This window comes from Planococcus sp. 1R117A (genome assembly GCF_051417975.1).
In the GTDB taxonomy this organism is placed as follows: Bacteria; Bacillota; Bacilli; order Bacillales_A; family Planococcaceae; genus Planococcus; species Planococcus shenhongbingii.
In genome coordinates, this window is record NZ_JBPRLO010000003.1 from 517,162 (window position 1) to 574,832 (window position 57,671).

The 57,671-nt window shown below is 42.8% G+C and carries 50 protein-coding genes and 1 other annotated feature (2 of these 51 only partly in view); of the genes, 9 read left to right on the forward strand and 41 right to left on the reverse strand.

Going from position 1 to position 57,671, the window contains the following annotated elements:
- The 5 genes from ACSFXN_RS12320 to ACSFXN_RS12340 form a co-directional block, all read right to left on the reverse strand.
- Positions 1 to 525, reverse strand: partial view of an ABC transporter ATP-binding protein gene (locus ACSFXN_RS12320; protein WP_437150406.1) — the 5' portion only. It extends 432 nt beyond the left edge of the window; only the first 525 of its 957 coding nucleotides appear in the window; the start codon lies at positions 523 to 525; the stop codon falls past the left edge of the window.
- Positions 525 to 1,580 (reverse strand): ABC transporter ATP-binding protein, encoded by a 1,056-nt coding sequence (locus ACSFXN_RS12325; protein ID WP_437150407.1) that lies wholly within the window; start codon positions 1,578 to 1,580, stop codon positions 525 to 527. Before ACSFXN_RS12325 ends, ACSFXN_RS12320 begins: the two co-directional genes overlap by 1 nt.
- A gap of 15 nt (positions 1,581 to 1,595) precedes the next feature.
- A complete protein-coding gene (gene opp3C, locus ACSFXN_RS12330; RefSeq protein WP_437150408.1) occupies positions 1,596 to 2,615 on the reverse strand; it encodes an oligopeptide ABC transporter permease in 1,020 nt (339 codons plus the stop codon).
- Positions 2,612 to 3,550 (reverse strand): oligopeptide ABC transporter permease, encoded by a 939-nt coding sequence (gene opp3b, locus ACSFXN_RS12335; protein WP_300989799.1) that lies wholly within the window; start codon positions 3,548 to 3,550, stop codon positions 2,612 to 2,614. Before opp3b ends, opp3C begins: the two co-directional genes overlap by 4 nt.
- A gap of 201 nt (positions 3,551 to 3,751) precedes the next feature.
- On the reverse strand, positions 3,752 to 5,464 hold the full coding sequence (locus ACSFXN_RS12340) for a peptide ABC transporter substrate-binding protein (protein ID WP_437150409.1): 1,713 nt from the start codon (positions 5,462 to 5,464) through the stop codon (positions 3,752 to 3,754).
- Positions 5,465 to 5,703: 239 nt separating this feature from the next.
- Between ACSFXN_RS12340 and ACSFXN_RS12345 the strand changes: the two genes are divergently transcribed.
- The gene (locus ACSFXN_RS12345; protein WP_437150410.1) at positions 5,704 to 6,045 is read left to right on the forward strand and encodes a DUF3899 domain-containing protein; all 342 of its coding nucleotides are present in this window, start codon (positions 5,704 to 5,706) and stop codon (positions 6,043 to 6,045) included.
- Between the two features lie 44 nt (positions 6,046 to 6,089).
- Positions 6,090 to 6,304, forward strand: a binding site (T-box leader).
- Positions 6,305 to 6,348: 44 nt separating this feature from the next.
- A complete protein-coding gene (gene trpS, locus ACSFXN_RS12350; RefSeq protein WP_437150411.1) occupies positions 6,349 to 7,338 on the forward strand; it encodes a tryptophan--tRNA ligase in 990 nt (329 codons plus the stop codon).
- A 78-nt stretch (positions 7,339 to 7,416) separates the two neighbouring features.
- On the opposite strand, the gene ACSFXN_RS12355 is transcribed toward trpS, so the two are convergent.
- From ACSFXN_RS12355 to ACSFXN_RS12395, 9 genes are all read right to left on the reverse strand, one after another.
- Positions 7,417 to 9,117, reverse strand: a complete 1,701-nt coding sequence (locus ACSFXN_RS12355; RefSeq protein ID WP_437150412.1) for a peptide ABC transporter substrate-binding protein — start codon at positions 9,115 to 9,117, stop codon at positions 7,417 to 7,419.
- Between the two features lie 217 nt (positions 9,118 to 9,334).
- Positions 9,335 to 11,041, reverse strand: coding sequence for a peptide ABC transporter substrate-binding protein (locus ACSFXN_RS12360; protein ID WP_437150481.1), 1,707 nt, complete (start codon positions 11,039 to 11,041; stop codon positions 9,335 to 9,337).
- A 384-nt stretch (positions 11,042 to 11,425) separates the two neighbouring features.
- Entirely contained in the window at positions 11,426 to 12,343 is a 918-nt protein-coding gene (opp4C, locus tag ACSFXN_RS12365; RefSeq protein WP_437150413.1) for an oligopeptide ABC transporter permease, read from the reverse strand.
- Positions 12,344 to 12,355: 12 nt separating this feature from the next.
- A complete protein-coding gene (gene opp4B / locus ACSFXN_RS12370) occupies positions 12,356 to 13,321 on the reverse strand; it encodes an oligopeptide ABC transporter permease (RefSeq protein ID WP_437150414.1) in 966 nt (321 codons plus the stop codon).
- 148 nt (positions 13,322 to 13,469) lie between these two features.
- Positions 13,470 to 15,203, reverse strand: coding sequence for an oligopeptide ABC transporter substrate-binding protein (opp4A, locus tag ACSFXN_RS12375; RefSeq protein ID WP_437150415.1), 1,734 nt, complete (start codon positions 15,201 to 15,203; stop codon positions 13,470 to 13,472).
- A gap of 11 nt (positions 15,204 to 15,214) precedes the next feature.
- The gene (locus ACSFXN_RS12380; RefSeq protein ID WP_437150416.1) at positions 15,215 to 16,240 is read right to left on the reverse strand and encodes an ABC transporter ATP-binding protein; all 1,026 of its coding nucleotides are present in this window, start codon (positions 16,238 to 16,240) and stop codon (positions 15,215 to 15,217) included.
- Complete coding sequence (locus tag ACSFXN_RS12385; protein ID WP_437150417.1) at positions 16,237 to 17,283, reverse strand: ABC transporter ATP-binding protein; 1,047 nt, start codon at positions 17,281 to 17,283, stop codon at positions 16,237 to 16,239. Before ACSFXN_RS12385 ends, ACSFXN_RS12380 begins: the two co-directional genes overlap by 4 nt.
- A gap of 253 nt (positions 17,284 to 17,536) precedes the next feature.
- On the reverse strand, positions 17,537 to 18,778 hold the full coding sequence (fabF, locus tag ACSFXN_RS12390) for a beta-ketoacyl-ACP synthase II (protein WP_300989809.1): 1,242 nt from the start codon (positions 18,776 to 18,778) through the stop codon (positions 17,537 to 17,539).
- A gap of 27 nt (positions 18,779 to 18,805) precedes the next feature.
- A complete protein-coding gene (locus tag ACSFXN_RS12395) occupies positions 18,806 to 19,738 on the reverse strand; it encodes a beta-ketoacyl-ACP synthase III (RefSeq protein ID WP_437150418.1) in 933 nt (310 codons plus the stop codon).
- 186 nt (positions 19,739 to 19,924) lie between these two features.
- Between ACSFXN_RS12395 and ACSFXN_RS12400 the strand changes: the two genes are divergently transcribed.
- Positions 19,925 to 20,110, forward strand: a complete 186-nt coding sequence (locus ACSFXN_RS12400) for a YjzD family protein (protein WP_300989811.1) — start codon at positions 19,925 to 19,927, stop codon at positions 20,108 to 20,110.
- Positions 20,111 to 20,142: 32 nt separating this feature from the next.
- Here ACSFXN_RS12400 and ACSFXN_RS12405 read toward each other — a convergent pair whose 3' ends face one another.
- From ACSFXN_RS12405 to ACSFXN_RS12415, 3 genes are all read right to left on the reverse strand, one after another.
- On the reverse strand, positions 20,143 to 22,278 hold the full coding sequence (locus tag ACSFXN_RS12405) for an ATP-dependent Clp protease ATP-binding subunit (protein ID WP_437150419.1): 2,136 nt from the start codon (positions 22,276 to 22,278) through the stop codon (positions 20,143 to 20,145).
- 126 nt (positions 22,279 to 22,404) lie between these two features.
- Positions 22,405 to 22,713 carry a metal-sulfur cluster assembly factor gene (locus ACSFXN_RS12410; protein ID WP_146495978.1) on the reverse strand — a complete coding sequence of 103 codons (309 nt, stop codon included), beginning with the start codon at positions 22,711 to 22,713 and terminating at the stop codon, positions 22,405 to 22,407.
- A gap of 66 nt (positions 22,714 to 22,779) precedes the next feature.
- Positions 22,780 to 23,547, reverse strand: coding sequence for a prolyl oligopeptidase family serine peptidase (locus ACSFXN_RS12415; protein WP_437150420.1), 768 nt, complete (start codon positions 23,545 to 23,547; stop codon positions 22,780 to 22,782).
- Positions 23,548 to 23,717: 170 nt separating this feature from the next.
- Here ACSFXN_RS12415 and ACSFXN_RS12420 point away from each other — a divergent pair, with 170 nt between their 5' ends.
- Genes ACSFXN_RS12420 through ACSFXN_RS12430 form a run of 3 tightly spaced genes read left to right on the forward strand, consistent with a single transcriptional unit; the run spans position 23,718 to position 26,741 of the window.
- A complete protein-coding gene (locus tag ACSFXN_RS12420; RefSeq protein WP_437150421.1) occupies positions 23,718 to 24,527 on the forward strand; it encodes a Cof-type HAD-IIB family hydrolase in 810 nt (269 codons plus the stop codon).
- A 14-nt stretch (positions 24,528 to 24,541) separates the two neighbouring features.
- Positions 24,542 to 25,396: a DegV family protein gene (locus ACSFXN_RS12425; protein WP_437150422.1), complete on the forward strand. Its 855-nt coding sequence runs from the start codon at positions 24,542 to 24,544 to the stop codon at positions 25,394 to 25,396.
- A 10-nt stretch (positions 25,397 to 25,406) separates the two neighbouring features.
- Complete coding sequence (locus tag ACSFXN_RS12430) at positions 25,407 to 26,741, forward strand: CoA-disulfide reductase (protein ID WP_437150423.1); 1,335 nt, start codon at positions 25,407 to 25,409, stop codon at positions 26,739 to 26,741.
- A gap of 138 nt (positions 26,742 to 26,879) precedes the next feature.
- Here ACSFXN_RS12430 and ACSFXN_RS12435 read toward each other — a convergent pair whose 3' ends face one another.
- The 7 genes from ACSFXN_RS12435 to ACSFXN_RS12465 form a co-directional block, all read right to left on the reverse strand.
- Positions 26,880 to 28,331, reverse strand: a complete 1,452-nt coding sequence (locus ACSFXN_RS12435; RefSeq protein WP_437150424.1) for an alpha-amylase family glycosyl hydrolase — start codon at positions 28,329 to 28,331, stop codon at positions 26,880 to 26,882.
- A 318-nt stretch (positions 28,332 to 28,649) separates the two neighbouring features.
- Positions 28,650 to 29,021, reverse strand: a complete 372-nt coding sequence (locus ACSFXN_RS12440) for a YisL family protein (RefSeq protein ID WP_437150425.1) — start codon at positions 29,019 to 29,021, stop codon at positions 28,650 to 28,652.
- 69 nt (positions 29,022 to 29,090) lie between these two features.
- Entirely contained in the window at positions 29,091 to 29,990 is a 900-nt protein-coding gene (locus tag ACSFXN_RS12445; protein WP_437150426.1) for a fumarylacetoacetate hydrolase family protein, read from the reverse strand.
- Positions 29,991 to 30,033: 43 nt separating this feature from the next.
- Entirely contained in the window at positions 30,034 to 31,212 is a 1,179-nt protein-coding gene (locus ACSFXN_RS12450; RefSeq protein ID WP_437150427.1) for a DUF418 domain-containing protein, read from the reverse strand.
- Positions 31,213 to 31,222: 10 nt separating this feature from the next.
- A complete protein-coding gene (gene addA / locus ACSFXN_RS12455) occupies positions 31,223 to 34,828 on the reverse strand; it encodes a helicase-exonuclease AddAB subunit AddA (protein WP_437150428.1) in 3,606 nt (1,201 codons plus the stop codon).
- Positions 34,806 to 38,282 carry a helicase-exonuclease AddAB subunit AddB gene (gene addB, locus ACSFXN_RS12460; RefSeq protein ID WP_437150429.1) on the reverse strand — a complete coding sequence of 1,159 codons (3,477 nt, stop codon included), beginning with the start codon at positions 38,280 to 38,282 and terminating at the stop codon, positions 34,806 to 34,808. Before addB ends, addA begins: the two co-directional genes overlap by 23 nt.
- 80 nt (positions 38,283 to 38,362) lie before the next feature.
- Positions 38,363 to 38,989, reverse strand: coding sequence for a TVP38/TMEM64 family protein (locus ACSFXN_RS12465; protein WP_300989823.1), 627 nt, complete (start codon positions 38,987 to 38,989; stop codon positions 38,363 to 38,365).
- Positions 38,990 to 39,484: 495 nt separating this feature from the next.
- Between ACSFXN_RS12465 and ACSFXN_RS12470 the strand changes: the two genes are divergently transcribed.
- Positions 39,485 to 40,177 (forward strand): AzlC family ABC transporter permease, encoded by a 693-nt coding sequence (locus ACSFXN_RS12470; RefSeq protein ID WP_437150430.1) that lies wholly within the window; start codon positions 39,485 to 39,487, stop codon positions 40,175 to 40,177.
- Positions 40,177 to 40,485: an AzlD domain-containing protein gene (locus ACSFXN_RS12475; protein ID WP_437150431.1), complete on the forward strand. Its 309-nt coding sequence runs from the start codon at positions 40,177 to 40,179 to the stop codon at positions 40,483 to 40,485. The genes ACSFXN_RS12470 and ACSFXN_RS12475 overlap by 1 nt, the downstream gene beginning before the upstream one ends.
- A 29-nt stretch (positions 40,486 to 40,514) precedes the next feature.
- Here ACSFXN_RS12475 and ACSFXN_RS12480 read toward each other — a convergent pair whose 3' ends face one another.
- From ACSFXN_RS12480 to hpf, 12 genes are all read right to left on the reverse strand, one after another.
- Positions 40,515 to 40,772: a CsbA family protein gene (locus tag ACSFXN_RS12480; protein WP_437150432.1), complete on the reverse strand. Its 258-nt coding sequence runs from the start codon at positions 40,770 to 40,772 to the stop codon at positions 40,515 to 40,517.
- Between the two features lie 14 nt (positions 40,773 to 40,786).
- A complete protein-coding gene (locus ACSFXN_RS12485) occupies positions 40,787 to 41,848 on the reverse strand; it encodes a PDZ domain-containing protein (RefSeq protein ID WP_437150433.1) in 1,062 nt (353 codons plus the stop codon).
- Between the two features lie 179 nt (positions 41,849 to 42,027).
- Complete coding sequence (locus ACSFXN_RS12490) at positions 42,028 to 43,134, reverse strand: trans-sulfuration enzyme family protein (protein ID WP_437150434.1); 1,107 nt, start codon at positions 43,132 to 43,134, stop codon at positions 42,028 to 42,030.
- 12 nt (positions 43,135 to 43,146) lie between these two features.
- Positions 43,147 to 43,725, reverse strand: a complete 579-nt coding sequence (locus tag ACSFXN_RS12495; protein WP_437150435.1) for a peroxiredoxin family protein — start codon at positions 43,723 to 43,725, stop codon at positions 43,147 to 43,149.
- A 176-nt stretch (positions 43,726 to 43,901) separates the two neighbouring features.
- Positions 43,902 to 45,344, reverse strand: a complete 1,443-nt coding sequence (locus tag ACSFXN_RS12500; protein WP_437150482.1) for a murein hydrolase activator EnvC family protein — start codon at positions 45,342 to 45,344, stop codon at positions 43,902 to 43,904.
- A gap of 72 nt (positions 45,345 to 45,416) precedes the next feature.
- The gene (ftsX, locus tag ACSFXN_RS12505; RefSeq protein WP_437150436.1) at positions 45,417 to 46,301 is read right to left on the reverse strand and encodes a permease-like cell division protein FtsX; all 885 of its coding nucleotides are present in this window, start codon (positions 46,299 to 46,301) and stop codon (positions 45,417 to 45,419) included.
- Positions 46,291 to 46,977, reverse strand: a complete 687-nt coding sequence (ftsE, locus tag ACSFXN_RS12510) for a cell division ATP-binding protein FtsE (RefSeq protein WP_437150437.1) — start codon at positions 46,975 to 46,977, stop codon at positions 46,291 to 46,293. The genes ftsX and ftsE overlap by 11 nt, the downstream gene beginning before the upstream one ends.
- Before the next feature lie 266 nt (positions 46,978 to 47,243).
- Positions 47,244 to 47,588 (reverse strand): cytochrome c551, encoded by a 345-nt coding sequence (gene cccB / locus ACSFXN_RS12515; RefSeq protein ID WP_300989834.1) that lies wholly within the window; start codon positions 47,586 to 47,588, stop codon positions 47,244 to 47,246.
- A gap of 50 nt (positions 47,589 to 47,638) precedes the next feature.
- On the reverse strand, positions 47,639 to 48,469 hold the full coding sequence (locus tag ACSFXN_RS12520) for a YitT family protein (RefSeq protein ID WP_437150483.1): 831 nt from the start codon (positions 48,467 to 48,469) through the stop codon (positions 47,639 to 47,641).
- A gap of 231 nt (positions 48,470 to 48,700) precedes the next feature.
- Positions 48,701 to 49,802, reverse strand: a protein-coding gene (prfB, locus tag ACSFXN_RS12525) for a peptide chain release factor 2 (protein ID WP_437150484.1) whose coding sequence is annotated in 2 segments (ribosomal slippage) — positions 48,701 to 49,729 and positions 49,731 to 49,802 — 1,101 coding nt in all. Because the reading frame shifts where the segments join, the coding sequence is not laid out codon by codon here.
- 88 nt (positions 49,803 to 49,890) lie between these two features.
- Complete coding sequence (gene secA, locus ACSFXN_RS12530) at positions 49,891 to 52,413, reverse strand: preprotein translocase subunit SecA (protein WP_437150438.1); 2,523 nt, start codon at positions 52,411 to 52,413, stop codon at positions 49,891 to 49,893.
- A gap of 316 nt (positions 52,414 to 52,729) precedes the next feature.
- The gene (gene hpf / locus ACSFXN_RS12535; protein WP_300989837.1) at positions 52,730 to 53,311 is read right to left on the reverse strand and encodes a ribosome hibernation-promoting factor, HPF/YfiA family; all 582 of its coding nucleotides are present in this window, start codon (positions 53,309 to 53,311) and stop codon (positions 52,730 to 52,732) included.
- 127 nt (positions 53,312 to 53,438) lie between these two features.
- Here hpf and ACSFXN_RS12540 point away from each other — a divergent pair, with 127 nt between their 5' ends.
- Complete coding sequence (locus ACSFXN_RS12540) at positions 53,439 to 54,143, forward strand: SDR family NAD(P)-dependent oxidoreductase (protein WP_437150439.1); 705 nt, start codon at positions 53,439 to 53,441, stop codon at positions 54,141 to 54,143.
- 105 nt (positions 54,144 to 54,248) lie between these two features.
- On the opposite strand, the gene ACSFXN_RS12545 is transcribed toward ACSFXN_RS12540, so the two are convergent.
- The 5 genes from ACSFXN_RS12545 to ACSFXN_RS12565 all read right to left on the reverse strand — a co-directional run.
- Entirely contained in the window at positions 54,249 to 54,593 is a 345-nt protein-coding gene (locus tag ACSFXN_RS12545; protein ID WP_437150440.1) for a PilZ domain-containing protein, read from the reverse strand.
- 38 nt (positions 54,594 to 54,631) lie between these two features.
- Positions 54,632 to 55,291 carry a ComF family protein gene (locus tag ACSFXN_RS12550; protein ID WP_437150441.1) on the reverse strand — a complete coding sequence of 220 codons (660 nt, stop codon included), beginning with the start codon at positions 55,289 to 55,291 and terminating at the stop codon, positions 54,632 to 54,634.
- Entirely contained in the window at positions 55,288 to 56,616 is a 1,329-nt protein-coding gene (locus ACSFXN_RS12555) for a DEAD/DEAH box helicase (protein ID WP_437150442.1), read from the reverse strand. Before ACSFXN_RS12555 ends, ACSFXN_RS12550 begins: the two co-directional genes overlap by 4 nt.
- 39 nt (positions 56,617 to 56,655) lie before the next feature.
- A complete protein-coding gene (locus ACSFXN_RS12560) occupies positions 56,656 to 57,492 on the reverse strand; it encodes a DegV family protein (protein ID WP_437150443.1) in 837 nt (278 codons plus the stop codon).
- Positions 57,493 to 57,656: 164 nt separating this feature from the next.
- Positions 57,657 to 57,671: the final stretch of a DUF4440 domain-containing protein gene (locus ACSFXN_RS12565; RefSeq protein ID WP_437150444.1), read on the reverse strand. Its footprint extends 546 nt past the window's final position; the window shows 15 of its 561 coding nt (coding positions 547-561); its start codon lies beyond the right edge, outside the window — the gene reads right to left on this strand; its stop codon occupies positions 57,657 to 57,659.

Genomic DNA, 57,671 nt, shown 5'->3' on the forward strand with positions numbered 1-57,671 from the left:
TGCGATGATGAAATCCGGATCAACAGCCAATGCGCGGGCAATTCCAAGACGCTGGCGCTGGCCGCCTGAAAATTCATGCGGGTAGCGGTTAGCATGCTCTTTATTCAGCCCTACAGTTTCAAGCAAATCGAAAACCATTTTCTTGCGGTCAGCTGCGTTTTTTGCCAAGCCATGAATATCAATGCCTTCTGCAATAATATCCATCACTTTCATCCGGGGATTCAAAGAAGCATAAGGATCCTGGAAAATCATTTGCATTTTGCGATTGAATTTTTTTAAGTCTTTTTTCGATTTCTTGCCGTGGACGTTTTCACCTTCATAGAAAACATCACCTGAAGTTGCATCATACAAACGGATAATTGAACGGCCAGTAGTGGATTTCCCACATCCCGATTCGCCAACTAAGCCCAGCGTCTCTCCTCTGTAAATATCGAAACTGATGTCATCAACGGCTTTCACTTCATTCGCTTTGCCAACATTAAAATGCTGTTTTAAGTTCTTGATTTCCAATAACTTTTCTGCCATTATACCGCTCCCCCTTCGTAATATCTGCTGCCCGGGAACTTCTTCATCCGCTCGATTACTGTTTGCGGCGGCTCCACTTGCGGTGCATCCGGATGCAACAGCCAAGTCGCAGCAGAATGCGTATCACTCACTTTAAAAAATGGCGGATTTTGCTCCATATCTATTTGCAGGGCATATTCACTGCGCAAAGCAAAAGCATCCCCTTTTGGAGGAGCTAATAAATCGGGTGGAGTTCCTGGTATTGCATATAATTTAGCATCCGATGTATCCAGAGAAGGCATTGAACTAAGCAAGCCCCATGTATAAGGATGCTGAGGGTTATAGAAAATTTCATCTACAGTTCCAATTTCTACAATTTTGCCGCCGTACATAACAGCTACCCGGTCTGCAACGTTCGCTACAACTCCAAGGTCATGCGTAATAAAGATGATGGATGTATCAATTTTCTTTTGCAGGTCTTTCATCAATTCCAAAATCTGTGCCTGAATGGTTACGTCAAGTGCCGTTGTCGGCTCGTCAGCAATCAAAATTTGAGGATTGCAAGCAAGTGAGATGGCAATAACAATCCGCTGGCGCTGACCGCCGGAAAACTGGTGCGGATATTGTTTCATGCGAAGCTCAGGTTTTGGCATGCCAACTAAACGCAATAAATCGATGGCTACTTTTTTCGCTTCTGATTTACTGATTTTTTGGTGCTTTAAAATCGGTTCTGTAATTTGCCGGCCAATTGGCATAGTTGGATTCAATGAGGTCATTGGATCTTGGAAAATCATTGAGATGTCTTTTCCGCGAATCTTTTGCATTTCTTTGTCCGACAGCTTAGTCAAATCGCGGCCGCCAAATAAGATTTCTCCATTTTTGAATTCAGCCGAGTTTTCCGGCAGCAGACGCATGATGGATTTAGTGGTAACCGATTTACCGGAACCTGATTCACCAACAATTGCTAATGTCTCCCCTTTATATAAATCAAAGTTGACGCCCCGGATAGCTTTAACTTCCCCACCAAAAGTGTTAAAGGAAAGCTCAAGGTCTTTTACTTGTAAAATCTTTTCCATTTGTAACTTTCCTCCTTAATCTTTCATCTTAGGATCAAGCGCATCGCGAAGACCATCACCGATCAAGTTAAAGCAAATCATGATTAAACTTAATAAAATAGCCGGGAATGCCAAAATATGCGGCTGATATTGAAGCAGTTTGTAACCATCGTTGATCAACGTTCCAAGCGATGCATCCGGTGCTTGGAGACCTAAACCGATAAAGCTTAAGAACGCTTCAAAGAAAATAGCGGTTGGAATCGTAAACATTGTGTTAATAATGATAATCCCTAGAACGTTTGGCATTAAGTGTTTCCAAATAATTCTGGAATCGCTGGCACCAAGAGTTCTTGAAGCCAATACAAACTCCTGGTTTTTGTATTTAAGGACCTGGCCACGCACTACACGTGACATCCCTGTCCAGCCGGTTATCGTTAACGCAATGATAATGGCCAAAATCCCTGGGTCCATAATCATGATAAACAAAATTACGACAACCAAATTCGGAATTCCTGTCAAAATTTCTACTATACGCTGCATAAAGTCATCTATGCGGCCACCAAAATAGCCAGATATTCCACCGTAGATCACACCGATTAACATATCAATCGCTGCCGCTACAAACGCAATGAATAGCGAAACTTGAGTTCCTTTCCATAAACGGGAAAACATGTCACGCCCTAGTCCATCAGTTCCGAACCAATAGTTGACTTCAACTTTTTTCATCTCATATAAGTCAACTTCCTTCCCGCCTAAAGTCCCGACCCCGTCAAAAATCCCTAGATTCTCGATGACCGGAATTTTTGGCGGCAAGTTTGCATGGGTGATAGTTTGGGCATTTGGTTCATAAGGACTAATTGCTGGCCCAACAAATGACATAATGACGATTAAGATGAACAGCACTAAGCTGAAGACCGCTCCTTTGTTCTTGCGTAATCTATACCAGGCATCTTGCCAAAAACTGACGCTCGGTTTTGAAATGCGTTCAGCTTGTTTTGTATCCACTGTGATTCGTTCGAATGAACCTTTAGGTAATTTTTCTAAGTTTTGTGTCATGAACTTTTACCTCCTGAAAGACGAATCCGTGGGTCTATGATGCCATATAGAATATCCACGATCAAAATTACGACGATTAGGAAGACAGAGAAGAAAATAGTTGTGCCCATGATAATAGCAAAGTCGTTCACCATGATTGATTTAACGAATTGTTCTCCTATTCCTGGAATCGCAAAGATTTGCTCAACAACAAGTGAACCTGTTAGAATCCCCACTGTCATTGGCCCAAGTACAGTAATCAAAGGAATCAAAGCATTTCGGAAAGCATGTTTGAATGCTATCTCAGATCCGCTCGCCCCTTTGGCTTTCGCTAATGTTATATAGTCTGATCCTAGAACTTCAATCATTTCTGTCCGGATAAAACGTGCCGCTGTTGCAAGAGGAAACATTGCCAAGGCAATCGATGGCAACACACTCGACATAAATCCGTCTTTCCATAATGCTACCGGGAACCATTCCAACTTTAGACCGAACCAATATTGAAGCAACGAAGCAAAAACAAATGAAGGAATGGATATCCCGATAATCGCTACAAGTGTACTGCTATAGTCGACCCAGGTATTTTGACGCAGAGCAGCTATCATTCCCAGCAGAATACCAATAACAGTACCAATCAGCATTCCTTGGAATCCGATTTGTGCAGAAGGACCCATTCGGCTGAGTATTAAATCAGTCACTGGAGCACCTTTAAACTGGTTAATCGAAATTCCTAAATCCCCTTGCACTAGCCCGAACATATAGTTAAAGTACTGAATTGGAAGAGGATCATTCAAACCGTAAGCTTCTTCAACCACTGCCCTTTGTTCTGGAGATAATTTATCTGCGGAAGCGATAGGGGAACCCGGTAATATTTTCATTAAGAAAAATGTAAAAGTAGCAATCAGAGCTAAGGTGATTACCATATAAATTAATCGTTTGCCGATGTATCGTGCCATGTTGCACCTCCAAAAATGAATACTTCTATATAACACAAGACTTGTTTCAACTGTAAATTTTAAGGCTTGTTTTTTTCAAAAGTTAGCAGAAAATGTTCAATTTTCCGTGAATTCCCCTTCATTAGAAAAGAGAGTATATCGTCCAAATACCAGCGATATACTCTCTTTCTATTTGTTTTTCACAGTGGCCAGTGTATTAGATTATTCTTTGCCAGAAATGTAAGCCCATTTGTAACTGTAATCTCCACCGAATGGGTGAACAACAATGTCGTGAACATACGGTTTTTGAAGTGACATTACACTGCGTTGGAAGATACCAGAAATAGTAGCATCTTCTTCAATCAAGATTTTCTCTGCTTTAGCCATAGCTTCCCAACGTGCTGCAGGATCTAAAGCCAATTCGCCTTTAGCTTGTTCAATCAATTTATCGAATTCAGGATTCGAATAACTCATTTTGTTCTGAGCAGATCCTGTTACGAACAAGTCGAGGAATGTCATCGGATCTTGATAGTCAGGGCCCCAGCCAGAGTTTTGGATATCGTAGTCTTGTTTTTCATCAAGTTCTAGACGGACTGCAAATGGAACTGCTTTAAGTTCAATAGTCAACCCTTCAAGGTTTCCTTCAAGTTGAGATTTTAAGTACTCATCCATTTTCTTAGAAAGCTCAGTATCTCCACCAAGCATTTCAAGAGTCACTTCTGTAACGCCAAGCTCTTTCAAACCAGTTTCCCAGTATTTTTTAGCTTCTTCCGCATTAAACTCGTTCATTTTTCCGTTAACTTCACGGAAATCTTTTTTCTCTTCGTCAAAACTGAATTCAGTTGGTACTAAGAAGTCAGCTGGAAGTGATCCGTTAGCTAATACTACATCAACTAAATCTTGTTTGTTGTAAGCCAAAGAAATCGCTTTACGGATATTTTCGTTTGCTAATGGCGTTTTTTCTCCATTGCGTTCTTGGTTGAATTTTAAGTAGAATACAGTCGGCTCTAATTCTCTAACAGCTTCTGGATTGTCAGCATGTTGCATAGCGTACTCACCAGAAAGACCAGCGCGGTCTTTTTCGCCTGAATCATAAAGATTAAGCCCAGTACCTGCCTCTTTAACTACGTCCACGTTAACTTTATCAAGTTTAACTGTCTCTGCATCCCAGTACTCTGCATTTTTTTCCATTGACCATGTCAGGCCTGTGCCGTCCCAGTTAGTCAATACAAATGGTCCGTTGTAAAGAAGGTTGTCAGAATTGGAAGCGTAAGCTTTTCCTTTTTCAGTGACGAAAGCTTCTTTTTGTGGAAGGAATGTTCCAAAAGCCATTAATGACATAAAGTAAGGGACCGGACGCTCAAGTGTTACCACTAGAGTTTTTTCATCCTTCGCTTCTACACCAAGTTCAGCTTTGTCCATTTTACCTTCTGCAATAGCTGCAGCATTTTTGATTGTGCCAGCCATCATGTAAGGGCCGTAAGGTGATCCAGTAGCTGGATCCACAGCACGCTGCCAAGAAAATACGAAATCTTGGGCTGTAACTGGGGTACCATCTGACCAGTTAGCATCACGCAATTTAAAAGTGTAAGTTAATCCGTCTTCGCTGATTTCAGGTTCGCTTTCAGCCATAGCCGGTTCTGCAATGTTTTCTTGGTTCAAGCGGTACAAACCTTCGTTTACGTTATTCATAATGTTGAAAGCTACCGCGTCTTCAGCAAGTGCCGAATCCATCGTTGGAATTTCAGCGGTTTCCATTAAATTCAACTCTTGTACTGAATCTAAATTCCCTGATGCTTTTTCATCAGTTTTTTCTGTGTTGCCGTCTGTTTCTGATGGTTCAGTTGTAGTTTCTCCCCCGCCGCCACATGCCGCTAGGAAGGCACTAAGAACTAAAACCAGGCCTAATAGCCAAAATAACTTGCTGTTTTTCACTTACGTGACCCCCTTAAATTTTCTGAAAAATTGGTACACTGTTAATTATACATAATCTTTTTTAGTTGTACAGCACTTTTTTTTGACTAGTTACAACATTGTAACAACGATATGTCATTAATATTACATGAAATAGCATGAATATTGGTTTTATAAGGATTTTTTAACAATTTTTTTATTTTTAATTTTGATTTTTTTTATTATTTCTTCTACAATAAACTAAGAACAGAGGTGCAAAAATGAAAATAACTATTCTTGGTATAATTATTATCCAAGTTTTAATTTTTTTGACGATGGTATTGCGGAGTGAACCTTTCTCTCTTTTGTCCTATATAAACAATTCTTTTATCTATGGCGGAGTTCTGTTTTTTATCGGTTTATGGGTTTTTGTTATACGGACAGGAGTATTTGATATATTTACAATGAGCATGAGAAAAGTCTTTAAGGGCAAATCTACCTTAGAAGATGACGAAATGCGTGCGCCTTCTGAACTTTTTGCTGTATCTAGCACTCCTCTCTTGATCATTGGCGGCGTCACTTTACTGGCTATGGGAATTTCACTTTTTATCTACCAGCTATAAATCTTGCACATAAAAACTTTTTTGTATTATAATAAACAAATAGAAAATGAGCGATGAAAAAGAAGAGTAAATGCTGTTCCTTCTATAATAGAGAGTCTGTGGTTGGTGAAAACAGATGTTGGGCAGTATTGAATGGGCTTTTGAGCTGAACCGGTGAACTTGAAAGTAGCCGTTTCCGTGATCTTCACGTTATGAAGAAGAGTGGCCGGTGACGGCAACTAGGGTGGTACCGCGGAAAAACACATCATTCGTCCCTTTTTTTAGGGATGTGTGCTGTGTTTTTTATATTGAGGAGGAATTTGGATGAAAAAAATCTTTTCTGGTGTACAACCTACCGGTACCGTTACTTTAGGAAATTATATCGGCGCATTTAAGCAATTTACGGACCTGCAGGATGAATTTGAATGCATTTTTTGCATCGTGGACCAGCATGCCATCACCATGCCGCAAGACCGGCTGGAGTTGAGAAAAAACATTAAAGCTCTTGCAGCTTTATATCTTGCTGTCGGTATTGATCCCGAAAAAGTTACACTCTTTATTCAATCAGAGGTTCCGGCGCATGCCCAAGCCGGATGGATGCTGCAATGCATTTCTACTATCGGTGAACTCGAGCGCATGACACAATACAAAGATAAGTCTGCGAAAAGCACTTCGGTTTCATCCGGGCTTCTGACTTATCCGCCTTTGATGGCTGCAGACATTCTTCTTTACCAAACGGATGTTGTACCTGTTGGAGATGACCAAAAGCAGCATATTGAACTGACGCGTGACTTGGCGGAGCGTTTCAATAAACGTTTCAATGAAGTATTGAAGATTCCGGAAATCCGTGTTCCGAAAAATGGTGCCCGCATTATGTCCCTTCAAGATCCGACAAAAAAAATGAGCAAATCGGATACCAATAAAAAAGCGATTGTCACGTTGCTCGATGATTTAAAGACAATCGAAAAGAAAATTAAAAGTGCAGTAACGGATTCAGAAGGCATAGTAAAATTTGATCCTATAAACAAACCCGGCATTTCCAATTTATTGACCATCGAAGCCGCTCTTACCGATGTAAGCATCGAGTCTCTTGTCTCTAAATATGAAGGGGCTGGCTATGGAGACTTTAAAGCATCTGTCGCAAAAGCAGTAACCGATCATCTTGCTCCAATTCAAGAACGTTACCAGGAACTCTTGAATTCAGAAGAACTTGACCGGATTTTGGATGAAGGCGCTGAAAAAGCTAATTATTTAGCAAATAAGACGTTGAAGAAAATGGAAAATGCGATGGGTTTAGGCCGTAAGCGAAAATAAAGAAAAGGCTACAGTTATTGTAGCCTTTTCTTTTTGGTTTTTAGAGTAAATTTTTAAAAGCTATCCAAACTTTTTTTGTCATTGCTTCCCAGAAATATAAGCCCATTTATAACCATAATCCCCGCCAAACGGATGTGTTACGATATCATTGACATATGGTTTTTGCAGCACCATTGCACCCCGCTGATAAATAGGCGCAATTGCTGCATCTTCCTCGATTAGTATCCGCTCCGCTTGTGCCATCGCATCCCAGCGTGCCGGAATGTCTTGGGCCAGTTCACCTTTGGCGGATTCCACCAAAGCGTCAAATTCCGGATTAGAGTAGCCCATTTTATTCTGAGGAGATCCGGTTACGAACAAATCGATAAATGTCATTGGATCTTGATAATCAGGGCCCCAGCCGGAATTTTGGATTTCGTAATCTTGTGCTTCATCCAGCTCCAGCCGGACATTAAATGGAACTGTTTTAATTTCAATAGTTAACCCTTCAAGATTTCCTTCCAGTTGGGCTTTTAGATATTCATTCATTTTCTTGGCAGTTTCTGTATCATCTCCCATGTATTCAATTGAAACTTCTGTCAATCCCTCTTCTTTCATCCCCTGGTCCCATAATTTTTTTGCTTCTTCTACATTGTATTCATTCATATCTCCATTTACTTCCCGGAAATCTTTCTTGTTTTCATCAAATGTAAATTCGGTTGGCACTAGGTAGTTGGCAGGCAGTGAACCGTTTGCCAGTACAACATCTACCAAGTCCTGTTTATTGAAAGCCATTGAAATTGCTCTCCGGATATTTTCATTTGCAAGAACAGTCGGCTGACCATTGCGCTCCTGATTAAACTTCATGTAAAAAATGCTTGGCTCTAATTCTCTGATCACTTCTGGATCATCCGCATACTGCATAGCAAATTCTCCAGTTAAGCTTGTTCGATCTTTTTCTCCCGAGTTGTAAAGGTTGAGTCCCGTGCCAGGATCTTTTACCACATCCACGTTTATGGTTTGGAGCTTAACGGTTTCCGCATCCCAGTATTCCGGATTTTTTTCCATGGACCATGTCAGGCCTGTTCCGTCCCAATTGGTCAGCATGAATGGTCCGTTGTATAGGATATTGTCTGAATTAGTGGCATAGGAGCCGCCTTTCTCCGTAACGAACGCTTCTTTCTGCGGCAGGAAAGTACCGAATGACATCAGTGACAGAAAATAGGGAACGGGCCGTTCCAGTGTCACCACCAGTGTTTTGTCGTCCGCCGCTTCCACGCCGAGTTCAGCTTTGTCCATTTTGCCTTCAGCAATAGCTGCTGCATTTTTAATGGTCCCCCCCATCATGTATGGGCCGTAAGGCGACCCTGTTGCCGGGTCGACCGCTCGCTGCCAGGCAAAAACAAAGTCCTGCGCAGTTACTGGAGTGCCATCCGACCAATTTGCATCCCGTAATTTGAAGGTATACACCAGCCCGTCTTCGCTGATTTCAGGTTCGCCATCAGCGATTGCCGGTTCTGCCATATTTTCCTGATTCAAGCGGTACAAACCTTCGTTGACATTGTTTAAAATATTAAACGCTACCGAATCTTCCGCAAGTGCCGAATCCATCGTCGGAATTTCAGCGCTAGCCATCAGATTAAGCACTTGTTCAGCATCCAATTCGCCTGTTGCTCCTCCTTCTGTTCCACCTTCTGGAGTTTCTGGTGCAGTAGTATCGCTGTTGCCACTGCAGGCAGCCAAAAAGAAACTAAATCCTAAAACTATACAGAGTAACCAGTACATCTTCTTGCGATTCACTTAGTTTTCCTCCTTATTTTCCGAAAAGTCTATTTATTAGATTATACAACTTCTCTTTATAATGTATAGTATTTATTTGATTTTATTATTTTAAATCGACAAATTTTTAACATAATTTTAAGCTGCATCTTTATATGCATGAATCAAGAAAGTCTCAAAAATTAAGTTAAAATATATAAAGAAAAGGCTGCTTTGATAGCAGCCTTTTCTTTGATGGTTATTGTTCTTTACCAGATATATACGTCCATTTATAACTAAATTCCCCGCCAAAAGGCTGTCTTATTATATCTATCACGTAAGGCTTTCGAAGAGACATCGTACCTTCTTGGAAAATCGGTCCGATTGCTGCATCTTCCTCAATCAATATCCGTTCAGCTTGCCCCATCGCTTCCCAACGGGCCGCAGGGTCTTGGGCTAGCTCAGCTTTAGCAGATTCTACCAAAGCGTCAAATTCCGGATTAGAGTAGCTCATGTTGTTATGAGATGAGCCAGTCACGAACAAATCGATGAATGTCATGGGGTCCTGATAGTCTGGTCCCCAGCCTGACAGTTGTATGTCGTAATCTTGCGATCCATCGAGCTCCAAGCGTACAGAAAAAGGTACCGATTTTATACTGACTGTAATTCCTTCAAGGTTTTCTTCAAGCTGCGATTTAATATAAGCTCCCAAATTTTTACTGTCACTTGAGTCATCAATCAATAACTCAAAATTCACATCAGAGAGCCCTTCTTCTTCTAAACCGGTCGCCCAAAGTTCTTTTGCTTCATCTACATTGTATTCATTCATATCACCGTTGACTTTCCTGAAATCTTTCTTGTCTTCATCAAATGTGAATTCAGCCGGTACCAGATAGTTCGCTGGAAGCGAACCATCTGCCATTACGGTATCCACCATGTCCTGTTTATTGAAAGCCATTGAAATTGCTTTCCGCATATTTAAATTGGCGAGTGGAGTCTTTTCCCCGTTGCGCTCTTGGTTAAATTTAAAGTAAAAAATAGCCGGTGTTAAACTCCTTATTAAGTCGGGATCGTCAGCATGCTGCATGGCAAATTCTCCAGAAAGAAGCACGCTGTCTTTCTTGCCTGAAGTGTAAAGATTTACTCCTGTACTTGTTTCTTTTACGACGTCCACATTGATGGTCTGAAGCTTAACCGTTTCGGCGTCCCAGTATTCCGGATTTTTTTCCATAGACCATGTCAGGCCAGTGCCATCCCAGTTCGTCAACATGAATGGGCCATTATACAAAATATTATCTGAATTAGAGGCATAGGAGCCGCCTTTCTCCGTAACGAACGCTTCTTTCTGCGGAAGGAAGGTGCCAAACGACATCAACGAGAGGAAATAAGGAACCGGGCGCTCCAAAGTCACTACTAAAGTTTTGTCGTCCGGTGCTTCCACTCCTAGTTTAGCTTTATCCATCTTCCCTTCCGAAATCGCAGCTGCATTTTTGACGGTGCCTGCCATCATGTAGGGACCATAAGGTGACCCGGTTGCCGGATCGACTGCCCGCTGCCAGGAGAATACGAAATCCCGCGCAGTCACCGGCGTACCGTCCGACCAGTTGGCCTCCCGTAATTTGAACGTATACGTCAGCCCGTCTTCGCTGATGTCCGGTTCGCCTTCAGCGATTGCCGGTTCCGCAATGTTTTCCTTATTCAATCGGTACAAGCCTTCGTTGACGTTGTTCAAAATAGTAAAAGCAACTATATCTTCCGCAATTGCTGAATCCATGGTCGGAATTTCTGCACTTTCCATCAGATTGAGTCTTTGTTCAGCATCCATTTCCCCGGCAGTCCCTTCAGCGCCTTCTTCTGTTTCAGTATTTCCTTCCGGAGCAGTTGCCACATTTCCAGTTTCTTCATTGCAAGAACCCAGCACAATCCCCGCCAATAAGAGCAAAACGACTAGCCAGAATTTTTTCATGCTGTTCACTTTAATACCTCCTGCTTTTTATTTTCATAATATTATGTATATTTAGATTATAATGGTTGACTGCATAAAATAATAGTACTTATTTATCTTTACTATCATTTTTACAACCTGAAAATTTTTATTTGCTTCTTGAATGTCACTTTTCAGCTTTTAATGATGTATCTTTCCAAAACGTATAAAAAGGGGCTGTCCAATGAGTCTATTATTAGACTTATTGGACAGCCCCTTGCTTCTAATAAAGCATAGGTTAATACTATTGCTCCTGTTTCTGCATCGCTTCGCTAGCTTCGAAACATGAAAGGGCGTTGCATCGCTGCGCTAGCTTCGTCGCAAAGGAGTTGTCCCAAATTACTTCTGGGACAACTCCTTTCCTATTCAACGCAATGATTTTGGGTTTAAAGCATCTTTCAATCCTTCACCGATAAAATTGATGGATAAAATGGTCAATGTAATGATCAAAGCCGGGGGCATCCATATCCAAGGCTTGCCTTGCAAAACATCCGGTTCATTGGCAGAAGACAGCATATTGCCCCAGCTTGGCGTTGTCTGCGGAACCCCGAAGCCCAAATAACTGAGTGCTGATTCTACCACGATCATGCCGGCGAAAATCAATGTTCCTTGAACAATAATAGTCGACATGACATTCGGCAGAAGGTGCTTGCGAATGACTTTCCAAGGCGAACAGCCAATCGACAACGCTGCCAAAATATATTCGTTCTCTTTTTCTGCCAGTATTTTGCTCCGTACCAGCCTGGCCACCCCTCCCCAGCTGAGAGCTCCAATGACTATAATCAGTACCCATAAACCATCTACGATTCCGTAAAGAATCGTATTCAATACAATGACAAAGACCAAGAATGGGAAGTTTAAGACAAAATCAGTAAATCTCATTAAAATGCTGTCGACGATTCCGCCAAAAAAGCCAGCTATGGATCCCACAAGCGTTCCCAATGTGATAACCATCAAGGTTGCGCTAAAGCCGACTAATAATGATACCCGCCCTCCATAAAACAAACGGGTCAAGACGTCTCTGCCGCTCTTATCCGTTCCCAGCAGATGCTCACTGTTCGGTTCGATGTTCATGGCTCCTATATTAACTCTTGATATGTCAGGATTAGGAGAAAGGTAAGGCGCCAGTAATGGTGCCAATAATGACATGAGAGTCACTAAAATGATAAAACCTGTACTGAGCATTGCCAACTTATTCCGCAAGAATTTTTTTCGAGCAATCTGCCAGGGGGATAAGCTTTTTTCCGGCTTCTTGTGCTGTTCAATAGTTGTTGATGATGCCATAATTGCTCCTCCTTAATCCAAACGGATTCGTGGATCCACGATTCCATATAGGATGTCAGCCAGTAAATTTCCTGCTAAGGTCAAAAATGATAACAGCATGGTCAATGCCATTAAAGTCGGATAATCCTGATTGGTGACCGAATCGAGGAATAATTGGCCAATCCCCGGATAAGTGAAAATGGTTTCTGTAATGATGGCTCCTCCGATTAATGCTGCAAAGTCAAAGCCCAAAAAAGTCACCAGCGGAATAATGGAATTCCGCAGAATATGCACATTGTAAATTTTCTTCATCGGCGTTCCTTTAGCGCGGGCAGTGCGGACAAAATCTTTTCGCGAGTTTTCGATAATATCATTCCGAAGAAATTGTGTATAGGAAGCCGTGCTCAAAGCGCCTAGGACAAGGGCTGGAAGAAGGACATGGTGGAACCTGCTGATCCAGTATTCAAGCGTACCGTCTTCAGCTAGAATATCCACCGAGCCTCCAAATGGAAACCAATTTAAATGGAAGGAGAAAAAGTAAATAGCAAAAACCGCTGCCACAAAAGATGGAATTGCCAGCATCACATAATTGAGCCCGGCTATCGCATTATCTCCAATCGTATATGGCTTGCGCCCCGAATACATGCCCATGATAAAAGCCAAGATATAAGTGATTACTAGCGATGTTACACCAAGAAAAAGGGTATTTGGAAGTTTCTCCATGATAACGTCTGCTACCGGCACTTTAAAACGAGTCGATTTGCCAAAGTCCCCTTGGATAAAGTCCGTTATCCAATTAACATATTGAACCGGCAAGGGGTCATTATAGCCCAGTTTTTCTCTCATTTCTGCAATATATTCAGGATTGGTATTGAGCGGGTCAATTTCGCCGCTTAATGAATCTCCAGGCATTAGTTTTGCTAACGAAAAAACTACAACAGAAATAAGGATGAGCATAGGAATCATTCCAAGCAGTCTTCTAAATGTATATTTCAGCATATATACTCCCCTTGTCGGCAATAATCTTGGTTGTACTCTCCGGCACGGCAAGAGCTGCTTTTAAAAAGCTTCCTTACCGTGCATAAGAGCTTCGATATAATCATTCAACGATGGGCGATTTTCTGCCCATCGTTGAATTTCTGCTCAATCATTGTTCTTTAACAAACCATTCTGCCGGGCTGTTCGAACCGGATACATCATATTCCGTTCCGCCTACACGCTTGTTCAAAGCTACTATCTCTTCAAGTTCTGCAATATACAGCATTGGAACTTCCTCATTTACAATCTTTTGCCATTCAATATACAGGTCAGCACGTTTTTGCTGGTCTTGACCGACGATGTCAATATTTAAAGCGTCATCCAGTAGTTTGTCTGCTTCCGGGTTGTTGTAGCGGGTGTAGTTCCATAATTGATCTGCTTTCCAAGTAGCTGATGGATCTGGATCTGCCCCTGTTGACCAGCCGCCAAAGAACGTTTCCATTGATGGATCGTCTTTTTCAAGCATTTCATAATAGAGATTGACTTCTACCATTTCCAGTTCTGATTGAATGCCTACTTCTTCCCAGTACTGAGTGATTGCTTGTGCACGAGGCTCGAATGTTGGGTTTCCTGTTGCATAATGAGAGAATTTCACGACGAATTCATCGCCGTTCGGATCTTCACGGAAACCGTCGCCATTGGTGTCTACATACCCAGCTGCATCAAGAAGTTCTTTCGCTTTTTCCGGATCGTAATCATATGTGTTTAAGTCGCTGTCATCAGCTGCATTCCAATGTGAAGTCGGAACCGGCTTGTTTACAACTTTCGCATAACCGAAGAAGAAAGCGTCAGCCCATTCCTGGCGGTTGATGGCATACATCATCGCTTGGCGAAGTTCCTTGCTTTGGTATTTCGGCAGTTCTTCAGAGATTGTCTGTTTAGCGTTATCAAATTTACCAAGTTTGAATCCTACATAATAATAAGAAAGCCCGGGATACGTAATGATGTCCACGTTTTCCAATGGCTCCACTTCCGGTCCGGAAACCGGCTGAAGGGAAATCATATCCACATCGCCGTTTTGCAATGCGCCAACGACGGAAGAGTTGTCGATGACACGGATAACGATTTTATCCAAGTTCACATCGCCATTCCAGTATTCATCAAATCTGGATAGCTCAACCGATTCACCTGGAACAATTTTTTCCACTTTAAAAGGACCGATACCGATCGGTGTTGTGCGCACCCATTCAGATGCTGACATTTCAGCAACCGGGACATCTCCAAGCACCGATTCTGGGAGAGGGTATGCCCAAAGATTTGTCAAATTGTTAACGCGCGCTTCATCAAAAGTGATGTTGATCTCATGATCGTTCACTACTTCAACTCCGGAAATCGTGTCAGCTTTTCCGCTTCGGAAATCTTCTGCCCCTTCGATCGTTTGCACGTTTGAATAGCGAGGCCCATCGTAGTCGGGGCTTGCGATCGTTTCAAAAGCAAATACCCAATCATTGACTGTCAGTTCTTCGCCGTTATGCCATTTAACGCCTTCTTTAAACTTGAAATTGAAGACTTTATTGTCTTCTGTTGTCCAAGAAGCTACGCTCGGCATTGGTTCAAGTTTTTCATTGTAGTCGATCAGCGCCTCATCAAAAAAGTCGATGACTTCCGCATCTGTAGCAATGCCATAAAATGCTGAGTTAAATAACCCTTCAGGCGGGGCATCGATTCCGTAGACCATCGTGCCGCCTTTTTGCGGCTCTCCTTCAGATGCGGCTGAATCCTTGCTGTCGTCTGTGGATGAATCGTCTTTTGACGCATCGCCATCCCCTCCGCTGCAAGCCGTTAAAAATGCTGCTAAGGTTAGAATCAGTGCGAAGAGCCAGAATAACTTTTTGTTTTCCATCCTTTTCCCCCCTAAATTTTTTTAGCTTCATACAGAACACATGCAACATGATGTCCCGGGCGCACTTCTTTTAATAGAGGCTTCTCTTTCGAGCAAATATCCATTGCCATCGGACAGCGCGTATGGAACGGACATCCGGATGGCGGATTTTGCGGACTCGGTACATCTCCCTGCAAAACAATCCGCTCTTTCTTGATCGCCGTATTCGGTTCCGGAATCGCAGAAATCAAAGCTTGCGTGTACGGGTGCAGCGGTTCTCTGTATAAATCTCTATTTGAAGCAAGCTCAACGAGATTGCCCAAATACATCACACCGATTCGATCGCTCATATGCTTAACCACACTTAGATCATGCGCGATAAACAGATAAGTTAAATCGAATTCCTTTTGCAGATCTTTCAGCAGATTCAATACCTGTGACTGCACGGAAACGTCCAATGCGGAAACCGGCTCATCGGCCACAATCAGTTTAGGGTTCAGCGCAAGAGCCCGGGCAATTCCGATACGCTGACGCTGTCCGCCAGAAAATTCGTGGGCATATTTGTAATATGCTTCTTCTGGAAGTCCAACGCGGGTCAATAAAGATTTAATTTCTTGTTCTAGTTCTTTTTTATTGCGTTTTTCGTAATTAAGAATCGGCTCGGCGATTATATCTCCAACCATTTGCATCGGATTCAGTGATGCATATGGATCTTGGAAAACCATTTGAAAATCTCTGCGTGCTTTTTGAAGTTTGGTCCCCGTCACTTTCGTAATATCCTTTCCTTCAAACAGGATTTTTCCATCTGTCGGTTTAAGAAGCCGCAAAATTGTCCGGCCGGTCGTTGATTTTCCACAGCCTGATTCTCCTACAAGCCCAAGCGTCTCTCCTTTTCTAATAGTAAAAGACACATCATCGACAGCTTTAACATTCCCAATGACTCGTTTAAAAAAGCCCCCAGTCACCGGATAGTATGTTTTAAGGTTCTGGACTTCCAGCAGGATATCGCGGTTTTCCAAACTATCAATTCTATCTTGGATAAAATCTCTTGTTGTCATAAAATTGTGGCCCCTTCTTTTTTGGGTTTTTGCTCTTCTGGCCAGCTTTCGTCATAAAGAAGGCAGGCGGCTTCATGTCCCGGTGCAACTTCCCTAAGCTGAGGGGTTACAGTCATGCATTCCGGCATGGCTTTTGGGCAGCGGTTCGAAAACCTGCAGCCAACTTGAGGCATATTCGTAATAGAAGGTACCAGTCCCTCTATTGTTGCCAGCTTTTCCACATCTTCATCCATTTTTGGAATCGCTTTCATTAATAAATCTGTGTATGGATGTTTCGGGTTATTAAAGAGCTCATCCACTGTAGCCCGTTCTGCAATTTTCCCCGCGTACATGACCAGGACTTCATCACAAATTTCTGCTACTACCCCTAAATCATGCGTAATTAGAATGATGGACATATCATTTGTTTCTTGGATGCCTTTCAGCAATTCTAAAATTTGTGCCTGCACCGTCACATCCAGTGCAGTGGTGGGTTCATCCGCAATCAGCAATTTCGGCTGGCAGGCAATCGCAATGGCAATCATAACCCGCTGCCTCATTCCTCCCGACAATTGGTGAGGATACTCACTCACAATTTTGTCGGCCCGCGGGATGCCGACACTTCTTAATAATGAGATTGAACGCAGGCGCGCTTCTTTTTTCGATATATTTTCATGATTCAATATAACTTCTTCAATCTGGTAACCAATCGTGAATACCGGATTTAACGAAGTCATGGGTTCTTGAAAAATCATAGAAATATCTTTGCCGCGAAGCTTGTTCATCTTTTTATCCGATAAATTTGAAATGTTCTCTCCTTCAAATACAATCTCACCGCCACGAATTTTGCCAACACCCGTTGGCAGCAATTGCATAATGGATAGCGACATGACACTCTTTCCGCAACCTGATTCGCCCACAATTCCGACAATCTGTTTCCGGTTCACATCAAATGAAACACCGTCTACAGCATTATAAAATTCTCCATCTATTTTAAAACCGGTTTGAAGATTTTTTACTTGAAGAAGGGGTGCCGCCTTACTGGATGAGTAATGGATTGACATGTAAACACCTCTTAATTCTTTTTATTCTGACAACTTATGTTGAATTAAAGTTTATTACAAAAACATTACATAATCAATAGATTTCTTGTAATTTTAGTAATCATTAAACTATTTCGAAAAATAAAAGAAGGTAAAAAGCCATACACTTCTACTTGTTAGGATAGTCACAAATTATTACTGCTTTTATATAAATTTCCTTAGACAGCAAAAACCGCCAGGCTAAATTAGCCTGGCGGTCAAGATTTCATTTGAATTATTCTTCTATTTTTTTAAAGACTAAAGAAGCGTTATGTCCGCCAAAGCCAAGTGAATTGCTCATCGCATACGTAAAGTCAGCTTTACGGGCTTCGTTTGCGACATAATCCAAATCGCATTCTTCGTCCGGTGTTTCATAGTTGATCGTTGGAGGCATGATGCCTTCTTTTAAAGCTAAAGCAGTGAAAATTGCTTCCACTCCGCCGGCAGCTCCAAGCAGATGCCCGGTCATCGACTTTGTAGAGCTCATCCCTAAATTATAAGCATGTTCTCCAAATACGGTTTTAACAGCCATCGTTTCAAAAAGATCATTATATGGCGTACTTGTACCATGGGCATTAATATAGCCAATCTCCGTAGCTTCAACTCCGCCGTCTTCAAGCGCTTGGGCCATTGCACGCGCTGCCCCTTCTCCGCCTGGAGCCGGAGCAGTAATGTGGTGTGCATCTCCTGTCGAACCGTAACCTACCAGTTCAGCGTATATCTTGGCACCACGAGCTTTAGCATGTTCATATTCCTCTAAAATAACAATGCCCGCTCCTTCTCCGATAACAAAACCATCCCGGTTTTTGTCAAAAGGACGAGACGCCGTTGAAATATCTTCATTCGTAGTCAATGCCGTGTTTGCTGTAAATCCAGCAACTGATAATCGTGTAATAGGCGCTTCCGCTCCACCAGAAATCATTACATCGGCATCTCCGCGCTGAATTACTTTAAAGGCATCTCCGATTGAATTCGTTCCAGATGCACAAGCAGTCACGGAACAAGAATTAATCGCCTTAGCTCCGAAATAAATTGATACTTGACCCGATGCCATATCCGGAATAATCATTGGAACAAAAAACGGGCTGATGCGGCGAACTCCGCGGCTATTTAAAATATCCATCTGGTTTTCAATTGTTTCCATCCCACCGATTCCTGATCCAATCCAAACGCCAGTTCGAAGAGCGGTTTTTTCATCCAGTTCCAATCCTGCATCTTTCATCGCCATGATTGAAGAAGCTAAAGCATAATGTGTAAAACGGTCCATTTTCCGCGCTTCTTTTTTCTCTATATAATCTTCAATCGAAAAATCTTTAACTTCTGCAGCTACTTTTGCCGGATATTGATCGGCATCTAATCTTGTTAATGGACCTACTCCGGATTTTCCGGCTTTTAAGGATTCCCATGTAGTTTCAATATTATTGCCTAACGGGGTTACAGCCCCAACTCCTGTAATCACTACTCGACGATTTGCCATTCTATCTTCTTCCTTTCGCATAAACAGTTATTTGCCCCATCTCATTGCCACTGCGCCCCAAGTCAATCCGCCGCCAAAGCCAACCATCACTATTACATCGTCCTCTTTGATTCTGCCTTCTTCGACATCTTCCACTAATGAAATTGGAATAGAGGCTGCAGATGTGTTGCCATATTTATTGATTGTCTTCGACATTTTTTCAACTGGAAGCTCTAAACGGGTTCTGGACGCTTCCATAATGCGGATATTTGCTTGGTGTGGAATCAGGAAATCCACATCTTCTTTGGTGAGCCCAGCTTTTTCGATTACATTTACCGCTGATTCACCCATTTGGCGGACAGCAAACTTGAACACTTCACGGCCATTCATCACCAGGTACTCATCCTGGTACAAATGTTTTCCTCCTGTGCCATCTGCTCCAAGTTCAAAGGAAAGAATGCCCCGTCCTTCCGACACTTTTCCAAGAACAGCAGCTCCTGCCCCGTCTCCGAAAAGCACAGCGGTGTTGCGGTCTTCCCAATTGGTGATTTTCGATAATTTTTCTACACCGATAACCAATATATATTTATATACATCAGAGTCAATAAATTGTTTTGCAGTAACGAGTCCATACATAAATCCTGCACAGGCAGCAGACAGATCCATTGCTGCAGCATTTACAGCCCCTAACTCTTGCTGAATGGTACAGGCCATTGAAGGAAAAGGCTGATCCGGCGTCACAGTTGCAACCAAAATCATGCCAATCTCTGCCGGATCGATTGCGGCATCTTCAATGGCTTTTTTTGCTGCTGCCAGAGCCATATGAGAGGTATCCTGATCGTCTTTCGCAATCCGGCGTTCTTCGATTCCTGTCATGGTACGAATCCATTCATCTGAAGTATCCATGCGCTTTTCCAAATCGAAATTCGTTAGTTTATCTTCAGGCAGACATCTGCCTATGCCGATAATTCCTGCATTCATTATTGGTCCCTCTTTTCAATTAACATCAATTATTAGTACCTGGTAATAATAATACGCCTTTTGAAGATTTTTTTCAACTCACTGACATACTTCCGACAAATTATTTTTAAAAAAGCCAAACTTTCTTTCTGTCCAGGAAACGGTATGATATGATAAAAGAAGATATCTTATGTTGAGGTGAAATTGATGCAATATATTGGAACATTCTTATGGTCATTTTTATTAATTTCGTTATTGAACTATGTTGTAAGTGCTGTCCAAAACGTACCTTTCGACTTTATGATGGGCGTTTATATTTCTATTGGAGTTTCTATCCTGATTTTCGTAATTTCATCGATTATTCCGGATGAACCGACACCTGAAAAACATTAATGATAAAAAAGAAGCGTAATCCGAAATCCGGATTACGCTTCTTTTTTGTTTATGATCAAGTTTGAATCATCCATTGCCAGGTGCATCACAGTATTTGGAGCGATATCGCCTTTAATCAACTCACGTGCTATTTTTGTTTCAATTTCACGCTGGATAAACCGTTTTAATGGCCGTGCCCCGAATACCGGATCGGTTCCCGCTGCAATAATGTAGTCAATGACTGAATCATCCACCTCGAGCACAAGCTGCTGCTGTTTCATACGGTTCGCCAGTTCGACAAGCATTTTCTTAGCAATTTCGTAGAAATGGCTATTGTTTAGTGAATGGAAGATGACGATGTCATCAATCCGGTTCAGCAGTTCCGGTTTAAAGTGCTTGCGCAGTTCCGCCATTACAATGTCCTCAATATCGTGTTCGGTATTTTCAGCCCCAATATAAGCAGAACCGATATTCGAAGTCATGATGACGACGGTATTGGAGAAATTCACGAGCCGGCCTTGGCTGTCTGTGATCCGTCCATCGTCCAGGATTTGCAGCAGAATATTCGCGACATCCGGATGTGCTTTTTCAATTTCATCAAGCAGCACAACGGAATAAGGATTGCGTCTGACCGCTTCCGTCAACTGGCCGCCTTCTTCATAGCCAATATAGCCTGGAGGCGCACCGACGAGGCGGGATACGCTATGCTTTTCCATATACTCCGACATATCAATGCGGATAAAATGGTCTTCCGAATCAAAAAGATTAGCGGCCAGCGATTTTGCCAGTTCTGTTTTACCGACCCCGGTCGGCCCCAGGAAGATAAAGGAGCCAATCGGCTTATGCTCATCTTTGATGCCTGCCCGGGCTCGCCAGACGGCTTCTGTCACCAGTTCAACCGCCCGGTCCTGTCCGATTACGCGTTCTCTTAAGGTGTCGCCGAGTCGCAATAATTTCTCGCGCTCGCCTTCCACCAATTTTGTCACTGGAATTCCCGTCCATCTCGCAACGATGCCGGCGATTTCGTCGTCTGTCACATCTTCACGCAAGAGCCGCGCTGCCCCGTCTTTTTTCAGTTCTGTTTCCAGAGCAGCCAGTTCTTTTTCGAGTTCTGGAATTTTTCCGTGGCGCAGCACTGCAGCGGCATTCAAATCGTATTTGTTTTCCGCATCTTCCAACTGTCTGCGATATAAATCCAGTTTCTCGCGTTTTTCCTGAATTTTTTTTAGGGACTCTTTTTCAGCCTTCCATTGCTGCTGCATGCCGGAAGAGGATTCTTTCAGCTCCGCAATTTCTTTCCGCAGCGTCTCCAACCGGGTTTGGCTCGCAGTGTCTTTTTCTTTCATCAACGCTTGTTCTTCAATTTCCAACTGCATCAAGCGTCGGGTTACTTCATCAAGTTCCTGCGGCATTGAATCGATTTCCGTCCGGATCATAGCACATGCCTCGTCGATCAAATCGATCGCTTTGTCCGGCAAAAAGCGTTCAGTGATATAACGGTCCGACATAGCCGCCGCCGCTACAATAGCGCGGTCATGGATGCGGACTCCGTGATGCAATTCAAAACGCTCTTTTAATCCTCTCAAAATGGAAACCGTATCTTCAACAGAAGGTTCGCGGACCATTACCTGCTGGAAGCGGCGCTCAAGCGCCGGATCTTTTTCAATGTTCATCCGGTACTCATCCAATGTAGTGGCACCAATACAGTAAAGTTCTCCGCGTGCCAACATCGGTTTCAGCATATTGCCGGCATCCATGGCACCTTCAGTTCTTCCTGCACCAACAATTGTATGAATTTCATCTATGAATAGAATAATTTGTCCATCACTGTCTTTAACTTGTTTTAAAACACTTTTTAAACGCTCTTCAAATTCTCCCCGGTACTTGGCCCCCGCAATCAATGCACTCATATCGAGTTCGTAAATGGTCCGGTCCTTCAAACCTTCTGGCACGTCGTTGCGGACAATCCGTTGTGCGAGCCCCTCTACTATGGCTGTTTTACCGACACCAGGTTCACCGATCAGAACCGGATTGTTTTTTGTTTTACGTGATAGTATGCGAATAACGTTGCGGATTTCCTGGTCCCTGCCGATCACAGGATCCATTTTTCCACTCTTGGCTTGCTCCACCATATTTCGGCCATATTGCTCTAACGGCGATTTTTGTTCTTGATTTGCAAATTGAACCATCTTTTTCACTCCTTTAAGAGTTTGACCTTTATTGACTAATTAAATTATATGAAATTCCGTCCGAAATGGCAAACAATAAGCAATAAAAAAACCCAAGGAATTTGTTAATTCCTTGGGTTCTTTTTATTAGCGTACCCCGAGTGCCATTTTCGCATAACGGGACATTTTGTCTTTACCCCATACTGGCTGCCAAACGATTTTCACATCGACTTCGCTTACTTCCGGCAATTCGTATAAAGCATGTTTAACCATATCCACGATTTGAGGTCCCATTGGGCATCCCATTGAAGTTAAGGTCATTGTTACAACTGTAAAGCCTTCTTCCGACATATCAACATCATAGACAAGGCCCAAGTTTACTATATCAACCCCTAATTCAGGGTCAATAACTTGCTCTAAAGCTCCCATAATACTGTCTCTCATATCTTGATCCATAAGAATCCCTCCCTTATCTGCTCTTTCCATCTTAACAAACTTTCAGCGGAAATGAAATTCCCCTGCTTATTGTGCGATATGCCGAGCGAGCCATTCGGTAGCCGCAAGCATTCCCGGCCGGCTTACGGCGTGCCCCGCCTCTCGTTCGTTCATAAAATGGAGATGCTCCGGCACTTCTTCGTAATCATCTTTTAACGCTTTAAAGAAACTGTATGTCGGGCTGAATGGCACTGTCGTATCTTGTTCGCCATGCCAAAAGAAGAGTGGGCGCTTGTTGAGAATTCTTTTGTTTTTTGTTGCATCAAATTGCTCCAGCGTGGACAGCATCTGTTTCCGCTCTTCATCCGTAATCGGCAATTTAAATCCTTTTGATTCAAATTGAGCCATTTGGGCTTTTGCCAACTGAACATAATTCGCTGCTCCCATCATAACCGCCGCCGCCTTAATCCAAGGATAGACAGTCAAAGCGCCAAGTGTCGTGATTCCCCCCATTGAAGTCCCGCCAACACCGATTTCGCCTTTCGCTAATTGCTTTTCGTGGATCTTTTCGTGTATGTATGCCAATTCTTCAATTGAAGTCAAGACAATTTCCCAAAATCTTAAACTCATTTGGACTTCATCAAGCCCTTCTTCCCGTTCGCCATGCAAGAGAGCATCCGGCAGCAGCACACGCATCCCTTTTTCGGCCATTTGATAGGCATAATGAAGATTATGTTCTTTTGCACTCATATGGCCATGGAAAAATACTGCAGTTGGCAGACTTTCATCTTTTCTTCCTTCCGGATATACATGGAGCAATGGAATTTCATTCCATACTTCGTGTTCTGCTATCATTTACTTCACTTCCTTTATATATATCGTAACAATGTTCAAGAAAGTCGGCAAACAATGTGAAACTTTACTGTTTTTATATGAATGCCCTAGAAATATTTCGTTAAGTTTTTTGACGAAACACTTCTATTATCGCTACACTATAGCTAGAGAGAGAAAGGAGACGGAATATCATGAAACAACATTTAATTGTCCTGGATCTAGATGGGACGCTATTAACCGATCAGAAAGTCATTTCAGAAAAAACAAAACAAACTTTAAGAAAAGCGCTGATGGCAGGGCATCAAGTAATGATTGCTACTGGCCGCCCTTACCGTTCAAGCGAACCTTATTATAAAGAATTGGGACTGACTACACCTATCGTCAATTTCAACGGGGCATTCGTCCATCATCCAACAGATAATAATTGGGGCATTTACCACACACCGATTTCATTGGATGTGGTCCATGAAGTGGTGGAATCTATGCATGATTTCAATTTCCACAATATTGTGGCGGAAGTGCTGGACGATGTATATGTCCATCACCATGATGAGAAATTAATGGACATATTTAAATTTGGAGATCCAGCTATCACGACGGGCGATTTGCGAAATTACTTGAAAGTGGATCCAACCTCCATGCTGATTCATGCACCTTATGAAAAAGTGGGCTTGATTCACGATCATTTGAACTCGATACATGCCGAAGTTATCGATCACCGTAGATGGGGTGCTCCTTGGCATGTAATTGAAATTGTTAAAAGCGGTATGAACAAAGCGGTCGGACTTGATCGTGTCTCGAAATCCCTCGGTATTTCCCGGGAAAACATCATTGCTTTTGGTGATGAAGACAATGATCTGGAAATGATTGAATTTGCAGGAACAGGAGTGGCAATGGGAAATGCCATCGATTCCTTGAAAAATATTGCGAATGAAATCACGCTGACGAATAATGAAGATGGCATTGCTGAGCTGCTGATTGACCGCTTAAAATTAAAATAAAAAGGAGGCTTTACATGAGACTATTTGCCGATAGTGCATCTGATTTGCCAAAACAATTTTTCGAAGATGAAAACCTTGTTTTATTTCCTCTCCGGGTTCATATTGCGGACAAAGATTATGATGATATCCGTGGCATCGATTCGAAAAAAGTGTTCGATGCCATTCGTTCGGGTACTCATCCAAAAACATCTCAAGTCTCCCCGGAGGAAGTGCTGAAGGCATTCGAGCAATTGGCAAAAGACGGAGAGGAAGGCTATTACATCTCTTTTTCTTCTGAATTATCGGGTACATACAGTACCGCCGTCATGGTGGCAGATCAAGTGCGGGAAGAATATCCTGACTTGAAGTTAACCATTCTGGATTCGAAAGCCGCATCACTCGGATACGGCAAGCTTGTAAAAGAAGCAGCTCGGCTTCGTTCCGCCGGCCATCCCTTAAATGAAATTATTGAAAAGACGCGCTTCATGGCTGAACACATGCAAAGCCTTTTTACGGTCGAAGATTTGGATTATATGGCAAAAGGAGGCCGTATTTCCAAAGGAAGTGCCTTTGTCGGTGGATTACTGAATATCAAACCGCTGCTTCATGTGGAAGAAGGCAAACTAGTGCCCATTGAAAAATTACGGGGGCGTAAAAAAGTAATCAAGCGAATGGTTGAATTGATGCGCGAACGGGGAACCGATTGGAGTAGACAGACAGTTTCCATCAGCCACGGAGATGATTTGGAATATGCACACCTCTTAAAAAAGGAAATTGAAGAAAATCTGCACCCTAAACAAGTCGAAATCTATATGATTGGTTCGGTAATTGCCGCTCACACCGGACCCGGAACTTTGGCTGTGTTTTTTCTGGATCAAATAAAAGCGTGAGGTGATTTCTTTGAGCAAAATAGTCATTGTGGGTGCTGTTGGAGGAGGTGCAACGGTTGCTGGACAAATCCGCTTCTACGATAAAAACGCTGAAATTACAATCTTTGACCGTGATTCAACGATGTCCTATGCCGCCTGCGGCACTCCTTATGCAATCGGAAATGTTATCGAAGATCCTTCTTCGCTGCTTATGACAGATTCTCAGCAATTCAAAGAAGAACGCAATATCAATGTTTTCCTGAAGCATGAAGTGCTGGAAATCCGACGTGATCAAAAACAGCTCCTTGTCAGGAATTTGAGTTCTGGTGCGCAATACACCGAATCCTATGACACATTGATTTTGGCGCCAGGCGGATCTGCCATAGTGCCTGAAATTGAGGGGCTGGACACGGCAAAGGTATTTGTATTGCGGAGTTACGACGACATGCAAAAAATCAGCAAGTTTATTGACGTCAACAATCCCGCCAGTTGCGTAATTTCAGGCGCCGGTTTTATCGGCTTGGAAATGGCCGAAAATTTAAAGGCTTTAGGCCTCAAAGTTCAGCTAGTACATAAATCCGGCCAGGTCATGTCGATTTTGGATTCCGATATTTCTCAATTGATAGAAGCTGAACTGCAAGCTAATGAGGTACAGTTATTTAAAGAGACCGTCATTACAAAAGCCGATTCCGGTTCAGTGGAGCTGTCCAATCGCATGCGCTTGCAGGCTGATTTTATCATCATGAGCATCGGAATAAAACCGAATACCGAATTAGCTGAAAAAGCCGGGCTTCCTATTGGCGAAACTGGAGGCATTATGACGAATGAGTTTATGCAGACGATAGACCCCTCCATTTTTGCTCTCGGGGATGCATCTGAGAATACGGATATGGTCACCGGTGATCCTAAACGGGTCCCTCTTGCTTGGCCAGCACATAGGCAAGCCTTCCTGATCGCTCAATACTTGACAGGCAACGCCATTCCTAAAAAAGGTTTGCTTGGAACATCTGTCGTTAAAATATTTTCGCTGACGGTGGCGATGACCGGACTAAACGAACGGACAATCAAAAATAAAGGCATTTCCTATAAAACCGTCATACATCGCGGCAATTCGAATGCCGGATATTACCCGGACCATGCTAAAATCACGCTCAAAGTCCATTTTGATTCGGCCAGCCGAAAAATTCTAGGTGCACAGTGCATCGGCGGAAAAGGCGTCGATAAAAGGATTGATGTCCTTGTTACGGCCATTTATGCAGGATTGACGGTTGATGATCTGCAAGCTTTGGAATTGAGCTATGCCCCACCTTATTCTTCACCAAAAGACCCGATCAATATGGCCGGTTACAAAGCATTCAGCAAATAACAGATTTTATGGATCCTCAAATCTGTTATTCTTATTAACAGAAAAAGCTTTAATTTACTGCTATCATTGAATTTCCAAAATGCCATTTAAATAAAAAAGGAAACCACTGCCCTTTTAGGGCAGTGGTTTCCTTTTGTCTTATCTAAGATTTTTAGCTGCTTCGTCCGCTTTCCGCTGTTTCCCTTTTCTCCAGACAATCCAAAGGAATACCATAAAGACAAGATACAATACGGCTAATGCTGCGATATAAGCTTTATTAAAGCCCGTTTCTTCAGTAACATGGAATGTTTCAGCAATTTCCCGGTCCATAGAAATCCGGTATTCGCCATTTGCTTCCTGCCGTACCCGATCACTTTCGAATAATCCCTGCAATTCTTTATCACTGCCTATCACATCAGCAGGTAAATTGATGCTTTTTGTGGAGGAGGTGTTGTTTATAGCGACAATCCAAGTTTCTTCATCGTTAAAACGCTTATAAACGATCCAGCCGTCTTCCTCTATAAGCACTTCAGTTTCTCCGCTGCGCAGAGCAGGAGATGAGTTTCGGAGTGTATTCAAGTTCGTGATATGGTCAATCATTTCTTCATCTACAGCCAAATCTAGGATTTGATGAGACTCAGGAAGTGTTGCCCCGTTCATGACAGTTTCCGTGCCATATTGGATTACCGGAATGCCCGGCATTGTCATTAATTGAGTCAGCATTAAACGCATGCGTGTCGGCGGAAAACCTCTTTCTTCCACTACATCAGCGATAAAACGTGAACTGCTGATCGAATCCATCCGAATCAGGTTTCCTTCACTATCTTTCAAAACAGCCGGCATTTTCGAAGTATCCTGATCAAACTGCTTATAAGAGTTCCGAAGCACTTCTTCCGCTCCAGGCAATACAACTGCATCCAGTCCAGGTGCCGGCTCCATTTCCACATCGTTTATCAAATAGATATCTCTAATATCTTTCATCGCTTTAGAAAAGTCTGCTATAAAACTGCTATCCAGCCGATCAGCATCTTGCAAACGCAAGCCGTCGACATCATATTGGTTGATGAATTCGCTTAAAGCTGAAATCAATGCTTCTTGAACTTCTGGATTTGCGGTATCCAACGACAGCGTGCCGTCTTCGTTTCCAGTGAACCATTCCGGATTTTCCGTTGCCCAAATATGATCTTTGCTAACATTTTGAGTCGGAACATCAACCATGACTTTGAGGTCCTGTTCATGAACTTCTTTAATCAGGTTTTTCAGTTCTTCTTCTGTACCAAAATGGCGTTCAAGCTGAGTATAATCCAGCACTTGTTTTCCATCATATGTATCCGATGCAAAAACCGGTCCAATCGACAAAAGGGTAAAGCCCATTTCTTTTACATGAAGCAGCTGATCGACTATGCCTGCAAAGTCCCCTCCGTTAAAAACCGCCGGATCTAATGCATCTACTTCATAATCATTTTGAATTTTCTTATTAAAATAACGGTCTACCAAAACATCATATATAATCTCGTCTTCAATCGCCTGCTCTTCTGCAGCTGCAGCCGGCTGAATCGGGCTTAACGCTAGCATTCCTGCCAAAAAGCCTAAAATCCATTTTGCTTTCAATCTAAAATCCTCCCTCAATGAGGCGTATTTATTCCGTTCCACCCGGTTAATTTTAACAAAATCACATCCTCACTGCTATGTATAATTCTTAAAACTGCTGCAACCGGCTCTACTTTCGTCTAATCTGTGAATTTCCTCAGAATAGTGAATTCTTTTGTTCGTTTTCTATACATATCCTCATTTTCATCGCTCTAGTCAATTCGCCACGTTAAAATTGCCTGATCGTGCATGCCAATTAAATGGCATTTACTGCCCCACTGATTTATTAAAACCCAGTCATTTAAAGGCATAAAAAAAAGGCGCCTGAGCGCCAGTTTTTTAAAACAGATTTAATCCAATTGGCAGTAAGAAACCTAAGAACATAGTAATAAATAGGAATACTGCAAACAACGCCCAGAACATCGTCACAGGCTTCTGTTTTTTCGAACGGACCAGCACCATTTCCATCATACCAATCGTCAGTAAGCCGAAAAGGAACTTCAAGCCGTACATCATAGCATCTGATGAAGAATATGCGATAAACAAAGCCAATCCGGAGATTAAGATTAAAATATAGAACAAGCGAGATACCATGTGCACAATTTTGCGGCCTTTGCTTGCCGGGTTCATGAAAGCAGCTACTAAGAATAGCACGATTGCGATGACCCAAGTGGCAATGTGTAAATGTGTTGAATTAGTTAAAAAGTCCAAACCGTCACCCCATTTAATTTAGTCTTTTCCAGTTTAGCACACCTGGAACGCTAAAAGACATGTTTGCCGTTATGACAAATGTGTGACGAGAGTACCGATTGACTCGATTGAAACTTTTACAGTATCCCCTGCTTTTAAGAATTTAGGGGGATTAAAGCCTTTGCCGACTCCAGCAGGAGTGCCCGTCAAAATTACATCTCCTGGTTCAAGTGTAATATATTTGGAGACTTCCGCTATTAAATCATCCACTCGACGCATCATATCACCCGTGTTGCCGTTTTGGCGGACTTCGTCGTTAACTTTCGTGACAATCGACAAATTCTGTGCCTGAGGAATTTCATCTTTTGTTACAAGATAAGGTCCCATTGGGCAAGAGTCTTCCAGGCTTTTTCCTAAAAAGTATTGCTGATGCTTGCTTTGCAGATCACGCGCAGTTAAGTCATTGGCAATCGTATAGCCAAAAACATAGTCATATGCCATTTGTTTCGGAATGGACTTCCCTTTTTTACTGATGACTACCGCCAATTCGCCTTCATAGTCGTAGGAATCCGTCACATCACTGTGGACAGATACAGTTTGTTCATCTGCTGCAATGGTTTGCGGCGTTTTTGTAAAAACCACTAAATCTTCAGGCGCTTCTGATCCCATTTCTTTTATATGATCCGCATAATTTTTGCCGATGCAGATAATATTTTTTGGAGTTCTTGATATAGGTGCTAACCATTCGATATCCGAAAAAGAGTGTTTGAATTGCTCAGGGTTTTCGGATTTTGCCGCAACTTCTGTCAACTTGCGCATCTGTTCTACAAATTCCAGTCCCTGTGGTACTCCTTCAATCAGCCGCTCGGGGAAAGATGGCAATACTTCAAGTTCTTTCTGAATTGCTAAAACATCCCATACAGCTTCCTCTTTTTTTACTTTTGGACCAAAACGTTCTTCTCCTTCAAATCGAAAAGATAACAGCTTCATTCGTCAAACACTCCTTTTCTTTGATTCCATTTATTATACACATTCAGCGTTTTGAATTGTTGATTTTTTCTAAATTTCTTCCGTAAGTCATTCTTCTTGATAAATATTCCAGTGGTCCTTGTCCGTATTTTGATAACCAAAGCTCGGCAAAAATCAGCTGTATAGCAAATATCCCCAGCGCGATCCATGTTCCAGTTAAAACATCTACTTGGCCATACAATCCCAATCCATACGAATAAAAGATAAAAGTAGCAATAATGGATTGGCTAAGATAAGTAGTCAACGACATGCGACCTGCTTTTGCAACAGGACTTAACACTTTTCGCATGCGGCGGCTCTCTGCAATCAGCACAATAAGTGCAGCATAGCCCATGGCGACAAGCGGTCCTCCGAAAATATCCTGGATGTATCTGAAGGCATAATTATTATCAATTAGAAGCGGTGCCGCTTTTAATAATAAACCGATAATAAGTAAAACAGCCGCAGCGCTAATCCAACTCTTACGGAAAAGGCCAGCGCGTTCAATCAATCGGACTTTCGCTGCCGCCGCGCCCACCATCAGAAATGGCAAAATAGTGACTATCAGATAAAGATAACCGCTTGGGTTATTGCTATGCACCCAATCAGAAAAACGCTGGCTGAAAATATCAGCAAATGTTCCAGTCGGATAAGCAGCAAGTGAACTTTGCACTTCTTGAATGCCTGTGTAGATGTTCGGATCGATTGAAACCGCAATAAACATCAGCCCTAAAAGGAAGGCATGGGGAAGGGTATAGATAGCGGCTCCAAGTGCCAGAAGCCATGCCGGACTCAGACGCAGCAATGCCAGCAGGAAAAATCCTGTAACGGCATAAGTGATTAAGATATCACCGTACCAAATTAGAAATGCATGGAGAATACCGAAACCGAGAAGAATCAGCAGACGCTTTATTGCCACGGGCAAAAAAGGCTGCTGTCTTTCTTGGGCTTTCATGTACTGCATTGCTAAACCATACCCGAATAACATAGAAAATAACGGATAAAAGCTGCCTTGAATAAAGATATCGATAAATCCAAATACTTCTGTATCAAACGGGCCGTCAAACCAAGTATAAGGATCAATATATGAAAACGGCGAATGGAACGCCAGCATATTGATGAGCAGAATCCCCAAAAGCGAAAATCCTCTCATCAAATCAATTGCTTCTACACGTTCATTTAAAGCCACGGGTTGTAATTTCACAAAAATCCTCCTAAATTTTCACTGTCTGCCTTGCAGCAAACAAGTATAAAAGACGTTCTTTGATCGGAATTTGCAAGATAGCTTCCACCGCTTCTTGATAAACTGCTAATTGAACGCCGTACCTAGCAGCCATTTCATGGCCAATATCCGGAATCTGGCCAATTTTATCCGTTTTGTAGTCAAGCAGGATCCATCCATCTTCTTCCTCAAAAATGCAGTCGACAATCCCTTGGATGATTTGGTGATCTCCTTCGAAATCTTCTTTCGCATAAGTAAAAGGAACTTCCCGTTTGATGTTTTTCGCATGTAACAAACGCTCTGCTATATCACTGCCATAAAAAAGTTCAATGTCATTTATATTGACCGCTTTGCCTTCTTCAGGCGATAAGATTTCCATGCCTACCAGCGTTTCTACAAATTCTTTGATTTCAGGAGCCGCCAATTTTCTGTCTAATGGGATGTGCTGCATAACGGCATGGACAGCGGTTCCAATATCAGCAGCCGACAAACTTTTCTCTTGCATAAAATCTGGACGGTGAACCAAAGTACGACGCAATGGCGCATTTGCCTGAATGAACGATTCAGGTTCATCGAGACGCTGCAGCATCTGCAAACGTTTCATCTCAGAAACCGATTGCTTCGACCTCTTGTCCACCGCATTCTGGAAAGGATACCGGAAATCAAAACGGCTAGCTACTTCTTCTGTAAAGTCTTGTTCTCCTTCATGCGGCCGGAGCAATTCATCGACGTCAATAGAAGCTGGGAGCAATGAAGTGGATTCAACAATGCGAATGAGAAATTTGGAATCGTGCGGCAAAGAACTGCTGTTGCCTTGTAAAATCTCTGCAGCATCCGGATGACGCGAAATTGCTGGACCGATCCAGTCCAAGTAACCTTTTGCCCGCGACCGGATATAATCCGGAAGTAAAACAGCCGGCGAGTTCACTTTCCATTTTTCGATCGTTCGATCGATGTCTTTCACCGATGCTGTCAGATAAAGGCGTTCTTTGGCCCGCGTCATCGCTACATACAATACACGCATTTCTTCTGCCTTCATTTGAAGCTGTTTCATTTCTTTCACCGCTAAAAATGGCAATGATGTATATTCCAAACGCGTGTCAGGATTCACCGCTTTTACAGCCAATCCATAATCCTGGTCAAATAAATACGGCTTATGAAAATCCATTTCATTGAATGACCGGCCGGTCCCTGCAAAAAAGACCACTGGAAATTCGAGCCCTTTTGACTTGTGGACTGTCATTAGCCGAACCACATTCTCTTTTTCACTCAGTGATTTGGCAGTACCCAAATCATCCCCTCTGTCCCGCATTCGGTCGATAAACCGGATGAATCGGAACAAACCGCGAAACGATGTTTTTTCATATTCCAATGCCCGGTCATGCAGCGCACGCAAGTTTGCTTGACGCTGCTTGCCGTTCGACATCGCTCCAGCCATTTCGTAATAATTCGTATCTAAATAAACCTGCCAAATCAGGTCGGCAAGCGAACCGCGGCGAGCCAAATTGCGCCAGTCCTCCAAATGCAGCATAAAACGGCGCAGTTTTTCTGCAGCTGCCGGATCGATGCCGGATCCCCCTAAGATAAAGGTTTTAACCGCTTCATAAAAAGAGGCTTGCGGAGCTGCTAAACGGATTTCAGCTAATTCATTTTCTTTAAGGCCGATAAATGGGGCCCGCAGTACAGACACTAACGGAATATCCTGATAGGGATTATCGATGACACGCAGGGTATTTAGCATGATCATGACTTCAAGGGCATCGAAATAACCGCCTGTCAATTCAGCATACAATGGAATTCCCGCTTTCTTGAACTCATCAACAAAATCTCCCGACCAAGTCATGGACCGCATCAATATGACAATGTCGCTATACTCCAATTTGCGCTGCTCTTTTTTCCATGGATCGTAGACAAGTGTCTCTTTTTCTACCAATTCACGGATTTTCTCAGCAATATAACGGGCCTCCCACTGGGATTTAGCCAAATCCTCTTCCGGTTCTTCTTCATTTTCCGGCTCATGGATCAATGCCAGTTCAATGGGGATTTCCTGTTCAGGATACGGCGCTTTTGTTTTTAAAGCGGCTGCTTCATCGTAGTTGATTTCTCCAACACGTTCACCCATGATTTGAGCAAAAATATAGTTGGTCCCATTCAAAATCTCTTTCCGGCTTCTGAAATTGGCATTCAAGTCAATCCGCAGTCCTGTTTCTTGCGAGTCTTTCGTAAACCGGCCATATTTGCCGAGAAACAGCATCGGTTCAGCAAGCCGGAAACGGTAAATCGATTGTTTCACATCGCCCACCATAAATAAATTTCCGTCTTTTTCCCCTCCGGATTTCACTAATGAAAGTATCGTCTCCTGAAGCATATTGGTGTCTTGATATTCATCCACCAGCACTTCTTTAAACTGGTTCTGATAGTCTTTTGCAATTGCTGAAGGCTGGCCTTCCTCGCTCAAAATCTGAAGCGCATAATGCTCCAAATCCGAAAAATCGACAATCGCTCTTTCAATTTTCAGCTCTTTGTACTGATTGGCGAAGACTTTCGTCAATTCCACCAATGTTTTCATCAATGGAGCCATTTCACGCATTTCATCAAGCAAGCGTTTTGGCGTGCGCATAAAGTATGCTTCAAAGACGTTGTTGACGATTTTCTTAACGTCGCTGCGTCTCGCTTTTGCTTCTTCAGCAAGCTGAGGATCACAGCTATCTTTTCGAATCGTGGCCGCTTTCGCCCAGCTGAAATTTTTCGCAAAGGAATACAGACTGTCCCATGAATCTTCTAACGAATAAATCGCAGTACGGATCAAATCCATATCCATTTGGAAAGTCTCACTCAGCAAATAGGGGCCGTCCGGCTGGTTTGCCAAATCATTCCCTTCAGATGCCAGATGCAAGGCTTCTTCGAAAGCATGACGTATCGTCATTTTCAAATCGCCTATAAACGGCAAATCATCTACCGAAGCTCCTTCTGGCACTGCGTAAAGGTTTGGCACTTGTTCAAGCCAACCCGCAGGATCCGGGTGAACCCGCGAATAATCATACAATTTGTTCAACAGCACTTCCATGGCCTGGTCGTTTCGGTCTGACGTAAAGCTGTCAGCGAGCCGATAAACAGCATCCGCTTTGTCGCCTTCATATGCTGATTCCAAAACGGCTTCAAGTACATCGTCCCGCAGCAAAGCAGCCTCTGTTTCATTGGCGATCCGGAAGCCCGGATCGATCTCCAGTAAATAGGCATATTGTTTAACCACTTGCAGGCAAAATGAATGCAGCGTAGAAATCTGCGCTTTATTGATCAGCCGCAATTGCTTGCGCAAATGCTGGGATTCGGGATTTTCAGCTACGGCTTTTTCTAAAGCATTTAACATCCGCAAGCGCATTTCAGCCGCAGAAGCGTTGGTGAAAGTGACGACAAGCAGCTCATCCACTGATATCGGGTCTTGTTCAGCCACCACTTTTTCAATCATCCGGTTGATCAATACAGCTGTCTTCCCTGATCCAGCGGCTGCGGAAACAAGCATATCCTGGCCCTTAGCCCAAATAGCTTGCCACTGTTCCTCTGTCCAAGTAGCATCAGTCGGTTTTATCGGGATCATCGCTTGCAGTCTCCTTTCGAATAAGTTCTATTGCTTTTTCACTGCTCAAATCTGGCAGTTTGCGGTAACTTTGATCTGGATCTGACGGATCAAATTGGCAGATGGAGCGGTAAGAACAGAATTGGCATGGCGTGTCTTCTTTCACTTTATAAGGAGTGATTTGAGTATCGCCATCTAAAATGCCGTTGCCCGCTTTTTGGTGTTTATTGCGGACAAAATGGCGAATCATTTCCATGTCTTCTCTTTGTACCGTTTTGGACTGGGATTTAGAAATTTCGCCTTTTTTGTTCATTCGGACTGGAATTACATTTGAAAAGCCTTCAATTTCACTGTCCATCGCATAAATCACATCCGGGTCTTCTACAATCAACCCATTCATTTTAAATGATTTAGCAACTTCTTCTTCAATTTCGTCCGCAGTCATCAGCTTGGACAGCTTCAGCATAGGATTATGCATATGGAAATACAGGACGCCAGCCGGTTCTGCCTGAGTGCCGAGCCAGCGCTCCGAATGAGTTAATGCAACATCCAAATAGGTGAAGGTCTGCAAAGACAGACCATGATAGACATCACCGAGGTCCAGGCCTTGTTTTGAAGACTTATAATCGACAATCCGGATATACGGCTTGCCATTGATTTCTGTCGAATCGATTCGGTCGATGCGCCCGCGTACATTCATTTTGCGGCCGCGCTTTAATGCAATATCAAGCGGCGGAATCGCTTCCGCTCCTCCAAATCCAACATCCAACGCCACAGGTGCAAAGCCGGTCACTTTGGCGTGCCTGCTGAGCATAAAGGCGGTTTGGCGAATGATTCCTTCCAATTTATGCTGGATATAGCGGTAGCGGTGTGAACTGATGAGGATGTGATTAACAAAATAAGGCGACAGCTGTTCAATGGCGCCTTTAGCCAATTCCTGGCATTGCTTCCGGCTTAAAGAAGACCAAGAAACACCGAGCCGGCTCACTTCGTCTGAAATCCATTTAATAGCTGCATGGAACAAATCCCCCATTGCCGGAGCTGCCAATTTATATTGGTCCCGCTCTTCCAGTCTCAGTCCATATGAAACATATTGAGCGAATGGACAGCTGAAATAAGTTTCGACCCGGGAGACGCTTGAAGAAACAGGCAAACCATAAAGCGGTTCTGCAATTTCTTCACGCAGTTGATCTGCCACATTCGGTTTAATCGGTTCGACAATCCGTTCGACAACAGACGCCCAGAATAGATCTTCACGGTAATATGACAGGACGGCCCGCCATTCCGGCGCAAGCTCCCCTGCACGCAGCTGAGACGTTAAATAAGCCAGGCTGGCACGAGGATGTGATATATAAGGCAGCGGAGAAGCGTTTTTCAATTCTTCAGGATCAATCACTGCTGGTGTCAGTTCCAGATTGAACATATCTTTAATCTTCTGGATGTATAACGACGGCATCATCGCTTTTCCTTCTTCGTCTGCAATCGGGTAAGAAACAGTCAAAAAATCCGATGATGCAGTGAATGTACGGTACGCTGTATAAGTTTCATCCATCAGACGCATTTTTGAAGTCGGAGCCAGTTCGATGCCGATCGTTGCAAACCATTCCCGTTCCGTATCGGTCAGCAGCCCTTCCTGCTCCACGCGCTGAGGCAGAACGCCATCATTCACTCCAATGACAAATACCGACTTGATATCCATAAGCCGCGCTAAATCGATTTTAGACACTGTTATTTGATCAAGAGAAGGTGGAATGCGTGAAAACTCCAATGTTTCAAACCCTTCATCCAAAATTTTAACTGCCGTGCTGAGTTCCACTTCCTTATCCCCGAACATAAGCACAAATTGGTCCAGCACTTCAATCCACTGTTTCCAAGCTTGTTCATGCTCTGTAGCAGCCAGCAAGCGATGCTCTGATTCTTCCCGCTCTTTTAAGGATTGCAGTTTCTCGTAGACATTCATTTGTTCAATGAATAAATAAAGGGCTTCCGCAATTTCTCTGCCCGTTGAACACTCATCTAGTTTGTCCTTCAATGCTGACAGCGGTCCTCGGATCAAATCGCGTACAGCATGAAGTTCCATTTGTGCAGCCAATTCTTCATCCGTCTGGATGCCAGTATGGAACTCCAAGCCCCGGTATTTTTTATAGAACCAGCGCTTTTCTTCAAACCAGCGTTCACCGTAGATTCCATTTGCAATGATGAAATTCTCGAGAAGGTCACTGCGTTCCCGCCATTTCGATACACTGCCTTCCGGGAAAAATAAATCTGTTTTAACAGCACGGAAGACCGGCTCATAGGAATAATTGGACAATACGGCTTCCAGCACCGACCGGCTGAATTCAATAAGCGGATGGTGCAGCATCGATTTTTTGCGGCTGATGAAATACGGAATATCGTATTGCGGAAAGATGGTATTGATGAGTTCATCGTACACTTCAGGCTGTCGATATAAAATAGCAATATCTTTATAACGCATGCCTTCACGTGTCTGCTGCCGGATGGACCGCGCCATCGCATGCACTTCCGCTCTCCGGTTGGAAGCTTCGACTAAAGAGATGGCGCCGCTTGATACTGAAGTTGCCAACGGATAATCATCAAAGTGTTCTTCAAGATGCGCGAGTTCGGCCTTGTTGAAACGCTGCTGCATGTCCATATGCACCGGCAGGTCGACATCGACGCCTCCTTTTCTAGCCTGCTCTGTTAATCGCTGAGCTGTATTTGCGGTCTGATAGAAAATTGCCTGCTCATCATGCGCATCTGTGCCACGGTCCAAAGGGAGAGCGATTGTGACGTTTTTAGCGTACTTCATCAACTCGAAGATGATTTCGTATTCACGTGCAGTAAACGTAAAAAAGCCGTCAATGTAAATATCTGCGGACTTGATCGTTTCGGAAAATTTGATTTTTTCGGCCAGCAAAGCCAAATGGCCTTCAGAGTCCACAAAGACTTTTCCAAGCCGGCTTTCAAGTTCCGTCAAGATGAGCTCCAGATCCGCCGCTTTATCCAATAAAGTGCGCGGGGCTCCAGCAGAAGCCAAAGAAGCCCGGATTGTTGTCAATTCTCCGCAATCGACACAATACCTGGCAAATTCTTTTACAAGCTGTTCAATCTGATCGGTGAACCCTCTTTTTCCGGCCGCTCTCCGAAACAATTGAAATTCTTCCCTGTGCTCTTCCAATAAACTGCGGATCAGCATGCGATATCCAAAAGTGTCTACTTCTTTCCGGCTGATTCCGCCAACTTCCTGCAGGACACGCCAAGCCAGCCTCTTAAAAGTGGCTGCCTGAGCACGGATCATCCCGCTCATGCCATAGGCAGAAGAAAGCCGATATTCTGTTGAAAACGACATCTGGTCCGGTACAACCAAAAATATCGGATTTCCAACTCTGCTGCGTTTTAACTCTTCTGCAATCTCTTCTTGGATAAACCGGGTTTTCCCTGATCCGGCTCGTCCATATACAATTCGCAACGACACGACTTCACTCCCTCTCAAATAGAACGTTTGTTCTTATTATATAAGAATTAAGCTATAGTTGCCACTTTACAGGCAGTTTATCAAATTTCTTTTTTGCCTTCTTCGCTGGCTCTGCGAAAGTCCGCTTCTACCCGCTTATTGAGCCTTTTTTCTAAAATCTTCCCTATTATGTAAAGCAGTACTATGACCACAACAACAATAGCTGTACGGATAGGCTGTGTAAACAAAGCTTTAATATCATAGCCGACAAAAGAAATCATAAAGACCATGACGAACTTGCCCGCCATCACTGTCAGTAAATAATAATGTCTGCTGATGTTCGATAATCCCGCAACCACGTTGACGAGAGCCGATGGAGTAAAAGGAAAACAGAGCAGCAAAAAGAGCGGGCCAAAGCCATTGCGTTCTACCCAATGAATCAGCTTTTCAATCTTTTGGTGTTTCGTCATGAAGTTCATAAAACGGGCACGGCCATATTTCCGCACTACTAGAAAAACAGCATAAGCTCCTAGAACTGTTCCCCCCCACGATAAAAGAAAGCCAATCCATAAGCCATAAGCTGTCGCATTGGCAAAAACAAACACGAACAAAGGCAAAAATGGCATGAATGCTTCTATAAATGGCAGCAAAAAACCGATAAGAGGACCAAATGCCCGATAAGATTGAGTTAATTCAATTATATTTTCCATCGAGAAAAAATCTGACATGCATTTCATCCTTTAAGTTTCGTAGATTTTAAATTATTGTTTCTTTATTAATTATTACTATCTTCATATGTTGAGCTAAAGAAACTCCTTTTATATGCCGCTTCGGCCGCTTTGGGCAGGACTCCTGATGAGCCCAGCCCCTGGACGCGCCGGCGCTGGATAAGCTTTCTATAAGGGAAATAATCATCTATTTACATCTTTGATTATTAACCACTTAGATATGGAGCAAAACAGCGAAGAAAATACTACTGTCTCTCCACACTTCGTCACACAGAATTGGCACTCCCACGTCAAGCAAAGCAGCATTGCGAAATATTCGCAGCTGAAAATTATCTATTCTACTTTTATACTTTCATGAAGCATATTAGAATCTGTTAAGGCTTTATAAAACAGCCTTCAAAAATCAAATGGTATTTGATATGCTATATTAATTACTTTACACTCTTTCTCCTCATTTGGAAAATGAGTAATACTTATACATAAGGAGCGGGTCAAATGGATGAACGCGGGTTTTCAGCAGGTTTAAAAGCTGGAGTCAGTATAGCGATCGGTTATTTTCCGATTGCTTTGACATTTGGACTGCTTGCCAAAACTACCGGCCTTTCACTAATCGAAGCGACGGCAATGAGTATCTTCGTTTTTGCAGGAGCTGCTCAATACATCTCTTTGTCGCTGATTGCTGCTGGTGTTTCCCCCGTTGTTATTGTAGTGAATACCTTCGTCGTTAATATCCGCCACTTCTTAATGACGGCTGCGCTGAATGAAAAGATGCAGCCGGATGCCATTTGGAAAAAAGCCCTTTACGCTTTTGGCATCACGGACGAATCGTTTTCAGTGTTGGCTACACAATCAGGTGGCAGGCTCAAGACTTCTTTTGCTGCAGGAGTCATTATTATTTCATATGGCAGCTGGGTAGTATTTACAGCGATCGGGCATCTGATCGGTGCTAACCTCCCTCAGTTTCTCCAGGCCTCAATGGGAATCGCTTTGTATGCCATGTTTGTCGGCTTGCTTGTTCCATCCATGCGCGGCAACAGGAAAGTGGTAAGCTTAGCGGCAATTGCTGGCATTATTAATTCGCTGTTCTATTTTACCGGTTGGCTGTCAACCGGCTGGGCAATCTTAGTATCGACACTTGTTTCCGCTATATTTATTGAATATATTTCTCCGAAAGCGAGGAAAGCATAATGGGTACCTGGTTTTGGTGGATGATTCTTGGAATGGCGGCAGTCACTTATATTCCACGCGCTATTCCGCTGACATTTTTAGAAGGGCGGGAACTTCCTGCTTCCGTTCAAAATGTTCTCAAAAACATTCCTTATGCAGTTCTCGGCGCGCTTATTTTCCCTGCTATCTTTTTCATTCAGGAAAACATGTGGTTTGGCGTATTAGGGGCTGCTGCAGCTTTTGGACTGGCTTTCATGGGAGCAAACGTAATGGTTGTAGTTCTGGGTTCTATCGCTGTTCTAGCAGTTTACAGCTTAATCTTCATGTGATATGCATCCTATAAAATAGAAAAAAGCCGTCACTCATCTTCATGAGTTTCGGCTTTTTTCGAGCGGTTATACATGTTGGTTGCATACCAAAACCCTAAAGTTAAAGAAGCGGCATTCACGGCATATAAAAACCAAGTATTGGTGTATCCTGCATAAACTGCCGCTGCAATCAATGCAATTGTTAAGATCAACGCTACGATATGATTAAACGTGACTCTCGTGAATAAGACAACAAATAATCCTGGCAGCAGCAGCGACAATATAAACTTCGTGAACATCGATTCCATTTGCGATAAACTCCTCAGTTGACAACAATCAATCCTAATCGGTGATGATCATGCCGGAAAATTATATGCTGGCGAAGTCTCACTTCATGGCTGTGGTCGAGGACTTCCAACCGGCAATGCGCTGCATTTACTTGAATCGCTTCATATAATTCCGTTTCGTTCGAAACAGCCAAGCCATTCACTTTGCGGATCACTTCGCCGCGTAAAAGGCCCATTTTATGCGCGGGCGAATCAGGCAGTACATCGACAATCATCACTCCTTGAGAATGTGGTGTTACAGCATGGTTTCCTTGCCGCTCTTTCATCTCAAAATACAGGGTAATGACCAGCCTGCCTATAACTCCTAAAATAAGGGCTATAATGGCCAATGGCTCCCATAGCAATGATGCTAATGCCAGAACCGCTATTCCAACACCCAGTTTCCATGTCATTTTGCCGATTGCGGGATACAGATAAACCGGCAATGTTTTTCGTGCACGGTTTTGAAATCCAAAAACAAAAGGAAAAAGTATAAATGAGAAAGAGCTTTGCCCGATTGGAATCTGCGGCCAATAAGGTGCCACTTCCTCGATAAGAGAACCTGGCACTGCTAGCAAAACTGGAATAAGCCATAATCGCTTAGAATCGTAGGCTGCGGCCTTTAGTCCCCTTGGTGACTTCTGCAGTCTTGGTGAAGCTGAAGGAGCTCCATTTTTACTGATCATCAGGCCTTCTGCAATTACGAACCCGCCTGCCAAAAGTGCTGCCGGCAACAACCATTCCCAGGCAATATAATAGCCATCATAATTGATGAACCCTAAGTTGACCGACCATTCATTGAAATCAAACAGCCAACCAAGAGCCACCGCAGCCGCCGCTAGATAAATAAACGAACCTGCTTGATAAAATCCTGAAATCACCATGATTATGCTGACAATACTCAAAGCAACCAGCCATTCTAAAGGAATGACTAAGCCGGCTCCGGCAAAAATCACTGAAAAAATTAAAGCATACTTCCAGCCGTCTTTCAGGAAACCGGAAAATTCTGTCCAGCCCCATACAATTCGCGTACGGAACATTTTCCGTTCGCGTTTCACCCGAAAATACCCTAATAAAACTGCGGCTAACAGTGCTATGTATAAAAGCGGGTTAATAAAAAATCTGCCTATATCTAGTAACGCGGTCATTATCACTTTTTTCACACCATCCTATCACTGGCAACTAACGTTTCTTATCATTGTACCAAAGAAATGGCAGACTCTGCACTTCTTTTTAGTTAATTGAAGGCTGCGCTTAACTGCGCCAAAATATCTTCTGTTCCTTCTATGCCAGCAGACAAACGGATTACTTGTTTCGTCACGCCGATTTTCACTTTTTCTTCATCTGATAATGCGCGGTGGGAAGTACCGTAAGGATAAGAAACTGTCGTTTCAACTCCCGCTAATGTCGGTACAATTTTAATCCATCCCAATGATGAAAAGAATTTTGAAACATCTGCTGTTTCAGGTAAAGCGAACGTTACAATCGCGCCTTTTCCTGGATACCAAACTTGTGCTTTCCCTTCTAAAAATGCCGCAATCGCTTTTGCATTTGCAGTTTGCGCTTTCATCCGAACTGCAAGTGTTTTAATTCCCCGCAAGGTAAGCCAAGCTTCAAAAGGGCTCAAATTCATTCCCAAGTTGACAATGCGGTCTTCAGCATCAGCAATCAGCACTGCATCGCCTACTAAGACGCCGGCTGTTACATCGCTATGCCCGCCTAAATATTTTGTCGCACTATGAGCCACTAAATCTGCCCCTGAATTATACGGATTTGTCGTATAAGGAGTGGCGAACGTATTATCAATCATAACTTTAACTCCATAGTGTTTTTTAAGCTGAACGAGAACTTCAATATCCTCTACTCTCAAAAAAGGATTGGTGATTGACTCACTGAAAATCAGTTTAACTTCCGGATAGTCTATCAATATTTGTTCAATCTCACTGGTATATGCGAAATCAGCAAAATGCACTTGTATACCCATCCTTGCCAATTCACCTTTTAATAAATGGAATGTTCCACCGTATACATCTTGAGCAGCTACCACATGATCGCCTGCCTTGGCAACGGACAAAATGCCGGCCAGAATAGCCGCCATCCCGGAAGAAGCTGCCACTCCCCGAGGTGCACCTTCCATAGTTGCGACAGTTTGGCCAAGCGCATCCGTATTGGGATTTGCAGTACGCGAATAAAGGTAAGTGCCATTTCCTTCATAATAACCTTCCAGCTCTTCAAGCGAAGAAAAAGAAAAAGCTGACGTCTGATACAACGGCATAACTTTGGGTTTAATCGTACGTTCCTCTAATGCTGCAGTATGTACAGCTTTTGTTTCAATCATATCCATTATTACAGCTCCTCACTCTAAATTTGAAACCATCTTCTCAATCATTGTTTCATCCATCGGCCCCACAATTTTGTTTTGCACTCTTCCCTTTGTATCAATCAAATAACTGGTAGGAATCGTAACAGCTTGGTAAGAAGCACCGATCTCACCTTCTAAATCCATTGGTATAGGAAAAGTCAGGTCGTATTCATGGACAAATGTTTTCACTTTGTCAATGCCCCGGTCTTCGGTAGTCAAATTTACTGCAAGGATTTCTACGTTTTCTTTCTTAGCCTGTTCTTCGTAATACTTTTGCATATGCGGCATTTCTGCCCGGCACGGAGGACACCAGGTCGCCCAAAAATTAAGGATCACTTTTTTCCCTTGATAATCCGATAAGCTGACAGTTTCACCATCTAATGTGGTAAGTTCGAAATCAGGCGCCACTTTACCTTTAGCCAAGCCTTCATCAGTAGCCAAAAATTCGACATCACTGCCTAAAGCAATATTATCAAATTCAGATGTGTTTTCAATATTATTTTTTACAATGCCGGCTATTACAATTCCAATCATCGCAGCAATCAACAATAAGCCGAACAGCTTTTTTGACATCCCTCATTCACCTCATTCAAACTTCATCATACGATAAAATGCAACCACTATTCCACTGCAGACTCCAGTTAAAAATGGCTTTTATGTGAAAGCTCTTATATTCGGAGGTTTTCGCACCCACAAACTCAAAGTGAATAAAAAAAGCCGGCATCACTAGCGATGCCGGCTAAAACGTTTTATAGAGCAATATAATTAGCAGGGTTTACTGCGTTTGTACGTGCACCATTCCAAGGACCCACATGAATTTCAAAATGCAGGTGAGATCCGAATGAGCGTCCTGTATTCCCCATTTTCCCTACGCTTTGTCCTTGAGAGACCGATTGGCCGACAGACACGCCAATAGAGCTTAAATGAGCATAAACAGTTGCATGCGTCTGGCCATTGATTGAGTGAGTAACGATAACAACATTACCGTACCCGCCCATGGATCCAGCATAAGAGATATATCCGCTTGCTGCAGCTACGACATTTGTCCCAACTCCATTAGCGATGTCTACGCCTTGGTGGAATTCCTGTCCAGCCCCGATATCGCGCCATCCAAATTTAGACGTATAACGGCCAGATGTCGGTCGGATAAAGTTCGAGCTTACAGCTTGCTTCACTGCCGGTGGAGTATAAACAGCAGCCGGTTTTGGTGCTGGTACTGGTGCTGGTGCTGCTGCTCTAGAGGATGAAGAGTCCGCAGACTTCGAACGTGCCTCCGCTTTTGCTGCTGCCGCAGCTTCAGCCGCGGCACGTTCTTCTGCAGCTTGTTGGGCTGCTGCTGCTTCCGCTGCCGCTTTTGCTTGAGCTGCTCTTTCAGCCGCTAATTTGCGCTGGCGCTCTTCTTCCGCTTTTCTTGCCAATTCAGCAAGACGCGCTTGTTCATCCATGATTTGTTTCTCGAGTTCAGCGGTAACGTCAATTGCTTCTTCACGCTGCTGAACCAAATTCGCTTTTTCACTCGCTAAACGCTTTTGCTCGGCTTGAAGGTTTTTCACTAAACCGGCTTGTTCAGCTTTTTGGCCATCAAGAGACCCTTTTAGTCCTTCTAGTTCTGCATGGCGTTTTTCCTGTTCAGCCAGTTTTGTTTCCACTTGTGCTTTTTGCTCCGCAAGAAGTTTTTTATCTTCTGCTTGTTCGCGCATAATTTCGCGGTCTGCATCGATCAAAGTGTTAACTGCTGAAAAACGGTCGATGAAATCAACAAAGCTATTAGCTCCAAGCAATACATCTATGTAATCTACAGATCCGCCGCTCAATTGAATCGCGCGTGCGCGTTCTTGCAGCAAAGCCGTTCTTTCATCAATTTTACGTTTTAATTCTGCGATTGAAGCCCGTAGTTCTTCAATTTCCGCTTTTGTTTGCCCAATCTCGCCTTCAACGCTAGTAATTTTTGCTTCAGTTTCTTTGATTTTCGCGTCTAATTCATTGATTTGAGCCATGATCTTTTCTAAAGTTGATTGGTTTTCAGAAATTGCGTTTGTTTTTTCGCTAATTCCTGAATTCAATTCACTTTGTTGCTGCTGTGCTTCTTGCTTCTTTTGTTCCAGTTCACTTAGTTTATCAGCATTAGCTGTCGGCACTAAGACCGACAACGCTAATACAGAAGATAAACCAGTCAACATCCACTTAGACATTGGCTTCGAGTTCAATTTCATGTTCCCCTTTCGGAATTACGTTCATTCTTTCTCTCTGTTGTTTATCTATTTTTAGACACGCAAGAATTTTCGGATCGACATAAAGCTTCCCCAAACACCGATAAAGACTCCCATCACTAGAATCAAAGCACTCACTTGGTAAATGAGCGGAGTGAAGTCCAGTATCTGCATCAGTTCACCGCTTAACTTCGGTTGAACAAATTCAGTGACATTGTAGTATAACGCGGCAACTAACCCAATTGGGATTATGGAACCCAGTAAACCAAGCCACATGCCTTCTAAGATGAATGGTATGCGGACAAACCAGTTTGTCGCGCCCACTAATTTCATAATCTCAATTTCACGCCGTCTTGCAACGATTGTGATCCGGATTGTATTTGAAATGAGGAACATTGCTGTGAACAACAATGCCAGGATCAAAATCAATCCTACATTTCGTCCCGTGTTCAGGAAGTCGAAAAGTTTCTCGATTTTGCCTTCTCCATATTCCACGTCTTCGATATTTCCGATTTTCGCTATTTCAGCAGCAACTTTTTCAGTTTGCTGCGGGTCAGCCGCTTTTACATAGAAAACATTGAACAATGGATTACTTTGTTCAAATAAACTTAATTCATCTCCAAAATCCAGTACCAAATCCGTCAATTCTTCTTCTTTTGTGGAATAGTCAACTGATTCTACTCCAGGCATATCAGTAAGAATCTGCTCTATATGTTTAGTCCCTGTTTCATCTGCTTCGAGAGAAACAAACACCTTAATTTCAACGTCATTTTCCAAATCATCGGCAACTTTGTTCAAATTCATCATAATCATTACAAATACTCCTACAAGAAGCAATGTAACTGTAACAGCACTGACAGATGCAAATGTCATCCAGCCGTTACGCCCGAGGCTTTTTAAACTTTCACGAAAATGGCGTCCTAATGTTCTAACCTTCATAGCCGTAATCACCTCCGGCCACATCACGTACAATTAATCCGCCTTCGATAGCGATAACCCGGTGTCTCATTGTATTTACAATTTCACGGTTATGTGTGGCCATTAAAATTGTCGTTCCGCTTGCATTAATCTGTTCAAACAAATTCATAATATCCCAAGACGTTTCGGGATCTAAGTTTCCTGTCGGTTCATCGGCGATAACCACTTTCGGTTTGTTGACGATTGAGCGGGCAAGGGAAATTCGCTGCTGTTCCCCTCCGGACAATTCATCCGGGAACATTCTCGCTTTATGTTTTAATCCCACCATATCCAGCACGTTCAATACACGTTCGCGGATCTTGGCTGGCGATTCTTCAATCACTTCCAGTGCAAAAGCAACATTCTCATAGACATTTAGTCGCGGCAACAATTTGAAATCCTGGAACACTACGCCCATTTGACGGCGAAGCAATGGAACTTTTTTGTTTTTTAATGTAGCAATATCAATGCCATCCACTAACATCTGTCCTGAAGACGGGCGTTCTTCCCGATACATCATTTTGATGAAAGTCGACTTTCCTGCTCCACTCGGACCTACTATATATACAAATTCGCCTTGCTCAATTTCAACGTTCAAGCCATTGAGAGCAACGATGCCATTCGGATATTTCTTGTAGACATTCTTCATTTGAATCATTTAATAACCACCTATATTAATTAAGTTTCCCTAAGCTGACTGTTACTTCAAAAAATCCGGCAGACTCATTATAACATCCTAAACCTATATTTTTATTACAGTTATGTATCAATTAACATCAGGTTTTGAAATATAATATTATATAGGCATAAAGTTTTTTTGTTTCTAAAATTCAAAACAATCTAGGTATTTTGAACTTTAATCCTATATAAAGGTGGCTTTTAATTAATAATGAGACATAAGAAAAACCGGCTAAGTTAGCCGGTTTACTTTTTCTCTGATAACCATTTTGCTACTGCGTCCGCTTCTTCACCTTCGATAATGCCTGCTGGCATCGCGCCTTTGCCATTTTCTATGACACCGCGAATTTCTTCTTCTGATAAACGAGCTCCTACATTATTCAATGCAGGGAAATTACCTGCACCTTCCAGATTTTCACCGTGGCAGGATATACAGTTTTGCTGTACCACTTGTTCAGGGTCTACCGAAGTTTCTTCTGTGCCCGCGCTGTCAGGCGTATCAGCAGGTGGCGCAGCTTCATCTCCTCCGCCTCCGCATGCTCCCAGGACTAAAGCAGAACCGAACAGCAAAGCCATTAATTGCTTTTTCATGCATGGTTCCTCCTCCATTATTTATTCATACATAATAGAGTATACCAAAGTTAGGACCGTTTAAAACCTTCCCCTAGTACTTCTGCTGCATCAGAGACAATGACAAATGCAGAAGAGTCGACACTTTTTACTAATTGCTTCAACCGGGTAAATTCAGTTTGATGCACAACGACCATAATAATCGGTTTTTCCGTTTCCGTATAACCACCTGTCGCCGCCAGCTTTGTTACGCCCCGATCGATTTCTTCGTAAATGGCATCACGCATTTCCACTTGTTTGTTCGTGATGATATAGACAAGTTTTGAACGGCCAAATCCAACTTGTACTAAATCGATGGTTTTCGTGGTTACATACAGCCCTACTAAAGCATACAGGCCTTTTTCAATGTCGAAAACAATTGCAGCCGCCAGTACGATTAATCCATCTATTAAAGCCACACTCGTTCCTAGTGTAAATCCCGTATATTTCGTAATAATCTGAGCTGCCAAGTCTGTCCCACCCGTAGAAGCTTTGCCTCTAAAGACAATCCCAAGACCGGCGCCAACCATAATGCCGCCAAATAATGCACCGAGCAGCGGGTTTAACGTCCATGGTTCCCAGGAAGCTGTCAAATATACAACAAAAGGCAAAAATATTGTGCCGACAGCCGTTTTAATACCGAAATTCTTCCCTAATAATATAACACCGGCTATAAACAGCGGAATATTAAATGACCATTGGACAAAAGCCGGTGTCCAATCAAACAGCCCTTTTAAAATGGTGCTTATTCCACTGACTCCGCCTGAAGCTACTTCATTGGGCAATAAAAACACGTTAAATGATATTGCAACGATTGCTGAACCAATAAGGATACTGAAGTAATCATTAACTAAAGTCAGCATTGGATGCGGCTCTCGGCGATTGCGCTGTTTTGTTTTGTTCATGATGGCGTTTCCTCTTTTCATTTAGTGTTCATTAGAATCTTGTCAGAGTATAGCAGACGAGAGCAAAGTTGTGAACTTCATCGGGATAAAGCAAAAAGCTGCGCCCTAAGCCAAAGAATGACTTAAAGCACAGCTCTATTTCGATTCATTTTAATGGAGACAAAGAATCTGCATCCACTGGTATTTCTTTTATTGCATTTTTGAACGCAGCAGCGAATTGATGAAACCATCAAGATCGCCATCCATTACAGCTTGCAGGTTGCCAGTTTCATAGTTGGTGCGGTGGTCTTTGACCATTGAATAAGGATGGAATACGTAAGAGCGGATCTGGCTTCCCCAGCCAATCTCCTTTTGCTCACCGCGAATTTCCAGAAGCTGAGCTTCCTGCTCCTCAATTTTCAAAGCATATAATTTCGCTTTAAGCATTTGCATCGCTTTTTCACGGTTTTTGATTTGAGAACGCTCTTGCTGACAAGTAACAACCGCACCCGTTGGCAGGTGGGTAATGCGGACAGCTGAATCCGTCGTATTAATGTGCTGGCCACCGGCACCGCTTGCACGGTACGTATCAATTTTCAAATCTTCCGTACGGATGTCAATTTCAATTTCTCCGGTGAATTCCGGCATTACTTCACATGAGACAAACGAAGTATGGCGCCGACCTGAAGAATCAAACGGAGAAATGCGTACCAGGCGATGTACGCCTTTTTCCGCTTTTAGATATCCATAAGCATTATGGCCTTTGATGCCAAGCGTTACAGATTTAACTCCGGCTTCATCTCCCGCCAGATAATCCAGTGTCTCTACTTTGAAGCCGCGCTTTTCAGCCCAGCGTGTGTACATTCGAAGCAGCATGGAACACCAATCTTGAGATTCTGTGCCGCCAGCTCCTGGATGCAATTCCAGAATCGCATTGTTTTTATCATATGGTTCACTTAATAGCATAGTGAGTTCATAATCGCTTAAATCCGAGATGAATGTTTTCATTTCAGAGCTGATTTCTTCGTGAAGTTCTGCATCATTCTCTTCACGCAGCAGCTCTAAAGTCATTTCCAGGTTTTCCTGTGTATCTATAAAGCTGTGATACGTATTGACAATTTCTTTTAATCCATTCAACTCGGATATAATAACTTGTGCTGAATCCTGATCATTCCAGAAGTTCGGGTCAAGCATCATCTCATCCAGTTCTTGAATCCGTGCCTCTTTGTTTTCTAAGTCAAAGAGACCCCCTAAAGTCCGCCAATTTACTGGCTGATTTGTCGAGCTCGTTGCGGATATCTGCTAAATCCATCATTTCGTGTTCCTCCTCAAAATAACACCGAAGAGCAGATGCTCTTCGGTATTTACGTGCCTTTATTTCATTAAATCAATGCCAGCCATTAAACTTTCGCTGTAACGCCGTGGCAGTTTTTAAATTTCTTGCCGCTGCCGCAAGGACAAGGATCATTGCGGCCAACTGTCATTTCTTTACGGACAGGCTCTTTTTTCTTTTTAGGAGCCGGTCCATCTTCTTTTGGATTGACCGCTTGGCCTTTCGCAACTTCTTCACGCTCAAGGTTATTGCGGATTTCCGCTTTCATGGCATACTTTGTCACATCATCTTCGATCGCTTGAACCATGTCTTCGAACATCGCAAAGCCTTCATTCTGATATTCGCGAAGTGGATCGTTCTGAGCATAAGCCCGCAAGTGAACTCCTTGGCGAAGTTGATCCATGGCATCGATATGATCAATCCATTTTGTATCGATGGAACGGAGAAGAACAACTTTTTCGAATTCACGCATGCGCTCCGGCGTCATTTCTTGTTCTTTTTCATCATAATGCTTAATAGCAGCTGCTTTTATGAAATCAATCAGCTCTTCTTGTGTTTTGTTTTCCAAATCTTGCAGGTTGATGATGTTCTCAGGCAGTAAAGTAGCTCCAATAACATCAACTAATGATTTCAAATGCCATTCTTCCTGCTTTTCTCCAGTCGTATGAGAATGAACCATACGCTCGATTGAACCATTGATCATGTTTTCCACTAATTGGCGCATATTGTCAGTTTCAAGAACTTCCATACGTTCTTTGTAAATAATCTCGCGTTGCTGGCGCAGCACATCATCATATTGCAGCAAACGTTTACGGGCATCAAAGTTATTGCCTTCTACTCGTTTTTGCGCAGACTCCACAGAACGGTTCACCATTTTTGACTGCAATGGCTGAGAATCATCCATACCGAGTTTACCCATCATTGCACGCATGGAATCCGAACCAAAACGGCGCATCAGCTCATCTTCCAATGATAAGTAGAATTGAGTGACACCTGGATCCCCTTGGCGACCTGAACGTCCGCGCAGCTGATTATCAATACGGCGTGATTCATGCCGTTCCGTCCCTAATACTGCTAATCCGCCGGCTTCGACAACACCTTCGCCAAGCTTGATGTCTGTACCGCGGCCAGCCATGTTGGTGGCAATGGTAACCGATCCTTTTTGGCCGGCATTCAAAATAATTTCTGCTTCATGGGCATGGTTTTTAGCATTCAGGACCGAATGCTTGATTCCTTTTTTAGACAAGTAATCTGAAATGATTTCAGAAGTTTCGATAGCAACTGTACCAACCAATACGGGCTGGCCATTTTTGTGGCGTTCTGCAATATCTTCTGCAACAGCTTTGTACTTTCCGGCAATTGAAGCGTAGATCAAGTCAACGCGGTCATCCCGGATAATCGGCTGGTTTGTCGGAATGGCAATTACATTCATATTATAGATATTTCGGAATTCTTCTTCTTCTGTTTTCGCTGTCCCTGTCATACCGGAAAGCTTTTCGTACATACGGAAGAAGTTTTGGAAGGTGATGGTTGCCATTGTCATTGACTCGTTTTGGACTTCTAATCCTTCTTTTGCTTCAATAGCTTGATGAAGCCCATCTGAGTAACGGCGGCCTTTCATCAATCGGCCAGTAAATTGGTCGACAATTATGACTTCACCTTCTTGAACCACATAATCAACGTCTTTATGCATCGTTACATGGGCTTTAAGTGATTGGTTAACGGCATGGTTTAAGCGTACATGTTTTATATCAAATAAATTATCAATGCCAAAAGCTTTTTCAACTTTTTCAATTCCTTCTTCAGTCAAAACCACACCTTTTGTTGATTCATCATAAGTATAATCCTTATCTTTCATCAACAGGCGAGCAAACGCATTTGCCTGAACATATAGCTGAGCAGCTTTTGCCGCTTGGCCAGATATGATCAATGGTGTACGGGCTTCGTCGATTAAAATGGAGTCGACTTCATCGATAACGGCAAAATTCAATGGCCGTTGAACCATATCTTCTTTGTAAAGGACCATGTTATCACGCAAATAATCGAATCCTAGCTCATTGTTGGTGCTGTAAGTGATATCTGAGGCATAGGCTTCGCGCTTTTCTTCTTTCGTCAAGCTATTCAAGTTTAAGCCGACTGATAAACCAAGCCATTCAAATAGCTGACCCATTTCCGTCGCATCTCGGCTGGCCAAATACTCGTTGACTGTTACAACATGGACGCCTTTTTTCGAAATGGCATTTAAATAAACAGCCATAGTGGAAGTTAAGGTTTTACCTTCCCCGGTTTTCATCTCCGCAATATTGCCTTCATGCAGAGCGGCTGCTCCCATAATTTGAACTCGGAAAGGAAACATCCCAAGAACTCGTTTGGATGCTTCACGGACAGTGGCAAATGCTTCCGGCAATAAATTATCCAAAGACTCGCCTTTCGCATACCGTTCAATAAATACGCCTGTCTTAGCTTTTAAAGCATCATCTGAAAGAGCCGCATACTCAGATGCCAGCGCTTCTACTCCATCGGCTGTCTTTTCCAATCTTTTTAAATCCCGTTTATTCGGGTCAAATACCTTATTCAATACTCCAAGCATTTATAACCGCTCCCTGCGTAGTGTCCGGCTCACCTATTCAGGTCTCCAGATCGCTTTTGCTTTTAGTTTTTAGCTCTAGGTCTTTTTAACTTAGAGACCTTGTACTCTTTATTCCATGGCAAAAAATCTCATTACTTATTTTAACATTGCTAGTATCGCTGTGCAAATAAAGAGGACCAACACACAGGCTTGTTTTCCTCTAAAATACACTTCATTTTTATTGTTCTGAAAGCACAGCAGACAGGTATTCCCATTTTCTTGATTATGTATTACTTTCAGGCAAAAGAAAAGCCTCTCTTTTAGAGAGGCTTTTTCATTATTCGACGCTAGTTTCAATCAATCCATAACTGCCGTCTTTGCGTTTATAAACAATATTTGTTCCATTTGATTCTGCATCAGTGAAGACAAAGAAATTGTGGCCAAGCATATTCATTTGCAAAACGGCCTCTTCTTCGTCCATTGGTTTTAAGTCAAATTGCTTTGTTCGGACAATTTTAATGTCATCATCATCTTCATCTAAATCAGCATTTGAATCATATGTTGGTCTTGTTTCTTGCTCTGCTATGGCAAACGCCATTCCCATTCCGTCACGTTCACGGAACTTGCGGTTGATCTTCGTTTTATATTTCCGGATTTGACGTTCCAGCTTGCCAACAATCAAATCGACGGCTGCATATAATTCATCATGCCGTTCCTCGGCACGCAATACTAAATTTTTCATTGGAATTGTTACTTCCACTTTAGTTTGGCTGTGGTTAATCGCTTTTAAATTGACCATTGCGGTTGCGTTAGTGCCTTCAGGAAAGTAGCGTTCAATTTTGTCTACTTTCTTTTCGATGAACTCTCGGATTGCGGGAGTTACTTCAACGTTATCACCTTTAATATTGAATTGTAACATGTTAACTCCTCCTTCTTTTATACCTATCTATACATTTCTATATCTTCCCTTAACTCTCCTTCTTAAAACGCTAAAAGTTTCACCTTCATGAATTGCAGGTAAATATAGTGACAAGGAGATGAATTTTATGTTTACAAACAAAACCGTTATTATTACTGGAGCTGCACAGGGCATTGGCCGCAGCATTGCCGAACATTTCAAAGCTGAAGGGGCTCATGTTATTGGATTGGATGTCAAAGATGTCGAGATTGAAGGCGTGGAATACCGCCAGTGTGATGTTGGGAATTTCGAAGAAGTCATCCGGGTCTTCTCAGATATCAATAAAGATTTTGGTTCAATCCACGCATTGATCAACAACGCTGGTCTGTCGGAGTTTAAATCGATTTGGGAAGTAGATGAAAGTGACTGGGACCGGATTCTCGACACTAACTTAAAGAGTGTATTTATCTGCAGCCGGGAAGCTGCCCGTTATATGACTGAAGATATCCGTTCTATCGTTAATATGGCTTCAACCCGTGCTTTCATGTCAGAACCTAATACAGAAACTTACTCCGCTTCAAAAGGGGGGATTTTTGCATTGACCCACTCACTCGCAGCCACCTTGAGCGAAAAAAACATCCGGGTCAATTCAATCGCTCCTGGATGGATTCATACCGGTTCTGAAGAACTGCGTGAAGTTGATCACCACCAACATCTGAGTAAGCGCGTTGGAAAATCCGATGACATTGCCCGTGCCTGCCTATTTCTTTGTGACCCAAGAAATTCATTCATCACAGCAGAATGTTTGGCCATCGATGGCGGCATGACCCGCAAAATGATTTACGAGCATTGAAACAAGCCTGCCGGTACCGGCAGGCTTAAGGGAAACTCTAGAATTTCGCACGGTCAATTTTTTTTGCACGAAGGATAGCTAAAACACGTTGACTCAAACTCTTTTTTATCGGATTTCTATACAAGACTCAAGTTCATCCGCTATCAGGCTTTCTCTGATTTGGTTTTTTGTCCATTGTACCCCGATCAGGTAACCGCCAGTAATAGGAGTCTTCCAAACCATATTAGCTTGTGCCTCTATTTTTTCATGATTAATCTTAAAAACCCCTGTAAATGAGCTGTCTTCCTCGAAGATATCTTTTTCCGTAAAAATTTTTGCTCCCCGCGGCGAGACGTCCAGCAATAAACCGTAACAAGGGAAATGAATGTTATTGCCATACACCATTTCAATAAAAATTTCAGCCGGTTTTCCAAAACTATGACGATAGCTTTCTGTCCTGTTATAAAACATTTAATCCCTCCGGTTCATTCATTATGATGAAGCATGGCCTATCCTCGAATAAGTGTCAATAAACGGATCTCTTCCGTTCCAGCATTTTTCATTGCTTTTGCCGCTTGGCGCATAGTAGTGCCAGTCGTATATAAATCATCAACTAATACAATTTTTTTCGGAACTTTTTCTCCATTCCATGCAAAAAGATTTTTCGCCGCCATCCGTTCCGCTTTTGTTTTCGTTCCTTGGACATCTTCGCTTTTAATGAGGAAATGGCCATAAGTTAATCCCGCCGCATCCAATAACCGGTCGACTTGCGGAAATGTCCGTTCTTTTAACTTCTTGGGATTCATTGGGATGGGAACCAGAACGTTTTCTGATTTGCGAATAGCCGTTTTAAGATCTTCTCCGAAAACATGTGCCAAAGCAACATCCTGCAAAAATTTGTATTGATGCAAAAAAGTTTGCATGGCGTCATTATACTGGAATAAACTGCTCCCACTCTGGATCAAGCCGGCAAATTCTGTTGTTTCCCAGTGCCTGCAATCCCCGCACATCTCTTCTCCCGGCAATCCGCATTTTCCACATACGGCACCATCAATCTTCTCAAATTTTCTTTTGCAGCTTGCACAAACGACTGTTTCAGCGTCATTTAAAAATAGACTCCTCCAGGAAGGGCGATAAAGTATGGCAATATCACAAATAAGACAATTCATGGCAATCCCCTCCTATTGTACGAAAGGATTTTTTGTCTTGCCTTGTCCATTTCCTTTACAATTCCGTTATGGAAAAAAATCACATCTCCTTTAGGATTTGCAGTGGCCCTGCCAGCACGTCCTGCAATTTGAATTAACGCAGAAGCCTCGAAGATCCGATCGTCGGCACCAACTACAGCCACTTGGACATTTGGGATGGTGATTCCGCGTTCTAGGATGGTCGAAGTCAGCAATCCCCTAACTTCGCCGTTGCGCAATTTCAATACTTTCTCTTTTCGTTCCGGATCTTGCGCATGTACCGCTTCAATGCGAGGGTCTAATTCCTGAAATAGTTTAATGCTGTGGGCAATTAACTCAATCGTTGGCAAAAACAATAAAAAGGGTTCGTTTTTGCTCAGTTTATCTTGAACCCATTTGGCTAATTTAGAGGGTATTCTGTTTTTCAATAAAACTTTCTTGTAATTCCATAACGGTTCAAAAACTGGCACAGGCAAGGCATGGCCATGAAAACGCCGGAAAATTTCGGATCGGTTCTCAATTTTTTTCAATAGGGCGGCGGAGGGTGTAGCTGAAACATACACGATTGGTGCTTCTTTCTTTTTTGATTTGATGACTGCCCGTTCAAGTGCCGGATCGTAGGAGTAAGGAAAAGCATCTGCTTCATCGACAATCATGACATCAAAAGCTTCTTGAAACCGGTATAACTGATGAGTGGTGGCAATGACAATGTTTGAAAAACCTATTTCTATGGGAGCTCCGCCGTAAAGTGTGTGAACAATCGTATTTGGAAAAGCGGCTTTTATACGCGGGGATAGTTCAAGTACAACATCTGTTCGAGGTGCGGCTATGCAAACACGCTGGCCTTTTTGAAGTGCTTCAAAAATTGGCGTAAATAATAATTCCGTTTTTCCAGCTCCGCAAACGGCATATACCAGATGGGACTTTCCATTTGAAAGACTGGAAGAAACTTCAGCAGAAGCCCGTTGCTGCAATGCTGTAAGAGTGCCTTTCCAGGCAAATAAATGATTTTGTGAAGGGATTGATGATGTGGTTTTCCATGTGATGAGCTCTGTACATGAGCTGACTCTTCCCATTTTGATGCAATGCCTGCAATATAAACAGTTGGCATCACAATTTGAACAGTAGAAAGTAATGATTTTATGTGGGGATTTTTCAAGGCAACGGGCGCAGATGCGTCCGTCAGTAATTCCATTGGTAACTGTTATAAAACCTTTGGCAATCGCTTCATTTATAAGGTCTTCTGAAAACGGAGTGAAATTTCTCAGCCATATCCGGCCATTTAAAAATTCCTCCAACTCTGGCATCTGCATTCTCCTTCCGAAAAACCAAAAGGGCCTGGGCTGTTATTTCTTTGCCCAACCAAGACCCATTGAACCTTCACCTAAATGTGTTCCGATGACCGGACCAAAATATGAAATGGAAAATTCGACTTCCGGGCATGAAGACTTTAATTCTTCCAGCCATTTTTGTGCTTCCTCTGGCCGATTCGCATGAATTACGGCTGCCTGAATCGATTCACCAGAAGCAGCATCTTGTTTGAGTAAGTCGGCAATACGATTCATCGCTTTCTTTCTAGTTCGGATCTTTTCGAAAGGAACAATCACTTTATTTTCAAAATGCAAAAGCGGTTTAATTTGAAGCAATCCACCAACAATCGCTTGTGCATTTGATAGTCTTCCGCCTCTGCTTAAATGTTTCAAATCTTCGACCATAAAATAAGCACGCATTGTTTTTTTCATGTCGTTAAGTTCATTCATAATTTCAGCAGCACCTGCTCCTGTATTTGCCATTTCAGCAGCTCTTAAAGCGTAGAACCCTTGCATAGCGCAGGAAATCTCCGAATCAAAAGAATGAACGGCCACTTCGTCCACCAAATCATTTGCTTGCCGTGAACCTTCAAAAGTTCCACTGATGCCACTTGATAGATGAATAGAAACAATTTCCTTATAGTCATTCGAAAGTTTTGTATACAAACTTACAAATTCCCCCAGAGGCGGCTGTGAAGTTTTTGGCAGTTCCTCCTTCGCTTTTTTATAAAATTCATCAACGAGCAAATCTTCTTCTTCTGCAAACGATTCGTTCTTGAAAGTTACTTGGAGAGGAATCATATGAATATCCGCTTTTTCTCGTAATTCTTTTGGGATGTATGCAGTACTGTCTGTTACTATTGCCGTTTTCATAGTTAATCAGCCTCCTTTGCCAGTTTACCAAAAAATACCGTCAAAAAGACATAGAAAAAAACTTCCTGGAAAATTTTCAGGAAGTTTTTTGTCTGGTTCATCTGATAAAACAAGTTTTCGCTCAGACAGAAATAAAAGAACGTTGAACTGAAGCGAATTTTGCTTTATTGATTGCCGAT

Coding starts and splice junctions, on each gene's coding strand:
- ACSFXN_RS12560 (WP_437150443.1), bottom strand. CDS start 57,492: ATGAAAACGGCAATAGTAACAGACAGTACTGCATACATCCCAAAAGAA.
- ACSFXN_RS12385 (WP_437150417.1), bottom strand. CDS start 17,283: ATGTCAATCCATTACTCATCCAGTAAGGCGGCACCCCTTCTTCAAGTA.
- ACSFXN_RS12425 (WP_437150422.1), top strand. CDS start 24,542: ATGAGACTATTTGCCGATAGTGCATCTGATTTGCCAAAACAATTTTTC.
- ftsX (WP_437150436.1), bottom strand. CDS start 46,301: ATGAAGGTTAGAACATTAGGACGCCATTTTCGTGAAAGTTTAAAAAGC.
- opp3C (WP_437150408.1), bottom strand. CDS start 2,615: ATGACACAAAACTTAGAAAAATTACCTAAAGGTTCATTCGAACGAATC.
- ACSFXN_RS12415 (WP_437150420.1), bottom strand. CDS start 23,547: ATGATAGCAGAACACGAAGTATGGAATGAAATTCCATTGCTCCATGTA.
- ACSFXN_RS12345 (WP_437150410.1), top strand. CDS start 5,704: ATGAAAATAACTATTCTTGGTATAATTATTATCCAAGTTTTAATTTTT.
- ACSFXN_RS12465 (WP_300989823.1), bottom strand. CDS start 38,989: ATGTCAGATTTTTTCTCGATGGAAAATATAATTGAATTAACTCAATCT.
- ACSFXN_RS12490 (WP_437150434.1), bottom strand. CDS start 43,134: ATGGATATGATTGAAACAAAAGCTGTACATACTGCAGCATTAGAGGAA.
- secA (WP_437150438.1), bottom strand. CDS start 52,413: ATGCTTGGAGTATTGAATAAGGTATTTGACCCGAATAAACGGGATTTA.
- ACSFXN_RS12550 (WP_437150441.1), bottom strand. CDS start 55,291: ATGAATTGTCTTATTTGTGATATTGCCATACTTTATCGCCCTTCCTGG.
- ACSFXN_RS12420 (WP_437150421.1), top strand. CDS start 23,718: ATGAAACAACATTTAATTGTCCTGGATCTAGATGGGACGCTATTAACC.
- opp4B (WP_437150414.1), bottom strand. CDS start 13,321: ATGCTGAAATATACATTTAGAAGACTGCTTGGAATGATTCCTATGCTC.
- ACSFXN_RS12540 (WP_437150439.1), top strand. CDS start 53,439: ATGTTTACAAACAAAACCGTTATTATTACTGGAGCTGCACAGGGCATT.
- ACSFXN_RS12325 (WP_437150407.1), bottom strand. CDS start 1,580: ATGGAAAAGATTTTACAAGTAAAAGACCTTGAGCTTTCCTTTAACACT.
- opp4A (WP_437150415.1), bottom strand. CDS start 15,203: ATGGAAAACAAAAAGTTATTCTGGCTCTTCGCACTGATTCTAACCTTA.
- ACSFXN_RS12360 (WP_437150481.1), bottom strand. CDS start 11,041: ATGAAAAAATTCTGGCTAGTCGTTTTGCTCTTATTGGCGGGGATTGTG.
- ftsE (WP_437150437.1), bottom strand. CDS start 46,977: ATGATTCAAATGAAGAATGTCTACAAGAAATATCCGAATGGCATCGTT.
- ACSFXN_RS12395 (WP_437150418.1), bottom strand. CDS start 19,738: ATGAATGCAGGAATTATCGGCATAGGCAGATGTCTGCCTGAAGATAAA.
- ACSFXN_RS12495 (WP_437150435.1), bottom strand. CDS start 43,725: ATGTCAAAAAAGCTGTTCGGCTTATTGTTGATTGCTGCGATGATTGGA.
- ACSFXN_RS12555 (WP_437150442.1), bottom strand. CDS start 56,616: ATGCCAGAGTTGGAGGAATTTTTAAATGGCCGGATATGGCTGAGAAAT.
- trpS (WP_437150411.1), top strand. CDS start 6,349: ATGAAAAAAATCTTTTCTGGTGTACAACCTACCGGTACCGTTACTTTA.
- ACSFXN_RS12380 (WP_437150416.1), bottom strand. CDS start 16,240: ATGACAACAAGAGATTTTATCCAAGATAGAATTGATAGTTTGGAAAAC.
- ACSFXN_RS12400 (WP_300989811.1), top strand. CDS start 19,925: ATGCAATATATTGGAACATTCTTATGGTCATTTTTATTAATTTCGTTA.
- ACSFXN_RS12410 (WP_146495978.1), bottom strand. CDS start 22,713: ATGGATCAAGATATGAGAGACAGTATTATGGGAGCTTTAGAGCAAGTT.
- cccB (WP_300989834.1), bottom strand. CDS start 47,588: ATGAAAAAGCAATTAATGGCTTTGCTGTTCGGTTCTGCTTTAGTCCTG.
- ACSFXN_RS12445 (WP_437150426.1), bottom strand. CDS start 29,990: ATGAAGCTGTTATCTTTTCGATTTGAAGGAGAAGAACGTTTTGGTCCA.
- ACSFXN_RS12545 (WP_437150440.1), bottom strand. CDS start 54,593: ATGTTTTATAACAGGACAGAAAGCTATCGTCATAGTTTTGGAAAACCG.
- addA (WP_437150428.1), bottom strand. CDS start 34,828: ATGATCCCGATAAAACCGACTGATGCTACTTGGACAGAGGAACAGTGG.
- ACSFXN_RS12475 (WP_437150431.1), top strand. CDS start 40,177: ATGGGTACCTGGTTTTGGTGGATGATTCTTGGAATGGCGGCAGTCACT.
- fabF (WP_300989809.1), bottom strand. CDS start 18,778: ATGGCAAATCGTCGAGTAGTGATTACAGGAGTTGGGGCTGTAACCCCG.
- opp3b (WP_300989799.1), bottom strand. CDS start 3,550: ATGGCACGATACATCGGCAAACGATTAATTTATATGGTAATCACCTTA.
- ACSFXN_RS12500 (WP_437150482.1), bottom strand. CDS start 45,344: ATGTCTAAGTGGATGTTGACTGGTTTATCTTCTGTATTAGCGTTGTCG.
- ACSFXN_RS12480 (WP_437150432.1), bottom strand. CDS start 40,772: ATGGAATCGATGTTCACGAAGTTTATATTGTCGCTGCTGCTGCCAGGA.
- ACSFXN_RS12470 (WP_437150430.1), top strand. CDS start 39,485: ATGGATGAACGCGGGTTTTCAGCAGGTTTAAAAGCTGGAGTCAGTATA.
- opp4C (WP_437150413.1), bottom strand. CDS start 12,343: ATGGCATCATCAACAACTATTGAACAGCACAAGAAGCCGGAAAAAAGC.
- hpf (WP_300989837.1), bottom strand. CDS start 53,311: ATGTTACAATTCAATATTAAAGGTGATAACGTTGAAGTAACTCCCGCA.
- ACSFXN_RS12520 (WP_437150483.1), bottom strand. CDS start 48,469: ATGCTGACTTTAGTTAATGATTACTTCAGTATCCTTATTGGTTCAGCA.
- ACSFXN_RS12405 (WP_437150419.1), bottom strand. CDS start 22,278: ATGGTTCAATTTGCAAATCAAGAACAAAAATCGCCGTTAGAGCAATAT.